Here is a 57671-nt window from a genome sequence, read left to right on the forward strand (position 1 = left end):
GTGCAGGTCGAGAACGATCCGTGTATCACCTTGACCAAAGTGCCCTGTTCGAATCGAACGAATCGCAGTATCGGCAAGCTTCAATTGACTGAAATCGCCACTCAAACTCGCCCCGGAAAGGTCGATGATCAAGCGTTCTGGAGCGCTCAGCGAAAAGGTTTTGTAGCGCACCGGACCGCTCAGATCGAACACCAATCTGAGCTTGTCATCCGAACGCCAGAGGCGTGCATTGCGAATTTGCGTAGCCGAAACGGTGAAGGGAAAAGCCAAGGCCGTGCTGGCCAGAAGCAGGTTGAGCAGATGACGTCGGTGCATATGAAAGCCTGTTCATGAAAAAGGCATCGTGATTTGAATTGTTATAATGTAACATCTAATTCAATCAACACGATGGTTCCGAACATGAATTCGCTGACACTTCCGGATATTTCGACTCAAGCCGCTCGGCAGGCGTTACCGCTTGATTGGGTGGGAATGTGCGGCATTGCTCTGCCTGTTTTATTGCAAGGCCAGCGTCTGAGCGCAAAAGCAGATGCAGGCGTGAGTCTCGATGATGGCGAAGCGCGCGGCATTCACATGTCGCGGCTATATCTCGCACTGGCGGCACTTGAGCGGCAGGACCTCTCTCCCTCCCTATTGCGCCAGGTTCTCGAGGAATTTCTGGTCAGCCATGACGGTTTATCCAACAGCGCCTACCTGAAAATCCACTGCGAAGTGCTGCTGAAAAGGCCCGCGTTAGTCAGCCCTCTAGCGGGTTGGAAGAGCTACCCAGTGAGCATTTCAGCGAGTCTGAAAAACCAAGTGTTCCACGTGGAACTGAAAATCGAGGTGCCCTACTCCTCAACTTGCCCCTGCTCAGCAGCGCTGGCGCGACAATTGATTCAGCAGCAATTCATCGATGATTTCGCCAACAAGCCACTGCAACATGCCGAAGTTTTGGCCTGGCTAGGATCAAGCCAAGGCATTGTCGCCACCCCGCACAGCCAACGCAGCACCGCGCAATTGCATATGCACCTCGACGAGTTCATCGACGAGCTTCCCCTGAGTGTGATCATCAATGACGCCGAAGCGGCGCTCGGCACCGCCGTGCAAACCGCCGTGAAACGCGCCGACGAGCAAGCCTTCGCGTTGGCCAATGGACAGAACCTGATGTTCTGCGAAGACGCCGCGCGACGACTTAATCTGGCTCTGCGCCGCTCCCCCGGCGTCAGCGGATTCCACCTGCGAGTGATCCACGCCGAAAGCCTGCACGCCCACGACGCGGTCGCCGAAAGCCACTGGCATCGAGAACTCCAATGATCCGTTGCCACACCCTGAGTTGGGGCGCACCCGGCCAACCACTGACTTCGCCACTGACCCTCTCGCTGGAACACGGCAGCCTCGGCGCCATCATCGGCGCCAACGGCTGCGGTAAGAGCAGCCTGTTGAAAGTCATCGCCGGATTGCAGAAGCCGTTATCGGGAAAGGTCGCACTGGGTGTTCCACGTCAGGGCGGTTTTGCGTTCCTGCCGCAACAGCAACACCTCGACCGGCAGTTCCCCATCAGCCTCGAAGAACTGGTAGCCGCGGGTTTCTGGGGGCGTCGATTGTCGACGCAACTGCGCGCACAACGACTCGTCAACGCCCTGGAAAATTGGCACTTGAGCGGATTGGAAAAGCGCCCGCTGATGGCTCTTTCCGGTGGCGAGTTGCAACGTGCCCTGCTCGCCCGTTTGAGTCTAACCGACGCCCCATTGCTACTCCTCGACGAACCCCACGCAGCACTCGATGAACTGGGCCAGCAGTTACTCTGGCAACACATCCATGCCTGGCACTCCGAAGGACGAACACTGCTGATGGTCTGCCATGACCTCGCCGCCGTCCGCCAACACATCCCGCAGACACTGCTGATCAAAAACCGCGAATGCCTGTTCGGACCCAGTGCCGAACTGATTCAGCAAACACCCAATATGCAGGTGGCCTGATGCTCACCGTCGCCCACCTCTGGCAACCGTTCAGCGAGTTCGTGTTCATGCGCCGAGCGCTGCTCGGCGGACTGGTATTGGCCTGCAGCACAGCGCCACTTGGCGTGTTTCTGATCCTGCGGCGCATGAGCCTGATCGGTGACGCCGTTGCCCACGGTATCCTTCCCGGCGCGGCATTGGGCTTCTGGCTCGCCGGTCTGAGTCTGCCCGCGTTGACCTTCGGTGGTCTGGGCGCCGGCCTGGGCATGGCCGGTCTCGCCGCCTGGATTACCCGTCGCACCGGCCTGCGCGAAGACGCCAGCCTCGCCGCGATCTACCCGATCTCGCTCGCCAGTGGCGTGCTGATTCTTGGCATCGCCGGCAAGCGCCTCGACTTGCTGCACTTGCTGTTCGGCTCAGCGCTCGCCGTCGACGGTCCGACCCTCAATGGAATGTTGTGGGTGTCGGGACTGAGTCTGGTCGCCATGGCCTTGATCTACAAACCGCTGCTGCTCGATACCCTCGATCCTCTATTCCTGCAAACCGTCAGCCGTCTCGGTCCACTCGCCCACGGCGTGTTCCTGACCTTGGTGGTGCTCAATCTGGTGATCGGTTTCCAGGCCATCGGCGCCTTGATGGTGGTCGGCCTGATGATGCTGCCCGCCGCCGCATCACGGTTCTGGAGTCGTCGCCTGCCGAGCCTGATTGCCATCTCGGCGCTTATCGGCTGCCTCTCGGTGTGGTGCGGATTGTTGATCTCGTTCTACTACTCGCTGCCGAGCGGTCCGGCGATCGTGCTGGTCGCGGGTATCGGTTATCTGCTGTCCGTGGTGTTCGGGCCGGTGCACGGCTTGTTGCGCCGCCCGCCTTTGCTCACATCCCAATGAGGTGTTTCCCGATGCGCGCTCTACTCGTGTTGTTCAGCTTGCTGCTGTCGATGTCGTTATCGGCGGCGGAAAAATTGCCGGTGGTCACCAGCTTCAGCATCCTCGCCGACATGGTTCACCAGGTGGGTGGCGAGCATATCCAGATCACCAACATGGTCGGCCCGGACGCCGACGCACACACCTATGAACCGACGCCTGATGATGCCAAAGCGCTGCTCAAAGCCAAACTGATTATCAAGAATGGCCTGGGTTTCGAGCCATGGCTCGATCGCCTGGTGACCAGCACCGAGACCAAAGCCCCCGTCATCAATGCCAGTCATGGCGTAATTCCACGCTCGCTGGTGGAAGACGGCGAGACCATTCCCGACCCGCACGCCTGGCACAACCTGGCCAATACCGAACTGTACATCGCCAACATCACCAAGGCGCTGATCGCCGCTGATCCGGCGAACAAGGCCGACTACCAACGCAACAGCCAGACCTACCTGAAACAGATCTACGCCCTGCTCGCCGAAGCCAAGGCCAAGCTCGGCTCGCTGCCACCGGGCAATCGCAAGATCGTCACCAGCCACGATGCCTTCGGTTATCTCGGGCAGGCCTACGGCATCGACTTCATGGCGCCGCAAGGTCTGTCCACAGAGCGTGAACCGTCAGCCGCCGAAGTCGCCGCACTGATTACCCAAATCCGTCAGGCCAAGGTCAAAGCGGTGTTCATGGAAAACATCAAGGACGCGCGCCTGCTCAAGCAGATCGCCGACGAAAGCGGCGCACACATCGGCGGCACCCTTTACTCCGATGCCCTCGCCGCCAGTGGCCCGGCCAGCACCTTTACCGGACTGTTCGAATACAACCTCAACACTCTTTACAACGCGCTGAGCCAACCATGATCCGCAAGAATCCTTCCGGCGATCTGCCGCAAATTGCCGAGTCGGCCTACGTCGACAAAACCGCGATCATCTGCGGCAAGGTGGTCGTTGGCGAGAACGTGTTCGTCGGCCCCTACGCAGTGATCCGCGCCGATGAAGTAGACGCTTCAGGTGCGATGGAGCCGATCACCATCGGCGCCAATTCGAACATCCAGGACGGCGTGGTGATCCATTCCAAATCCGGCGCCGCGGTGACCATCGGCGAATTCACCTCGATCGCTCACCGCTCGATCGTGCACGGCCCGTGCGTAGTCGGCGACCGGGTGTTCATCGGCTTCAACAGCGTGCTGTTCAATTGCGTGGTCGGTGACGGCTGTGTGGTGCGGCACAACTCGGTGGTCGATGGCCGCGATTTGCCGGGTGCGTTCTACGTACCCTCCACCACCCGCATCGGCCCCAATACCGACCTCTCGCAGTTCCCGCCGGTGAGTGTCAGCGCCTCGGAGTTTTCCGAAGACGTGGCACGCACCAATGTCGATCTGGTACGCGGCTACAAAGCCTTGCAGAACGAGTTCTGAATCATGAGCAGCGTGCTGATTCGCAACGCCAGACTGGTCAATGAAGGACGCGAGTTCGACGGTGATCTGCTGGTCAGCCATGGCCGCATCGTCAAGATCGCGCGCAGCATCGACGGTGAAAATGCCCGTGTGGAAATCGACGCCAATGGCCAATGGCTGTTGCCGGGGATGATTGATGACCAGGTGCATTTTCGCGAGCCGGGGGCGCCGGCCAAGGGCTGCATCCACACCGAGTCGCGCGCAGCGGTGGCGGGCGGCATCACCAGTTTCATGGACATGCCCAACACCCAGCCGCCCACCCTCACCCTCGAAGCGATGGCGGATAAAAAGCGTCGGGCGGCAATTAACTCCGTGGCCAACTACGGCTTTCACTTTGGCGTGAGCCAGGACAACCTCGACACCGTCGCCGCGCTCAACCCCTGCGAAGTGGCCGGGGTCAAAGTGTTCATGGGTGCCTCCACCGGCAATATGTTGGTGGACGATCCGAGAACGCTTGAGCGTTTATTCGCCGAAGTGCCGACGATACTGCTGGCGCATTGCGAACACACGCCGAGCATCGAGGCCAATGCAACACGTCTGCGCGAACGTCTTGGCGAACACCTGCCCGCGAATATCCATGCACTGATTCGCGATGCCGAGGCTTGCTACCGCTCCTCTTCGTTGGCAGTGGAACTGGCCAGGCGTCACGGCACCCGCCTGCACGTTTTGCATCTGACCACCGCTCGCGAACTCGAGTTGTTCGAGGACAAGCCGCTCGCCCAGAAACACATCACGGCCGAAGTCTGCCTGCATCATCTGCTATTCGATGACCGCGACTATCCGGCCCTCGGCAACCTGATCAAATGCAACCCGGCGATCAAGACACAAGCCGACCGAGACGCGCTCCGTCAGGCCTTGTTGAGCAATCGACTGGATGTGATCGGCAGCGATCACGCGCCACATACCTGGGCAGAAAAACAGCGCCCGTATGCCGATGCGCCGTCCGGTTTACCGCTGGTGCAACACGCTTTGCCGGCACTGCTGGAGCTGGTGGCCGATGGCGTGCTGCCGATCACCACGTTGGTGGCGAAGACCAGCCATCGGGTGGCGGATCTGTTTGCGATTCCGGATCGAGGTTATTTGCGCGAGGGGTATTGGGCGGATCTGGTGCTGGTTGAGCCTGTGGCTCTTGAAGTGTCGCGGCAACCGATTCTGTCGCAATGCGGGTGGACGCCGTTTGCTGACAAGACTTTTCGCTATCGGGTGAATACCACGTTGGTGTCGGGGCAGATTGCCTGGCGAGAGCAGCGTATCAACGAAGGATGTCAGGGGCTGGCGCTGCGATTCATGCGGTGACAACCAAGACGCCTTCGCGAGCAAGCCCGCTCCCACAAGGATTGTGCTGTCCCCTGTGGGAGCGGGCTTGCTCGCGAAGCTTTTAAGCTCTTGGCTTCACAGTGCCGCAATCCTGACCCAACCACACCGCACGGGTTTCCAGGCTGCCCTTCTGGTTGATCCCGATGGCGTTGAACGTGCCGTTGGCCACCGTGGTGAACTCACGATCACTGAGGAACGTGGCAACCCCGGTGCCTTGCGCTTTCGGGCAGCTGAAGCGGAATTTCCACTGGTTGCCGGTGCGCTCGGTGATCTGCTGTTTGCAGCCCGACTGCGGATCGGCCAAGGGAATATCGTTGGTCGCCACTTGCTGCGGCGTCAGGCAGGCACGAATGCCCTTGCCGCCGATGTTGATTCCGTTCTTTTCCAGCGCCGCGCGCTGTTGCGGGGTCATCTGGCCTTGCAACTGGCCAAGAATCGATTGCACATCCATGGGCTGGTCATCGACCTTGACGTTGCTTGAGGTCATTTCCCATAGCCCCGGCTGCAGCATTTGCGCCTGCGCAACCACCGGCATTGCCAAACCCAGGCCCAGCGCCAAACCCAGCAGACGAACGTTCATCGAAAAACTCCTGATCAGTAGTGGCCGTTAGACGTCGGCCGATTGCTTCGGTTCATGCACCAATTAAATAGCGACATTCGCCTCGGAACATGGTCTGTTACGCATTGAGTCTTCAGGAGCAAGGCTGCCCCATGGATTATTTTGGACCGCACATTTTCGGTTATCTGATCGCCCTGATACATAGCCTCGGCTTGATCGCCGCCATCCATGCGGTGCTGACCGTACGCACCGCCCAAGGCTCGATCGCCTGGGCATTGTCGCTTATTTTCATTCCCTACCTGACCCTCATCCCTTATCTGGTTTTCGGCCGCAGCACCTTCGACGGCTATATCAAGGCGCGGCGTCAAGCCAACGAACAGATGCGTCAGGCGATCTCCGAGTTGAACTGGCGCCCGTGGGTTGAAGAAGCCCTCACCGCCCGCGCCTCGAAGGCCTACGCCTCGCTGCGCGCCATGCCCAAACTGGGACGCATGCCGTGCCTGGCGAACAACCAGGTGCAACTGCTGGTGAATGGCCACGCGACCTTCGAGGCGATCTTCCACGCCATCGATCAAGCGCGCGAAGCCGTACTGGTACAGTTTTTCATCATCCATGACGACCGCCTCGGTCAGCGCCTGCGCGATCTGTTGCTGAAGAAAGCGGCTGAGGGCGTGGCGATTCATCTGCTCTACGACCGGATCGGCAGCCACGCCCTGCCCCACAGTTATGTGCAGGCGCTGCGCGATGGCGGTGTCGAGGTCAAAGCCTTCGCCACACGCAGCGGCTGGCTCAATCGCTTCCAGGTGAATTTCCGCAACCACCGCAAAATCGTCGTGGTCGATGGCGTACTCGGCTTCGTCGGCGGGCATAACGTCGGCGATGAATACATGGGCGCGAAACCGCCCCTGGCGCCGTGGCGCGATACCCATGTTCAGGTGCGCGGGCCGGTGGTGGCCTGCATGCAGGAGTCGTTTGCCGAGGACTGGTTCTGGGCAGCACGGACGTTGCCACCGCTGATCCTGCCGGATGTCTACCCGGAAGATGGCGTGCTCTGCCAATTGCTGGCGAGCGGCCCGGCGGATGCCTACGAAACCTGTTCACTGTTCTTCGTCGAAGCCATCCACGCGGCGACGGAACGAGTGTGGATCACCAGCCCCTACTTCATTCCCGATGAAGCCGTGTTCGCCGCGTTGCGCCTGGCGGTGCTGCGCGGCGTCGACGTGCGCCTGCTGCTGCCCTCACGCCCTGATCACCGCATCGTCTACGCCGCGTCCAGCCTGTATGCGTTTGAAGCGGTGCGTGCCGGCGTGCGGGTATTCCGCTACGAGCCGGGGTTCCTGCATCAGAAAGTGGTGTTGATTGACAGCGAAATCAGCGCCATCGGCAGCGCCAATCTGGACAACCGCTCGTTCCGGCTGAATTTCGAAGTGATGCTGCTGACCGTCGACAGCGAGTTCGCCGCCCACGTGGAACAGATGCTCAACGAAGACTTCGAGCAGGCTTATGAAGTCGCCAAAGAAGAAAGCCGGGAGATCCACCGCCTGCAACAGCTCGGCATGCGGATCGCCCGGCTTATTTCACCGATTCTTTAACCGGCCGCTCGCTCGAACGAGCGAACGGTCGTCAGGCCTCAGGGGTGATAAATGTCGTCGCGGGTCCAGGGCAGTTCATGGCTGCCATCCGGATGCGCCTTCACCGCAAGAATCTGGTGCAGGTTGATCCAGCCACGCGCGAACGCGTAGGCACATCCAGCCAGATACAGCCGCCAGATACGCAACGCCTGATCCGGTACCAGTTTCCCGGCCGCTTCGAGGTTGTCCTCAAGACGCTCGCTCCAGTGATCCAGCGTACGTGCGTAATGCAGGCGCAGGCTTTCGACGTCGACGATCTCCAGTCCGGCTTCGCTGATCTCGGCCGAGATCATCGCCAGGTGCGGCAGCTCGCCGTTGGGGAACACGTATTTCTCGATGAAGTCGCCAGCGCCGCGTCCTACCGGACGACCATCGGTGTGTTTGGCGGTGATGCCGTGATTCATCACCAGACCGCCCTCCTTCACTGCACCGAACAGGACTTTGCAGTATTCAGCGAGGTTGGCGTGACCGACGTGTTCGAACATGCCGACGCTGACTACCTTGTCGAAACGCCCGTCCTGCGGCAGATCGCGGTAGTCGAGCAATTGCAGCTCAACCTGATCTTCCAGGCCCTCGGCCTTGACCCGCTCCCGGGCCAGTTCCAGCTGTTCCTTGCTCAAGGTGATGCCGAACACTTTGGCGCCGAATTCACGTGCCGCGTAACGCGCCAGACCACCCCAGCCGCAACCGACATCCAGCAGGTAATCACCCGGCTGCAAACGCAGCTTGCGACACAGATGTCGGAACTTGGCCTGCTGTGCCTGTTCCAGAGTTTCGCTGCCGGTTTCGAAATACGCGCAGGAATACGCCATGTCGCTGTCCAGCCACAGCTGATAGAACGCGTTGGACAGGTCGTAGTGATAGGAAATGGCTTTGGCGTCGGTTTCCTTGTCGTGCACTGCACGCACCGGCTGAGCGCCTTCGTCTTCATCAAGCAAGGCACTGCTCAATTCGTCGCAGACCCGGATGACCTCGCTGATCGAGCCCTCCAGTTCCAGCCTGCCTTCGACAAACGCCGCCCCCAGCGCGTCGAGACTCGGATGGGTGAACTGGGTGACCATCGTCGGGTCCTTGACCACAATGGTGACACTGGGCGTCGGCCCCAGGTTGAACTCATGACCATCCCAGAGTCGCAAGCGAAGCGGAAGCTGCAGATTCTGTAAGGCCGGTGGAAGTTGCGCGAGCATGGAAAATCCCCCCTTGTTTCAGACGTCAGATCTGAGGGTAGACCATCCTTGAAAAATAGCAGGCTATCGATTTAATTAGCCGAGACTATCGTTCCAGGCGCTCCTGCATGCCGTCATGCACCCACTACTGCTTTAGCCCAGGTAACGGCGTGAAGTGTGCGCCCTCTCCATAGATGACTGCCTATTCGGCGCACAGTTCGCTGAAACTCACTTCAGTGATCATCCTTGAGCTTGAGCAATGGCTCCTGAAACCGCAGCAGCCGTCCGGCATTGCCCAACACCAGCAGCGTGCTGAGGTTGTGCAGCAGCGCGGCGATCATCGCTCCGGCCGCGCCGAGCCAGCCGAACGCCGCAAACACCACGATCGCCAGGGTCCAGCCCAGACCGATGATCACGTTGACCTGCAAGGTTCGACGGCACTGACGACTCAGCCGCACACAGGTGCCCAGACGGCGCAGATCGCTGCCGATCAACACGATATCCGCCGAGGCCAGCGCGATGTCGGCACCGCCGGCGCCCATCGCCACACCCACCACCCCGGCCTTGAGCGCCAGCGAATCATTGATGCCGTCACCCACCACCATCGGCCGGAAACCGTTGTCGATTTCCTTGAGCACGCGGTTGAGCTTGTCCTCAGGCAGCGCCTGCGCTTCCACCTCTGGCAGGCCGACCTCCCGGGCCAGGGTCTGCGCAACACTCTGGCGGTCGCCGGTCAGCAGCAACTGGCGACCCAGACCGAGCTCGCGCAATTCGCTGAGGGCAAAGCGAGCTTCCGGTTTGACGCTGTCGGCCAGCAACAGCCAGGCGACAAATTCGCCGTTCAGTGCCAATCCGGCAATCGGCCCGTCGTGCTCGGGAACGATGGTAGTGACGATGCCCAGTTGCGCGAACAGTTCGGGACGCCCCAGCGCCGCCTCGCCCTGCGTGGTCATGGCGACCACCCCAAGACCCTGACGCTCGTGAATATCTGTTAGCGGCAGGCTCTGCTCTTGACTCACCAGCCCCGCCAACGCCCGGCTGACAGGATGACTGCTGGCCGCACCGAGACTGGCGGCCAGCGCCATCACCGAGGCCTGATCCAGACGCGGGCTGCTGATCGATTGCAAACGCAAGGTGCCGTAAGTCAGCGTGCCGGTCTTGTCGACCACCAGTGATGTGAGGTCTGCCAACTCCTCAAGGAACGCCGAGCTGCGGATCAGAATACCGTGGCGCGCCGCCACCGCCACTCCGGCAATTGCTGTGGCCGGTGCCGACAGCACCAAAGCGCAAGGACATGCGGCTACCAGCACCGCGAGCATCGCTTGCGCATCATGGGTGACAAACCAGGTCACCGCCGCCAACAGCAACACCAGCACCATGTAGCTGCCGGCATAACGTTCAAGCAGACGGGTGATCGGCGGCTTCGAACGCTCGGCGTTCTGCATCAGCGCGATGACTTTGCCCAGCGTCGATTGATCACCGGTGCGGGTCACCTCAATGCGCAGCAAGCCATCGAGGTTGATCGCGCCGCCAAACACCGTCATGCCCACTGCCGTTTCCACTGGCACCGACTCGCCGGTAATCGACGCCGTGTCGAGGCTGGCTTGGCCGAACAACACCCGACCATCCGCGGGCACACGATCCCCGGCGCGCACCTCGACCGTGTCACCGGGTTGGAGGGTGCCGTTATCGACTTCGATGATCGAGCCGTCCGCCTGAATCTTGCGCGCGTGACTGCGGGTCAATTGGCCGAGAGCGTGAATCGCTTCCTGCGAGCCGATCACGCTGCGCTCTTCCAGCACGTGGCCGAAGATCATAATGATCGGCAGCAACGCGGCGGTCAGCAGATCGCCGGTTGCCCAGGCACCGAGCATCGCCAGGGCAATCAGTTGATCGGTGATGCCGTGCAGGCTCGGATAACGCAAGCTGTACCAAGCAGAGCGCATCACCGGCACCGCTACTAATAAAGAGGCGAAACCCAGCAGCAACTGACTGACACCGGTTTGCTCCGGCACCATCCAGCGCCAGATCAAACCAAGGCCGAGCAAGCCCAAGGCGAGCATTGCCAAAGTCAATTGGCGAGCAGCGCGGCGCTGTTCGGCCGAGGACAACAGGCTCGGTGCAGCGGTGGTCGCAGTCATTTACTGGCTCCCTGAATGATCAGGCGGGAATCGTCTTTCGGATCGACCGTGGTCACCGAACCGGCCTGACCAAGAATTTTCGGCATGCGTTCGCGGTACAGCCGCAGGAGCATCTGCGGGTCGGTGCCTTGTTGTTGCGCCTTGGCCAGGCTCATGACCGTGGCAGTGTCGGCAGAGGCTTTGGCCAAGCGTTCGCCTGCCTGTGCATGGGCCACTTGCAGCGTGCGGTCGGCTTGCTCGTTCGCAGTCTGGGTGAGTTTTTCCGCCTCGGTGCGTGCATTGGCGACGGCTTTGTCGGCTTGCTGACTGGCGGTCAATACCGCATTGAAGGCGCTGACGGCCGGATCCGGCAGACTCGACTGCACGTCGACCCGCGCCACTTCGATGCCGATGCCCTGCCCACTCGCCTTCAACTCAGCCAGACGCTGGTTGATGCCTTGCACCAGATCACCGCGCAGACGCTCGCGTCGTTCGGCGGCCTGATTATCGGCACCGATCAACTCGGGCCGAGCGACCAGAATCGTATCCAGATCCCGAGCAGCGGTCAGGGCCACAGCGCTGCGGGTGACCAGCCGATCCAGTGCTGGCAGCACATGATCACCCTGCAGCACGAAGTCATAGGGATCGCTGACTTTGTAAAACACCCGCACATCCAGTTGCACCACGCCGGCGTCGCCGGTCAGCAGATAGCCGGAACCGGCCAGTGCATCGCTCAGTGGCGTGGCGAAGGTTGCTACACGATCAGCCTTGATCGCCTCACTGCTGCGCAGCAGGTTTTCCACTCGGCGTTCGATGACCCGATCCGCTGCCGGCAGCAAAACCACCTGCTCGAACGGCTGCGGCCAAGCCAGCAACAGCCCGGCATTCTGGACGCGGTGCAGTGCGCCAAAGTGCAAGACCACCGCGCGATTTTGCGGATCAATCTGCCGCACATTGGAAAACGCCCACGCCAACGCAGCCAATACCGTTACCGCATATAAGGCGAAAAACGCCAGGCGTCCGGCCTGAATCCACGGACTGCTCAACGAATGTGTTCCACGTGGAACTTCATCACTCATGGCTGCGATCCGGATTTGTTTTCAACAGTCGGCGGGCCGTCCACCAGCACGCGGAATGGCGCGGCGTCGGTGCGCAGGATCAGCTTGGTGTCCGGCGTAACGATGGTGCCAAGGGTATCGAGTGAGCGCAGCAGGTTGTACAGCTGCGGCGAGCCAGCATAGGCACGGCCGTAGATTTGCGCGGCTTCGACCCGCGACTGTGCTTCGATTTCTGCGGCCTTCACCGTGGCATCGGCCTGGACAATTCGCGCATCGCGCTCGGCCGCAGAACGGATCTGCGCGGCTTCTCGCTTGCCGATGGCGGTGCGTTCGGTGGCGATTGTTTCACGCTCGGCGCGCATCCGATCAACCGTGGCCGTGAGCGTGACCGAAGGCAAGGTCAGGCGTTCGATGCCCACCTGAACCACACGCACGCCGTAGGTGGCCAGCAACTGCTGGTCGATCTGCTGACGCAGTTGCGCTTCGAAATCGGCGATACGCACTTTGCTGGCATCGGTATTCACCAGATCCGCCAGGTCGAAACTGCTGGCGGTGGTTTCCAGCGCCGAACCAACAAAGGTGCGAATCTGCCGCGCCGCTTCGTCCGGCTGGTTCTGCACCGCGCGCATGAAACGCTGCACATTGTCCGGGTCGCCCTGCACCTGCCACGCCACGTAGGCCTGAACGATGATGCGCAAACCGTCGCGGGTGCCGACATCCTGCAAACCACTCGAGGTGGTACGCAGGCGCAGATCCACCGGGATCGCCGCTTCGAACGGCGCCGGCCAGCGCCAGCTCAAACCCGGCTCAAGCAGCACCCGCGACGGATTACCGAAACGGGTGATGACGGTGGCCTCGCCCGAGCGCACCTGAACCAGGCTTGCCGCCGCGATGGCAAACCCCACCAGCAACAGCGCCCAGCCCATGCGCCGCCACGGGAGCGGCCCCGCCTCTTCCGGCGCTCCGTGGTGATGGTGATGATGCCCATGATGATGGTGATGCCCGGCATGGCCGTGATCGTGGCCGCTGTGGTCATGGGAATCGTGAGAGTGCGACTGGCTCAAGGGGCAACTCCTGGTTGAGCGGTGGTGCGCGCAGGCGTCGGATCAGCCGGCAGCGTAAACGTACGCAGATCGATGGTCGGCGCATTGCTGCTGCCGCCTAAACGGTGGTCGAGTACCAACAATTTGGCCTTGTTCAGACCCATGCTGAGCTGATTCAGATATTGCTCAAGCACGAACGCCTGGCCAGCGCTGGAATAGGCTTTCTGCTCAGCCTTGAATTTCAGATCCGCCGCCTGCGCGGTGGCGTTGATTTCACGGGCGCTGGCACTCGCCTGATCGCGGGCCAGGCTGGCCTGCAACTGCGCCTGATTACTGGCTTCTGCCGCAGCGCCGCGTTCACGGGAGATCAACGCCTGCGCGCCGATCTGTGCTGCTTGCACGCTGTGATAAGCATTAGCCGCACCGGCTGGCGGGTGAATCGCTTCGACCACGGTGGCGAGAATCTCCACACCGCTGTCGAGTTTCTGTAGATCACCTTGCACTGCGCGGCCGATTTCTTCGCCCAGCCCTACCCGGTCAGCGCCGAGCAAACCGTCGAGGGTGCGCGAGGCAAAATCGTGCACCAGAATCCGGCTCGCGGTGCTGCGAATCAGCGTCGGCACATCAGCGTTGTTGTAAGTGGCGGCCAAGGCATCCTGATCACGCAGACCAATGCGATAAACGAAGCGCACGTCCATGTTGACGATCTGAAAGCTCTGCTGATCGCCACGGCTGCTGGCGATCACCTGGGATTTGTCGTTGACGTGGCTGGCATCCCACAAGCGGTTGGCGGTCATCGGCGCCGGGCCTTCGGCGGGGTCAGCCTGTGTCGGCGCCGGAGCATCGCCGACGCTGGTTGCCAACTCGTGCACCACGCCGTTCTCGACGCTTAATACACGGCCCAACGGCCACGGCAGACCGGCGTGCAATCCCGGACCGAACACTTGCACCGGCTTGCCGAAGCGCTCGTAGATACCGCGCCCTTGCAGCGGGATTTCGTGGATACCGGTCAGCAACCAGCCGACCGCAGCGACCAGCGCCAGTACCGGCAGGAAGGCCCGGCGCATATAGCTGAACGCCCAGATCTGGCGCAGATCGATGCCGAAACGGTTGTGCAATTCATGCTGCAAGGCGAGCAACGGCTGCGGTGGCCAGCGCAGCATATCGGCAACAAAACTGCGCGCCAGCAGGGTCGGTTCGAGCTGCTCGCGTCGAGGGCTGAACACCGATAGAAATGCGCGCAATAGCAACTCGATCGCGACGAATGCCGGCAAGATCCCGATCAACACCGCAAGCCGTACTGGCCACACCGACGCCTCGCTGGCGAACAGCAGGCACAACGCGCCCAGCACCAGGCTGATGATCGCCACTCGCGCCAGTTGCGCGAGGGACCCGGCTTCCGGCCATTGCGCCGGACTCTCCTGAGCCAGTTGCCGCTCCAGCACCAGCAGGCCGAAACCCAGCAGCAACATCAGCGCCGCGCCCACCGTGGCCGACAACCCGACCGCAGCGGCAGGCAATGCCAGATTCCACACCTGCCCGACGGCGAGCACCACCAGTACTGACCAGCCGCCCAGCCACAACGTGGCCGCGCCAATCTGACCGAGCAGGTGCAGACCACGCTGACTCAATCGCTCCAGCAGCCGTTCGTACCAGCCATCTGGCGCTACTGGCTCCAGCTCCTCGGTCAGCGCCACCGATATCGGCGGGTCAATCACCCCTGCACGCCATTGCGTCACCCACCACGCCGACTGCAAGCCGGCGACCAGCACCAGCAAAGCCGCGCCCAAATTCACCAACAAGGCCGGCCATATCGATTGCGCGGCAAACAGTTCGACAAACAGCGCCAGCAGCCACCCTGCCCCGGCCAATCCGCCGAGACCGATGGCCAGACGACGCAAACGTCGCCCCTGCGTGGACGCTTGTTGAAAGCGCGGCAACCCGGTCACTTGCGTGCCATCGACATCCAGATCGACTTGCATATCACCCCAAAGCCATTGATTCACCGGTCTTATCGTTACGATATAACGAAAAGCGTGAAATATTCGTACACAAATTCGCTTATCTAAAGATGCGCAACCTGTCGCTTGCCTGAAGCCTTGACCGAAATGTCCGGAAACGCACATATTACGTTCGTAATTTTATCGACCGACTACTTTTAGCGATCCGCATCCCCAACGAGGAGCAACAGCATGAGCAACTACGACGTGGTCATTCTGGGCGGCGGCCCCGGTGGTTATAACGCGGCGATCCGCGCCGGCCAGCTGGGCCTGAAGGCAGCCTGCGTGGAAGGCCGCGCCACCCTCGGCGGCACTTGCCTGAACGTCGGCTGCATGCCGTCCAAGGCCCTGCTGCATGCCTCGGAGCTGTACGACGCGGCCATGGGTGCGGAATTCGCCAACCTCGGGATCGAGGTCAAACCCACGCTCAACCTCGCGCAAATGATGAAACAGAAAGACGAGAGCGTCAGCGGCCTGACCAAAGGCATCGAGTTTCTGTTTCGCAAAAACAAGGTCGACTGGATCAAAGGCTGGGGTCACATCGACGGCCCGGGCAAAGTCACGGTGACCGACGATCAAGGCAACAAAACCGAGCTGAGCGCCAAGGACATCATCATCGCTACCGGCTCCGAACCCACGCCCCTGCCCGGCGTCGAGATCGACAATCAACGCATCCTCGACTCCACCGGCGCGCTGTCGCTGGGTGAAGTGCCCAAGCATCTGGTAGTAATCGGCGCCGGGGTGATCGGCCTGGAGCTGGGTTCGGTCTGGCGCCGCCTCGGCGCCCAAGTGACGGTGGTCGAATACCTCGACCGCATCTGCCCGGGTGTTGATGGCGAGGCCGGCAAAACCTTGCAGCGTGCGCTGAGCAAGCAAGGCATCAGCTTCAAGCTAAGTTCCAAAGTTACCAGCGCCACGACTTCGGCCAATGGCGTGCAGCTCAGCGTCGAACCCGCCGCCGGTGGCAGCGCCGAGTTACTGGAAGCCGACTACGTGCTGGTCGCGATCGGCCGGCGCCCGTACACCAAAGGCCTGGGCCTGGAGAACGTCGGTCTGAGCACCGACAAGCGCGGCATGCTCGCCAACCGCCAGCACCGTACCGAAGCCTCCGGCGTCTGGGTAATCGGTGACGTGACATCCGGGCCGATGCTCGCGCACAAGGCCGAAGACGAAGCGATGGCCTGCGTGGAACAGATCGTCGGCAAGGCCGGCGAGGTCAATTACGGGCTGATCCCCAATGTCATCTACACCCGGCCCGAGCTGGCCAGCGTCGGCAAGACCGAGGAGCAGCTCAAGGCTGAAGGGCGCACCTATAAAGTCGGTAAATTCCCGTTCACCGCCAACAGCCGGGCCAAGATCAACCATGAGACCGAAGGCTTCGCCAAAGTCCTCGCCGACGAACGCACGGACGAGATCCTCGGCGTGCACCTGGTCGGACCGAGCGTCAGTGAAATGATCGGTGAATACTGCGTGGCCATGGAGTTCAGTGCGTCTGCCGAAGATATCGCGCTGACTTGCCATCCGCACCCGACCCGCTCCGAGGCGCTGCGTCAGGCGGCGATGAATGTCGAGGGGATGGCGACGCAGATGTAACCATCGACCGCCAACCTCTTCGCGAGCAGGCTCGCTCTCACATTCGATCACATTCCAATGTGGGAGCGAGCCTGCTCGCGAAAGGAGCAACCCGCTCTACAGCGGAAGATGCCCCAACGGCAACGCCCCCGGCGTCTTCACCGTGTGAATCGCAAAGTTGCTGCGAATGTCACTCACCCCCGGCAGCTTCAGCAGGCAGCCGCTGAGAAAGCGGTCGTATGCGCGCAGGTCCGGCACCACCACCTGCAACAGAAAGTCCGACTCCCCCGACACCAGAAACGCCGAGATCACTTCCGGCAGCGCCGTGACCGCTGTGTAAAAGGCTTCGGCCTGCTCATCGTTGTGGCGCTCGACCTTGACCCCGACAAACACCGTCAGCCCCAGTCCCACTTCATCGCGATCGAGGTTGGCCTGGTAGCCACGAATCACCCCGGCCTCCTCCAGCATCCGCACCCGGCGCAAGCAAGGTGACGCCGACAGGCCGATCTCGTCCGCCAGCTCGACATTGCTCAGCCGTCCGTTACGCTGCAAGGCAGCGAGAATCTTGCGATCAAAAGCGTCGAGTTTCATCTTTGGCAGATCCTGCTGGTCAAGGCACAAAAAGAAAGCAGGTTATGCCAATCCCAAGGGTTTTTGAAGCTGACTTCGCAAGCACCTGCCCCGCCCTTGCGCCATAGACTTTGCTCACCGAATCGATAACGAAAGGGCTGCGACATGACGAGTTTCTGGCTGTTTTTTCTGGCATTGGCGGTGGTCTTCCTGTTGCCCGGCCCGGACATGATTCTGTTGCTGCAAACCGGTGCCCGCCAGGGTCGCGGTGCGGCGCTGGCAACCGCCGTTGGCCTGGCGATCGCCCGGGGCTGTCACGTGGCATTGGCGGCATTGGGTCTGGCGGCGCTGTTCAAGGCGGCGCCGTGGACGTTTGATCTGGTGCGCCTGGCCGGTGCGGCGTACCTGCTGTGGATCGGCATTCAATGCCTGCGCAGCAGCCTGCTGCCGAACCTGAATACGGCTGCCGTAACTGACACCCAAGGACAATGGCGCGAGGCGATTCGCCGTGGCCTGCTGACCAATCTGCTCAATCCCAAGGCCTTGCTGTTCTGCTCGGTGCTGTTGCCACAATTCATCGTCAATGACGGCGCAGCAGTGCTGACCCAGTTTGCCACCCTCGGCGCGTTGCTGGTGGGCATCGGGCTGCTGTTCGACAGTGCCTATGCCCTGACCGGCGCGGCGCTGGGCCGTTGGCTGCAACACAGTCCAACCGCCCAACGCGTTCAGCAATGGCTGTTCGGCAGCCTGCTGATCGGCTTCGCCGTACGCCTGACGTTTATCCAGCAGGCCTAGGGTTTGCGGGACTTGCGCCGACGACTGAACAACACCAGCACGCCAGCACTGATTAACAGCAGGACACCGACCACCGGCCACTTGTACGGACGCAACGAATTGCGCACAGCGTCGGTCACTTGGGTGACGTAACGCTTGTCGGCGTTTTCGAAATCCGGATAGGGGCACTGATTACCGAAGTCCACCGCCCACGGCACGTACGCGCCTTCATTGACATAACGCCGATACAGCGCGCTCTGCTCTTCCAGGCTGCTGTTGAAACCCGCAGCGTTACACAACACCGCCGCAAACGCCTGACTGGTGTGCGGCAAATTATCCGCGGCCCGACTGGCCAGCGCGGTGGCGACAAAACGGTAGTGATAACGCTCATCCGGCTGCGCTTCACTGGCCTTCTGGCGCTGCACTTCAGCCTCGGCCACCAGCGGCCCGACCTTCAGCTCGGTGTTTTCCAGGCTGTAGTTGCCGCCAAACGTGGCGTAGTCCGGCGCCATCTCGTAGCCGAGAATGTCCATGCCCCATTCACGCGCGGTCCACGCCGCGTTGTACAAGGCACTGGCGCGTTTGCTCGGCCACCACGCAGCGTCAGCCTTCATCCGTTGCTCGCCGTACAGACGGGCCTTGTGCTGCAGATCGGGATTGTCGAAATAGCCGACCGCTTCCTCGTAATGCCCTTCACGCAGCAAGCGTCGCCCCAGCAGATTGCGCAGGCTGGCGGCGACCGGCAGCGGCACGTAGTTGTCGCGCTGCTGCTGGGTCAGCGCTGGGGGCGCCGGCACGTTGTCATCGACATAGCGTTTGAGCTCATCGACCGTCAGCACGCGCTCGGCCACCGTCGCCGCGTCGAACCAGTAAATGCTGTTGCTGCGATACAACTGCACAAACGCTTGCAGGTATTCGCCACGTTGCAGCGCCAGAATCGCACTTTCGCCCTCGACCCGGCATTTCGGCTGGACGGTTTCGAAGTCCCAGTCAGGGGTGCGCCGGTAGCCCCAATCTTCGCTCTGCGGGAACGCCTGCGCGGCTTTGGCATAGGCGGCAGCCGCGGCATTTTTATCGCCGTCACGCACTGCCAGCTTGGCCCGCAGCCACCACGCCAATCCGCCGTCACCGGCGTTTTCAAGGAAGGCCTTGGCGCTGGCGTAATCACCCTGTTGATAGTTCATCGCCGCCAGCCGATCGGCGTTTTCCAGGCTGCCACGGGTGCTGTCCTGCAGCAGCTTGATGAGTTTCTTCTCATTCGGCGGTTGCTCGTCGAATGACCAACCCATGCGGCTGATCAACGAAGCGGTAACCAGTTGCTGCACGGCTTTGCGCTCCAGCAACTTGGCCAGTTGCGGCTCGGGCAGTTCGGCCAGCTCATTCATCAGTTGTTTCAGCGAGGTGTAACCCACGGCCGAACCGTGCAGGTTCTGCGCTTCATACAGTTCGATGGCGCCGTTCCAGTCGCCGGCGTTGCGCAGCACCCGCGCCTCTTCACCGAGGCTGGCCACACCGAGTTCCAGCGGATCACTGAAGCCATCGATGCTCAGTTGTCGAGCCTGACGGAAGGCCCCACGTGCGTCCTCCAGCACTTCGATGACATCGCCCGCCTCGGCACTCGTGGCAAACCAGGCACGGCCCAGGGAATACGCCGCCCAGGTGCTGCGCAGCGGGCGCTGATCGGCCGGCAGTGCCAGCACTTTGTTGAAGTATTCGATCGCCAGCGGATGATCGCCAGTGGCAAACGCCACCGCGCCGGCCACGTACAAACGGATTTCCGCCGGCAGACTGGCGCCCTGCGCCTCGACCTGACGCGCATCGGTCAGGCCACGCAGTTGCTTGACCAGCGCCTGTTGTTCGGCGCTCAGACCGACCTGCTCGGCTTTTTCGCGCAGCGCAGCAGGCTCGCTTGCGTCGCCGTACATGTCGTCGGGATTGTGCGTCGCAGCGGTGACGTTCTTCAGCCCGGCAATGGTCTTGCCGAGGCGGCTGATCTCGAAGTTGAAGTTGCCCTCCGGCAAATCGGCCAGGGTTTGCCCGCGATTGTCGAGCAGGCGCATCGGGAAGTCCGGGCCGCAGGCCAACGCCGAACCCAGCGGCAGGCTGAGGCTCAGGCAGAGCAGATGGCGGGGCCAGTTACGGGTCAACATGCGAACCTCCTTGATCAATAAATGCACAGCGCGCCCAACCGATGGCGCGTTGTCCACCCGCCGGCAAACGACCGTCGCGCAGGCGGGTGAAGGTAAGCAGATCCGCGCTCTGTTGCAACGAGTAACCGGCGAGCGCATCGGCGCCTTCGCAAGCGCTGGCCTTGACGATGATCCGTGCGGGCCAGGCACTGTCGAGGTTTCCGACATTGCGCAGGGCGATGTCCTGCAGGCCAGCGTGGTCGCTGAACGCCAGACCGAGTTGGCTGCTCAACGCATCGCCGCGGGCCACGGCGCGCAACGTGGTCAGGCTCCAGGCCCGACGATCATTGGCCAGCGGCAGGCGAAACCAGATCAGCCCGGCCAGATGTTCCGGCGGGTCCTCGCGCAGCGCTTTTGCAAGTCGGCTCAGTTGCAACGGATCGGCGAGCAGTTCCCGGCGTTGCCCTTCACGTTCGATCGGTACTTCGCTTTCCACCACCGGGGCACCGTCGGCATCCGGCAGCAGCGCCACGCCATAGGCCGGCAGCGCCAGATAGAACGATTTGCTGCTGATTTTGCCCCAGGCGCTGGCCCAGCGCCGAGCCTGCTCGGGGTCGAACAAGCCGCGTCGCGGATCGCTGACGGCGTGCACCTGCAGTACGCTGCTGTCGACTGTGGCCAACAACGCCGGCAGCTGTGAACTGCCGAGCCACGCCGGCAGCGCGGTGATGCTCAGCGGCAACGATGCGGGCAACGCGGAACGCAGATGTGTGAGGAACTCGATGTATTCCGGCAGACGCGCATTACCCGCGTCATGATCGATCTCGACGCCACTCAGGGTCAGTCCCTGCGCCTGCCAGTCGGCGACAACCTGAAGAATCTGCGCCGTGATCTGTGACTGATCCAGACTTTTGAGCTGACCGTCGAGACGAATCACCGCGATCAGAGGCCGGCCATCGTGCTTGAGCAACGGCGCATCGATCCGCGCCCGATGCCAGCCGTCACTGGGGAATGCCTGCAAGGCCAACACGCGCAGGGTCGAAAAGTCGCTGCGGCTGTCTTTCAGCGCGAGCTCATGGGCGGACGTCCATTGCCGTTGCCAGACGTAGAGTTGCTGATCGAGTGGCGCTGCGTCCTGTCGTTCACAAGCACAGAGCAACAACACCGCCAGCATGGCCGACAACCCGACGATAACGCGCATACCTTGCAGATCCCTGAGACATCAGGCTGCAAGGTTACACAAAAGCACTCAGGGCTTGCGGGCAATGATCACCTGACTCTTCGCCACCACCGCGTCCAGCGCCTGCTTGATCTGTGCACCACGGGGCGAATCGAGCACCGCTTGCCAGGTATTGGCCCAATGCTCGAGCAACGGGTGATCGGGGTTACTGAATTCGACCTTGGCTTCCCAGAACAACAGCATCCACATCGACCAGTAAAAGCCGTATTGACTGTGGCTGATGATCTCCAGCCCGGCGTCACTGACCATCGCCTTGAACTGCTCTTCGCTGATGATGCGAATGTGGTTGGGTTTCTGGAAATAATCCGGCGAGGCAATGTCTTTCTGCAAATCTTCCGAGCTGGGATGCGGCACGCTCAGCAGGTACAGCGCTCCCGGCTTGCCGACCCGCACCAGTTCGGCGAGAAATTGCGCCGGATCGTCGACATGCTCGATGACTTCGGTGGAGACCACGCGGGTGGCGGTGGCATCGGCAATCGGCAGCGGGTTGCAGTCGGTCACGTGGCATTCGACGCTGCGTGCCGGGGTATCGCTCAGACGCTGGCGGGTGGCCTCGACTTTGGCCGCGTCGATGTCGGCAATGATGATCTTCGCCCCGCGCATGCCGCAGAAGTGCACATTACCGCCGTCGCCACAGCCGACATCGAGCAACGTGTCATCGGCGCTCACCCGAAAGCCTGTGAACAGCTCGTCGGTCTCTTGATTGAACCAGCCACTGAGCTTTGCGTCGTACAGGCCGAGCATGTACGGATCAACCTTGTCGGCGGCAGATGGCACAGCAACCGGTGCGGGAGACGTTGCCGTGAGTTTCTTCAAAAGGCTCAGCATGAGGTAGCTCCAGAGGATGGGACGGCGGTTCGCGACGTACCGAGGCGGCGCACCAGCGCGGCGCCGCGATTGCGCATCGGCATTTCGATGAATCGGTAATTCAATTCGCTGAGCAGCGCGATCAGACCGCCGGCGATCAGCACCGTGAGAATCGGGTGCCCGGCCGGACTGGGCAGCCCCGCGTCCTGCAAGCGGAAGATCAATTCACGGACCAGCAGATAGGCCGGAATATGGATCAGGTAGATGCCGTAGGAACGGCTGCCGATCCACGCCATCAGCCGTTGCAACCTTCCGCGCGGCAGCAGGTAATCGCGGTTGTACGAGGCAATCCACACCAGCAGCGCGCTGAGCATGGCGATCGAGCCGATGCGGTAAGAGACGAACGTGAAGCGGTCGGTGGCCATGTAGCTCAGCAGCATCGCCAGCACAATCAGTACCGAAACGCCGGCCCACGGCCGCCGCAGGAACCTCGGTTCCCAACGGGAATAACCCGGCTGCGCGCTCCACATCGCCAGCAATACGCCGAGGGCCAGGGCATCGGTGCGCACCACCATCAGCAAGGGCGTGCGCAACGTGAACAGTTGCACCGCGACCAGCGCCAGCAATACCCAGCCCAGATGTCGGCGACACACGACAATCAGCAGCGGGAACAGCAAGTAGAACTGCTCCTCCAGCGCCAGGCTCCAGTAGACGAAACTGCTGCCGTATTCGTACTGAAAGAAACTGTCGGCAAAACGGAAATTGGCGTACTGCAACACCCCGGCCAGCGTTGCCTGCAGGTTGGCGTGCAGCGTGCCGAACGCACCTGAGCGATTGAGCAAGACACAGGCCAGCAACATCAGCGCCAGCCACAGCCAGGCCGAGGGCAACAAACGAAAGGCCCGGCGCAGCCAGAAATTGCGTGTCTGCTCCCAGCACTGTCGACGGCTCGTGCAGCCTTGCAGAGCGGGGATCAGGCTGCGGGCGATGACAAATCCGGAAATCGCAAAAAACAGGTCAACGCCCCACCAGGACTGCGCCCAATGGTGGACTGTTTGCAGCAGCGGCACGGTGTCGGTGAACAGGCTGCCCTGCAGGTGATGAAACAGCACACCGAGCACCGCGATCGCGCGCAGTACCTCGATGTCCATGATCCGTTTGCTGTTCATGCCCCGCGCATCTCGGGGTCTGCGGCAACCCGGCGTTCGAACAACTGCCCCAGAAACACCTGCAACCGCTGCTCGGCCACTGCCTGACTGCAGAAATCCTGCAGGCTGCTCACCGCCTGAGCGGCCATCTGTGCATAACGTTGCGGATCGTCTTTGGCGACCGCATAGCTGGCGCGATAGGCCGTGCACAAAGACGTCCAGTTAGTCACATAACGCAGGGTGCGGAAGGCCTTGCGCGGGTCATGCGGCCAGGCCGTGAGCTCGTCGGTGGAGTCGATCAGAAAGGCATTGTCGGCACTCAGGTAATCGATCATTGCCGTCGTACGCGGCGCCACCGCCGGTTTGCCGCAGGACATGAATTCCATCAACGGCAGGCACTGGCCCTCGCCGTAGGACGTGTTGACCACATAGCGGGTCGCCTGCACCAGGCGCTCATAATCGGCGTCCGCGAGGTAGCCGTAGATCAGCACGATCCGGCAGCGGTAGGACTGATTCTTGTACAGGTGGTGGAGGATGTCGCTCAGCGCTTCTTCGGCATCGTGGTGCGTCAGTTTCAGCACGAGCGTTGCGTCCTCGACCTCGCGGAACGTCACGCAGAATGCACTGAGCATGTCCTCCCAGTTCTTGCGCCCATCGCCGGGATTGAACACTGAGGTGTAGACCACGCCGTCGAGCAGCAACTCCTGCTCCCTGACCGGCGCATGGAAATCGAGTCCCTTGCCCGTGCGCAAAGGCCGGGGGGCGAATGCGTTCAAGTCAAGTTTGCGACTGTCGGCCACCAATCCCTTGATCTTCAACCGTACCGGTCCATTCGGTGGCTGGCCCTGCAACGGCGCACCGCGGGCGGCAAAGCGATCCCATACCGGCGCAGGCACCGCGACGATCGGGTAATCGCTGTCCATTGCCTCGCGCACCGCGTTGACGGTGTAGCTGGAATGGGTGATCGCCGCTCCGCAAGCCTGCAGCACCGTGCGCCAGTCGTTGCGCGGCTCACCGGCAAACGGCTCATTGGGGATGGTGCTGAACTCCCACGCAAACACCGGCAAAGTCGGACACATCAGGTGTACCGGCGTGCGATGGGGCGGCGAGAACGACAGGAAGACGCACGGCTCGCCACTGGCGCGGCATTCCTCGTAAAGCGCGTCGACTTCGGTCAGCGGATCGGCCACTTCCACCACGCGTCCGAGACGCTCGAGTACCGGGCGATATTCCTTGAGCACGAAGTAATAGCTGTACTCCGAGCGCCCCAGATTCTGTGCAATGGTGTGCTGGTTGGTTTCCGAATGAATGATGATCAGCATGAGGCGTTTTCCGTCACTGACGCAGCATTGGCGGGATGCGGTGCAAGCCCGAAAAATTCCGCCATGCGCGTTTGCACGGGGGCAAAAGCGCAGTAGTCATGCATGCGCTCGACCGCTGCCGCCGACATCTGCCGGTACCGCTCCGGCTGGTCTTTGGCCATGCGGTAGCTGTCTTCGTAGGCTTGTTTCAGCGAAGCCCAATCCGGGCGGTGGCGCAGGGTGCGGTAAATCAGCCGCGAGTCCTGCGGCCAGATGGCGGGTTCTTCGCTGGACTTGATCACGAAGGCGACGCTGTCGTCGATGTAGTCTTCCATGGCCGTGTGGTCCGGGGCGATTACCGGTTTGCCACTGGACATGAACTCCATCAACGGCAGACAGAGGCCCTCACAGCGCGAGGCGTTGACGTAGTAACTGGCAGCGGCGTAAAGCCGGGTGTACTGGGCGTCATCCAGATAACCGTGCAACACCACCACCCTGCAGGCAAAGGGTGAGAGCTGCGCCAACAGGGTCATTAATTCGCTGTAGTAAGACGCCAGGTCGTTCTGGGTGATTTTCAACACCAGCGTCGCATCGGCCGTTTCCCGAAACGCCCAGCAAAACGCGGTGATCAGTTGATGCCAGTTCTTGCGGCCATCTTTGGGGTTGAACACGGTGACGTAGACCACACCGTCGACCGTGGTGTCGACCACCGACGTGGTGTCCGGCAGATCCAGCGGCGGCGGTTCGACCACTGCCACCGCCTGTGGACCGGCGATACTCGGCAGCTGTCGCTCCAGCCAGGCATGCGCCCTGCGTGAGAAAAGATCACGCAGTCCCTCCCAATACCAGTGATGCAGAAACTTCACCCGCGGCTGTTGCTGTTCGCGGCCTGCATCCAGGCGCCACTGGCGCAGGTAGTGCCGGGCGATGACCAGGCGCCGTTTGACGGTCAGCGGAGGAGGTCGCTGTGCCTCGATCGCGGCCAGTTGCTCGGCGGTCAGTGGTTTGGGCAGCAGGTCATCGGCTGAGAGCGCCAGCGTACGGCTGTCGAAAATGCAGCCCTTGATCGCCAGCGGCGTGCCTGGATTGACCGGCGCCGGAACTTGCTGCTGACGAATCGCCGCAAAGTTCTCCCACAACGGTGTCGGCAACACCAGTACCGGAAAGTCCTCGCCCAGCGCCCGGCGAATCGCCCGGGCAGTATGGCTGGACAGAGTAATCACCCGCCCTTGTCGGGCCAGCATCTGCGTCCAGTCGTGGCGCGGATCGTTGTCCCAGATCTCGTCCGGGATCGAATCGAACTCCCAGGCAACCACACACAGGGTCGGACACTCAAGATCGGTCGGCGTATTTTGCGGCGGGGTGAAGGAGAGAAACAGGCTGTCTTCGCCCACCTCGCGCAATTGGCGAAAGAGCGGATCAACCTCGGTGATGGCGGACACCACATGCACCCGCCCAAGGCTTTCCAGCACCGGGCGATAGGCCTTGAGCACGAAGTAGTAACTGTATTCGGGACGTCCGAGACTCTGGCTGATGGAACGGTCGTTGACGTCCGAGTAAAGAATGAAGTTCATGGCATCCCACGATGAAGCCGCCATCCCGGCTGCTTCAATCCATGACGGCGAAGCGCTGAATCGTGGTCGGCATGCCGACACTCGTCCTGCATCTTCCAGCCCGTCTTTGTTCTTGTTTTTAGTGGTCGGTCTGACTGGGGCTGAACAACCCCTGTTGAACGCGACGAGGGGCATTCTAAACACATCCGTCGCGGATTCGTGAACCGCCCGGCGAGAATAAATCCGTCTACTCTGACGAGAACTGACCAGTCACGGTTTGCACTGTTGAAATTGCCAAGCATTTGGCACAGATTGGTAACAAACAACTACAACAACGACTTCGCCTGTCGTCCTGTCGGCCTTTTTCATGCGGCCTGACAGACTTCCCCTCAAAGCCTGTGGGAAAGTGGCGAATGTTAAAGACCAAGGGGTCGCTGTTTGAAAAAGCGTCTGTTCGTCACGGGCCTCAGTGGGTTCGTGGGACAACATATCCAGTCGCGTCTGTCCCAGTCTGACTCGACGTGGGAACTGCTGCCTGCCATCGCACCCTACGATCTCACGTCAGCGGCGAGCCTCGTCGACCTGTGGCCACAATTGCCCGACGCGGTGATTCACCTCGCTGGTCAGACCTTCGTTCCTGAAGCCTTCCGTGACCCGGCCCGCACGCTCGAGATCAATCTGCTGGGTACCCTCAATCTGTTGCAGGCCCTCAAGGCCCGCGGATTTCGGGGGACCTTCCTGTATGTCAGCTCTGGCGACGTCTATGGGCAAGTCGACGAGAGCGCCCTGCCCATCACCGAACTGCAACCGCCCTGCCCGCGCAACCCCTATGCGGTGAGCAAGCTCTCGGCCGAGTTTCTCAGCCTGCAATGGGGCCTGAGTGAGGGCTGGCCGGTGCTGGTGGCGCGGCCGTTCAACCATATCGGCGCCGGACAGAAAGACAGCTTCGTCATCGCCAGCGCCGCACGCCAGATCAACCGCATCAAGCAAGGCTTGCAGGCAGCACGACTGGAAGTCGGCGACATTGACGTCACGCGCGACTTCCTCGATGTCGGCGATGTGATCGCGGCTTATTTCGCCCTTCTGGAAAAAGGCACACCCGGGCAGGTCTACAACATCTGCTCGGGCCGCGAACAAAGCATCCGCAGTCTGATCGAGCAGTTGGGCGATCTGGCGCAGGTCGAAGTGCAACTGGTGCAGGATCCGGCACGCATGCGGCGCGCCGATCAGCGTCGCGTTTGCGGCAGTCACGCAAAGCTGGTCCAGACCACGGGCTGGGCACCGGCAATCACCACACAACAATCCCTGCGGGCGATCCTGTCCGACTGGGAGCAGCGAGTAAAAAAACAATGAAAAGTGCACTGATCACGGGGATCACCGGCCAGGACGGCGCATATCTGGCCAGGTTGCTGCTCGACAAGGGTTACAAGGTTCACGGCCTGGTAGCACGCCGTAGCAGCGATTCGCGCTGGCGCTTGCGCGAGATGGGCGTCGAAGGCGACATCGTCTACCTGGACGGTGACATGGCCGATGCCTGCTCGGTACAACGTGCAGTCATTCAGTCGGCGCCGGACGAGGTCTACAACCTCGCTGCACAAAGCTTCGTTGCCGCTTCCTGGAATCAGCCGGTGACCACCGGCATCGTCGATGGCCTGGGCGTCACCCACTTGCTCGAAGCGATCCGCCAGTTCAGCCCGCACACACGTTTCTATCAGGCCTCCACCAGCGAAATGTTCGGTCTGATCCAGGCCGAACAACAGGACGAGAACACCCCGTTCTACCCGCGCAGCCCCTACGGCGTGGCCAAACTCTACGGTCACTGGATCACCGTCAACTACCGCGAAAGTTTCGACCTGCACGCCAGCAGCGGCATCCTGTTCAACCACGAGTCGCCGCTGCGCGGCATCGAGTTCGTCACCCGCAAGGTCACCGACGCCGCCGCCCGCATCAAGCAGGGCAAGCAGCAGGAACTGGCCCTGGGCAACATCGACGCCAAACGCGACTGGGGTTTTGCCGGTGACTACGTCGAAGCCATGTGGCTGATGCTGCAACAGGACAAGCCTGACGATTTCGTGGTCGCCACCGGCGTCACCACCACCGTGCGCGAGATGTGCCGCATCGCCTTCGATCACGTTGGCCTCAACTACCGCGACTACGTGAAGATCGACCCGGCGTTCTTCCGCCCGGCCGAAGTCGAAGTGCTGCTCGGTAACCCGGCCAAGGCGCAGCGTGTGCTGGGCTGGAAACCGAAAACCGACCTGGACACCCTGATCCGCATGATGATGGATGCGGACATGAAACGCGTCGCCAAGGAGTAGGTCATGCTCATTCCCGTGATTCTGTCCGGCGGTGCCGGTACGCGTCTGTGGCCGGTGTCCCGTGAGGGCCATCCCAAGCCGTTCATGACCCTGCCCGACGGCCAGTCGCTGCTCGGCAAGACCTACCAGCGGGCGGCAGCACTGCTCGACGGCTGGGGCGACATCGTCACGGTGACCAACCGCGAGTACTACTTCCAGAGCAAGGATCACTATTGCGCCGCCCATGTGTCGCGCCATCGCGGGCACTTCCTGCTGGAGCCGACCGGGCGCAACACCGCCCCGGCGATTGCCGCCGCCGCCCTATCGCTGCAGGCGCTGCACGGCGACAACGCGATCATGGTGGTGATGCCCGCCGACCATTTGATCGTTAATCAGCAAGCGCTCAAGAGCGCCGTCGAACACGCGGTCAATCTGGCGAAGGACGGTTATCTGGTGACCTTCGGTGTGCTGCCGACCGCCCCGGAAACCGGCTTCGGCTACATCGAAACCGGCGCACCGCTGGACGCCAAAGGCGCAGCGAAAGTACAGCGTTTCGTGGAAAAGCCTGACCTGCAGACCGCCACCCATTACCTGGAAAGCGGCAACTTCCTGTGGAACTCGGGCATGTTCTGCTTCACCACCGCGACCCTGATCAACGAACTGCAATTGCACGCGCCAGAGTTGCTGGAACAGACCCGCGCCTGCATGCAGGCCAGCGCCCCGGTGGAAACCGTCGGCTGTCTGCAACAGGAACTGTCGCCGACACTGTTTGCTGAAATCACCGACATCTCCATCGATTACGCCTTGATGGAGCGCTCGGAGAAAGTCGTGGTGGTGCCCGCCGGTTTCGACTGGAGCGACATCGGTTCGTGGGGTGCCGTGGCAGCGCTGGTACCGGCCGATGCCGACAACAATCGCGCCAGCGGCGAAGCGGTGTTCATCGACAGTCACAACAACTTCGTGCAGAGCGAAGGCCGGCTGGTGGCCGCCGTGGGTGTGGATAACCTGATCATCGTCGACACCGCCGACGCGGTGCTGGTGGCCCATGCCGATCGCGCCCAGGATGTGCGACGCGTTGCCAAACAGCTCAAGGACAAATCCCACGAAGCCTACCGCCTGCATCGCACGGTCAGCCGTCCGTGGGGCACCTACACCGTGCTCGAGGAAGGCCCGCGCTTCAAGATCAAGCGCATCGTGGTCAAGCCCGGCGGCAAGCTGTCGCTGCAAATGCATCATCACCGCAACGAACACTGGGTGGTGGTCGAAGGCATGGCCAAGGTCACCAACAACGGTACCGGCACTCATCTGGTGGCCAAGAACGAATCGACGTTCATTGCCGCTGGCCATCGCCATCGCCTGGAAAACCCCGGCGTGATCGACCTGGTGATCATCGAAGTGCAAAGCGGCGAATACCTGGGTGAAGACGATATCGTGCGCTTCGAAGACCAATACGGCAGGACGGTTTGATGCTGCTTTCCCTGTACCGTTCGCTTTACAGCTATCGAGGATTCATCCTCGGCAGCGTACAGCGAGAGTTTCAAGCGCGTTATCGCAATTCGCTGCTCGGCGCCTTGTGGCCCGTGTTCAATCCACTGTCGATGATCATCGTCTACACCGTGATCTTTTCTCACATCATGCGCGCCCGCCTGCCGGGCGTGGATGACAGCATGGCCTACAGTGTCTATCTCTGCGCCGGGCTGCTCGCCTGGGGAATGTTTTCGGAAATCACCCTGCGCAGCCAGACCATGTTTCTGGATAACGCCAACCTGCTGAAGAAAATCAGCTTCCCCCGCATCTGCCTGCCGGTGATCGTGCTGTGCAATGCGGCGATCAATTTCGCCATCATCATCGGCCTGTTCCTTGGATTTCTATTAATCAGCGGGCGTTGGCCCGGTATGGCGCTCCTGGCGCTGATTCCCCTGATTGCGCTGCAGATGCTGTTCTGCGCTGGTCTGGGCATGATCCTCGGCGTGTTGAATGTATTCTTTCGCGATGTCGGCCAGCTCTTCGCCATCTGCCTGCAGTTCTGGTTCTGGCTGACGCCGATCGTGTATCCGATCACCATCCTCCCGGAGTGGGTCCAGCGGCTGCTGCAACTCAACCCGATGACCAGCCTGATCGGCAGCTATCAGAACCTGTTCCTGTATGGGCAATGGCCGGTCTGGAACTCGCTTTTACCGGTGTTCATCGTCGCGGTGGTGATGTGTCTGATCGCCCTGCGATTGTTCCGCCAGCGCGTCGGTGAAATGGTGGATGAACTCTGATGGGACTTATACGCGTAACGGGCCTGGGCAAGGCTTATAAACAGTATCCGACACGCTGGAGCCGTCTGGCGGAATGGCTGATCCCGTTTTCCCCGGTGCGCCACCGCGAGCATTGGGTGCTGCAGGATGTCGCTTTCGAGATTGCCCCCGGCGAGGCCGTGGGTATCGTCGGCGCCAACGGTGCGGGCAAAAGCACTTTGCTGAAGATGATCACCGGTACCACTCAACCCACCTGCGGCAAAATCGAGATTGAAGGGCGCGTAGCGGCATTGCTGGAGCTGGGCATGGGTTTTCACCCGGACTTTACCGGGCGCCAGAACGCGATCATGGCCGGACAGTTGCTGGGCCTGCAGGTTGGCGAAATCGAAGCGCTGATGCCTGACATCGAACACTTCGCAGAAATCGGCGAAGCCATCGACCACCCCGTGCGCACCTACTCCAGCGGCATGCAGATGCGCCTGGCCTTCAGCGTCGCCACCGCGCGGCGTCCGGACATTCTGATCGTCGACGAGGCCCTGTCGGTGGGCGACGCCTACTTTCAGCACAAGAGCTTTGAACGCATTCGCAGCTTCCGCAAGGCCGGCACGACCCTGCTGATCGTCTCCCACGACCGCTCGGCCATCCAGTCGATCTGCGATTCGGCGATCCTGCTCAAGGATGGCCACATGGCCATGTACGACAAGCCGGAAGTGGTGCTCGACTATTACAACGCCCTGATGGCCGAACGCGAAGGGCAGATCGTGCGTCAGGAAATGCTCGCCGGCGGCGAAGTGCAGACCGTGTCCGGCACCGGCGAGGCAGGCATTCTGAGTGTGCGCCTGCTGGACGAACACGATCGCGCCATCGACGCTGCCGAGGTCGGCCAGCCAGTGGTACTGGAAGTGCAGGTCGAAGTTCGCCGCGACATTGAACGGCTGGTGCTCGGCTTCATCCTCAAGGATCGTCTGGGCCAGATGATGTATGGCATCAACACCCATCGCCTGAACAAGGCCCTGACCGATCTGCGCGCCGGCGAACGCTTCACTTACCGCTTCGCCTTCGTCATGGGGCTGGGCAAGGGCAACTATTCGGTATCGTTGAGCCTGTCGCGCCTGGACTCGCATCTGGACCGCAACTTCGAATGGCGCGATTACGGTCTGGTGTTTCACGTGATCAACAACCGCCAGGAAGATTTCGTCGGCTGTTCCTGGCTCAATGCCAAGACGACGATCACCCCTCACACCGAGGCAGCGCTGACCGAGCGTGCGCCATGACCCGCCTCTTGGTCGAGTGCACCCACGTCTTCAAACACCCGAAGATCAACTCCGGTATTCAACGCGTGGTGCGCAACGTCATCAAGCAATTGCCGGAGCGGGTGGGTGATGTCGAGTGCCTGCCGGTCATTTCGCTGAGGGGCCGGCTCTATCGGGTCACGCGCCTGGCCCCGCTGGACGCGCCGCTGTTCAACGCCATTGCGACATTCGGCGAACGACTGGAACGCCTTGCGCACCGTTTCTGGCAATGGCATCAGCGCCTCGACAGCCGCCTGCAGGCAAAAACCCCACGACGCCTGTTGTACGTCGGCTATCGGCTGAGCGCTTTCGCGGCATTTGGCGTACCCCTGCGGCTGATCGAGCGGATCAACCGCCAGCAACTGCCAAAACGCTGTGCCCCCTTGCAGCATCAGCCCGGAGACCAACTGGTGCTGCTGGATTCGTCCTGGCACTCGGACTTTTTCTCCCACGCCGAACAGCTCAAGCGCGAGGGTGTCGGTATTGTCGCGGTCATCTACGACTTGATACCGCTGACCCACCCGCAGTTCTACGACACGCGGCTGGTGCAGGTCTTCAGTGAATGGTTCGACTGGATCACCCGCACGGCCGACGGCTACCTGGCCATTTCCGCCACGGTACGCGATCAGGTGCGCGCCGAACTGCAGCAACGGATCGGCACGGTACAGGCCGAAAAACGCTGGTTCGATTATTTTCACCTCGGTTCCGAACTGGATCTGCACAGCGCCGGGGAAACCGTCGAACCGCGCCTGCAACAGCTGTTCAATACACCGGAGCCGCTGTTCCTGATGGTCAGTACCATTGAGCCGCGCAAGAACCACGCATACCTGCTCGATGCCTTCGAACGGGCCTGGACCGCCGGCTCCCCGGCGCGTCTGTGCATCGCCGGGCGCATCGGTTGGAAGTGCGACGCCCTGCTCGCCCGGGTGCGCAGTCATCCCGAACTGAATCGCCGCCTGTTCATGTTCAACGACTTGAGCGACACCAGCCTCGAACATGCCTACGCCCACGCCAGTGCGCTGGTATTCCCTTCGTTTGTCGAAGGCTTTGGCCTGCCGCTGGTGGAAGCCATGCAGCGTGGTTTGCCGGCGATGGGCAGCGACATTGCGGTGTTCCGCGAAATCGGCGGCGAATTCATGGCGTATTTCGATTTGCAGGATCCGCAAAGCCTCGCTGACTTGATCATGCGGTTCCTGCAGAGTGGCCAATTCCCCGCTGCTCGCGATGTGGCGGACTGGCGCTGGATCGACTGGCACGAGGCGAGTGCGCAACTGGCCGAGCGCACCGTACGCAATGCAGTGCAAGCGCCATTGGCGCCAGCGAGGCCGCATGCGCATTGCCCTTAATGCCCGGATCCTGCAGGCACCGCGCACCGGCATCGGCCATTACGTCGCCGAGTTGGTGAATGCGTTGCGCAGCGATACCGATATCGAAATTGAGTTGTTCCACGGCTGGGGCTGGAGTTCGGCCTTGCCGGAGGCGGCGATGCCCGGTTATTCGCGCCTGACGCCACTGCTGCGGCAGATCCCCGGGGCTTATCAGGCGCGGCGCTGGCTGGAACAAAAGCGTTTCGATCAGGCGCGCGCGCATGGCATCGATCTGTATCACGAACCGAGTCTGTGGCCACTGGCCTTCGACGGCCCGACCGTGATCACCCTGCACGACCTGACGCACCTGCATTACCCCGAAACTCAGCCGCCGGCACGTTTGCAAGAGATCGAGCGCCGACTGGCTACCGGCGTGCGGCAGGCACAAGTGATCGTCACCGATTCACAAGCGATCGCCGACGAAGCTCAAAGCTGTTTCGGCCTGCCCGCTGAACGTTTCGTGGTCGCTCCCTTGGGCGTGGCCGAGCGCTTTCATCCGCGTGACGCACACACCATCGACCCGGTACTCAAGGCCCATGCCGTTACGGCGCGGGAGTATTTCCTCTGTGTCGGGACGCTGGAGCCACGCAAGAATCTGCGGCTGGCCCTGCGCGCCCATGCCTTGCTGCCGGAGGCCGTGCGCCAACGCTTTCCGCTGCTGATCGTCGGCATGGCTGGCTGGCAGCGCGAACAGTTCAGCGCCGAACTGCGTCAGGCATTGGCAAGCGGGCATGTGTGCCTGCTCGGCTACTTGCCCGATGAACACCTGGCCCAGCTGTTGGCCGGTGCCCGGGCGCTGATTTTTCCTTCGTTATACGAAGGCTTTGGCCTGCCGGTGTTGGAGGCGATGGCCAGCGGCACGCCGGTGTTACTCACCCGCGCTTCGGCCATGCCGGAAGTCGCGGGCGACGCGGGCAACTATATTGAACCTGACAATGCAGACGGCTTGCGCGACGCGCTGATCCGTCTGCTCGACGATCAGGTGCATTGGCAAGCATGCCGAGAAGCCGGATTGCAGCGGGCGCGGCTTTTTTCCTGGCAGCGCTGCGCACAGGCCACGGCCGGTGCTTACCGCCAGGCCATGGGAGGTTGAATGCGAGTTCTTCATTTTTTCAAAACCTACTTGCCTGACTCGGTCGGCGGTATCGAGCAGGTGATATTTCAGCTGTGCGAAAGCGGTGCGCATCACGGTATCGACGGCCAGGTGCTGACACTCAGCGCCGACCCGACCCCGCCGGTGGTGCAACTGGGTCAACACGAAGTGCATCGCGCCAGACTCGACATCCAGTTCGCCTCCACCGGGTTTTCCTGGAGCGTGTTCAAACAGTTTCGCGAGCTGGCCGCCGAAGCCGATGTGGTCAACTATCACTTTCCGTGGCCGTTCATGGACCTGGTGCACTTTGCCAGCGGCATGAACAAACCGAGCGTGGTGACCTACCACTCGGACATTATTCGTCAGAAGCATCTGCTCAAACTCTACCGACCGCTGATGAACCGCTTCCTCGCCAGCGCCGACCGGATTGTCGCGGCCTCGCCGAACTACCTGCACACCAGCGACGTGCTGCAGCAGTTTCAGAACAAGACCCGGGTGATTCCATACGGTTTGAACAAGGCCGGTTATCCACAGGCCGACAGCGAACGGATGAATCGCTGGCGCCAGCAGCTTGGGGATAAGTTTTTCCTGTTCGTCGGGGTCATGCGTTATTACAAAGGTCTGCACATCCTGCTCGACGCCTTGAAGGACGTGGACTACCCGGTGGTGATCGTCGGTGCCGGGCCGCTGGAACTGGAGTTGCACGCCCAGGCTGCTGCGCTGGGGCTGCGTAACATCCACTTCCTCGGGCGCCTGGGCGATGAAGACAAGGTCGCCCTGCTGCAACTGAGCTACGCCATCGTGTTCCCGTCGCATCTGCGTTCCGAAGCGTTCGGCATTTCGCTGCTCGAAGGCGCGATGTACGGCAAACCAATGATCTCCAGCGAAATCGGTACCGGCACCAGCTACATCAACATCCACAACGAAACCGGGCTGGTGGTGCCACCGAGCGACCCTCAGGCGTTTCGCGAGGCAATGCGCAGCCTCTGGGAAAACCCCGAACGCGCAGCAGCCATGGGCATAAAGGCCGAGACGCGTTACCGGCAGTTGTTTACCGCCGACGAGATGGGCCGCAAGTGGACCGAGCTGTATCAGGAGTTGCTCGAAGAGAAAGACCTGTCTTACGCCTGATCCCGTTGCTGAAACACATCACCCTGTGGGAGCGGGCTTGCTCGCGAAAACGGTCTTTCAGTAAACAATGATGTCGACTGATCTGACGCCTTCGCGAGCAAGCCCGCTCCCACAGGGGGGTGTAGTGATTTCAGATGAGCCGTTAGAGATCCAGCACCAGCAATTGCTCACTCTGCGCCGGCACCGCGCAACAAATCAGCACCTGCCCCGCTTCCGGCAGGTCTGCAGGTGGCTGTGGATAATTCACCGCGCCACTGACCAGACGTGTCTTGCAGGTGCCGCACGAACCTCCACGGCAACTGAACTCGGGGCGCAGGCCACGGCTTTCTGCGAGCTCCAGCAGACTGCCGCCGTCCGGCTGCCAGCGCGCCTCTTTGGCCGAACGCTCGAACATCACCGGCACTGACGTGATGGCCGCCGGTGGTTGCTCGATGACCAGCGCATCCGGGTCCGGCTGTCGCTTGAGCGTCGACGGGCCGAAGGTCTCGGCATGGATCCGCGCGTCGCGAATGTCCAGCTCGCGCAGACTGTCGTAGACACTTTGGGTAAAAGCGCCGGGGCCACAGACAGCAAAATCGATCTGGTCGTAATCCTCGACCTCCAGCAGATCGCGCAGCAATGCCCGATCAATGCGCCCATGGCGGTCGAAATCCTCGCCCTCGTGCGCATCGGCTTCCGGCTGACTGAGCAGGCGAATCACCCGTACCGCATCGCCAGCACTTTCCAGCACGCGATCGATTTCCTCGCGAAACGGCTGATCGGCCAGGCTACGCGAACTCTGCAGCAACCACGTCGGCCGAATCCGCCGGGTGCGCAGACCTTGGTACACCACCTCACGCAGCATCGACAGCAACGGCGTGATACCAACCCCCGCCGCCAACAGCACCAGCGGCCGGTGTTCCAGCGGCGCCACCGTGAAGTGCCCCTGTGGCGCCCGTGCCTCAAGGACATCGCCGACCCGGACCTGCTGGTGCAAGTGGCCTGAAACCAGGCCCTCGCGTTTCACACTGATGCGCAGGAAATCATCCGATGGCGCACTCGACAGGCTGTAAGTGCGAATATGCGTTTCACCGTCCAGAGTGAAACGCAGCGGCAGATGCTGGCCGGCCTGAAACACCGGCATCCCTGCGCCATCGTCCGGTTGCAGATAAATCGAACGGATGTGCTGGCTCTCCCTTTCGATACGGGTCACCCGCAGCGGCCGCCAGCGGTCACCCAGGGCTTTGGCCTGCAAGCGTGCATCGGCCTGGGCCCAGGTGCCGGTCAGCAGGCTGGTGGGCGACATGCCGTCGAAGCGCCAGCGCAGGGCCAGTGCCGCCGGGCGCCGCACCAGTTTCTCTACCTCGAATGTCCACAGGCGCTCGGCGCCCTGGAACGCTTCGATCTGCGGCCCGTCGAGGATGATTTCGGTCCGCCCGCTCAGTTGCAGCACATCGCCTGTGGAAAAGTCGATGAACAGCAGGCCAGCCTTGGGATTGAGCAGCAGATTGCCGAGCGTGTTGAAGTGCAGGTTGCCGGCAAAATCCGGGATGGTCAGGCGATTACCTTCAACCCGGACAAACCCGGTCTGCCCGCCACGATGGGAAACATCCACCGCACGTTGTCCGTCCGCATCGACGTAACTGGCGACAAAGAAGGTATCGGCGCCTTCGATCATGGCTCTGGCTGCGTCATCAAGACCGTCGCCGTGCTGCGCTGGCCGCGTCTGCGGATCGCTCAGCGGCACGCGCTGGAACTGGCGCAGTTGAATGTATTGCGGACAGTTGCCGAAAGCCTGATCCACGCTCACCTCGAAACCCTGCACGGTCAGATTGTCGACATGACCGTTGAGGCGATTGCGGCGGCGGGTATGCAACTCAATGCCGAGCAACCCGATCGGCTCGCCATTGCGCAATTGCGCCGGATCATCGGCAGCGGGTTGGCTGGCGAAATGCAGGTGCTCGGGATCAGGCGAATGCGCAAATCCCGGCGCGCCTTCGAGCACACTGGCCCAAGGACGCCCGTCGGTATCGACCGCGCCGTGCAGCATGAACGGTAACTGCTCATAAAAGGCGCGGTGCTGATCCGGCATCCAGTCACGAATCACTTTTCGGCCGAAGGCCTCCATGCGCTCGGCAACGCCGACATGGGCCTGCAGTTGTTGCTCGCCAGCGTGCCACGGTGAACGTTCCATCACGCATCTCCCCGCGCCGCCGGCGCATTGTGGATAACTCGATCAGATCAGGGCTGAACCTCAGGCAGTCTTTTGCAGACCAGCGACCGTGCGTGGCATGCCGACAAAACCGGGCAAGGCTTCGACACGCGCCAGCCAGGCACGCACGTTGGCGTAGTCGTCCAGCGACACGTTGCCTTCCGGCGCATGGGCGATGTAGCTGTAGGCGGACACGTCAGCGATGGTGGGTTCGCTGCCGGCCAGGTAAGTGTTCTTGCCCAGTTCCACCTCCATCACTTTGAGCAGGTTGTGCGCGCGGGTGATCGCTTCTTCAGCATTCAACTGTGCGCCAAACACCGTCACCAATCGTGCAGCAGCAGGTCCGAAAGCAATCGGCCCTGCTGCGGCCGACAACCAGCGCTGCACCCGTGCTGCAGCGACCGGATCGGTCGGCAGCCAGCGGCCATTGCCGTACTTGAGCGCCAGATACACCAGAATCGCGTTGGAGTCGGCCAGCACCACGCCGCCGTCGTCAATCGCCGGTACCTGGCCGAAACTGTTGATTGCCAGATACGGTGCCTGCTTGTGCTCACCCTTGGCCAGATCGACCAGGATCAGTTCGGTCGGCAGTTGCAGCAGTGACAACATCAGCTCCACCCGATGGGCGTGGCCGGAACGCGGGAAGTTGTAGAGTTTTATCGCTTGCATGGTCGACTCCGCTGAACAGGGGCGCCGCTGCGGGAATGAGAGCGCCGATGGAGGCCATCTTCCCCTTATCGCGAAAAGAACAGAATCACCAGTAACTGCAATCGATTATTTCATTGGGCGCAATAACGCGGGTGCTTTCAAAGCAGGGTGTTCGCGCAAGGCCTCGGCGGTGAAATCGACAAAACTGCGAATCCGCGCTGGCGCTTTGCGCCCGCCCTGATACACCACATGGATCGGCAGTGGCGGCAGTTCAAATTCGGCGAGGACGATTTCCAGCTCACCGGTCGCGATTTTGCTGGCGACCTGATAAGACAGCACCCGGGTCAAGCCCAGCCCCATGCAGGCTGCGGTAATCGCTGCCTGATTGGCGGTCACGATCAGACGCGGCTCAGGACGCACGCTGAGCGGTTCGCCAGCGTCGAGAAACGGCCAATTGCGCTGCTGGCCAATGGCCGAAGTCGCCACCACCGGCGCACCCGCCAACGCATGAGGATGAACCGGTCGGCCATACTCGGCAAAATATTCGGGCGAGCCGCAAATGACCCGACGCACCTCACCCACGCGAATCGCATGCTGGTTGCTGTCCGGCAGATCACCAATGCGCACCGCGACATCGATGCCCTCCTCGACCATGCTCACCACCCGATCGACCAACAGCGCATTAATCGAAACATCTGGATACTGCGTCAGATAACTGGTCATCAGGGGCGTGACAAACAACTCACCGAACAACACCGGCGCGGTCACCGTCAATTGCCCACGGGGCTGGGCGTGACTGCCGGCCGCCGAATCCTCGGCTTCCTGCACCTCGGCGAGAATTCTCCGACAGTCTTCCAGATAACGCTGACCGGCCTCGCTGAGGTGCACTGTGCGTGTCGTGCGAATCAGCAACTGTGTACCGATGCGCTGCTCCAGCGCCGCCACCGCACGGGTGACACTGGCCGCGGACAAGCCAAGACGCCGCGCTGCCGCCGAGAAGCCTTGCTCCTGAGCCACGGTGGCGAAGATCTGCATTTCCTGGAAGCGGTCCATGGATGTCCTCGATTCAGATACAAAAATCGCAGCCGAGGCTGCGATTTTTGCGGGTCAATGTCAGCTGTGGATAACTTATTCCACCGTCACCGACTTCGCCAGGTTGCGCGGCTGGTCGACGTCGGTGCCCTTGAGCACGGCGACGTAGTACGACAGCAACTGCAGGGGGATGGTGTAGAGGATCGGCGAAAGAATATCGTGGATGTGCGGCATCTGCACCACATGGGTGCCTTCGCCGTTGGTCATCCCGGCTTTCTCGTCAGCGAACACGATCAGTTCACCGCCACGGGCACGGACTTCCTGCAGGTTGGACTTGAGCTTCTCCAGCAGTTCGTTGTTCGGCGCCACGGTGACCACCGGCATGTCGTTATCCACAAGCGCCAGCGGGCCGTGCTTCAGCTCACCGGCCGGGTAGGCTTCGGCGTGGATGTAGGAGATTTCCTTGAGCTTCAAGGCGCCCTCCATTGCGACCGGGAACTGCGCGCCACGGCCGAGGAACAGGGTGTGATTCTTCTCGGCGAACAGTTCGGCGATTTTTTCCACGGTGCTGTCCATCGCCAGCGCTTCGCCCAGACGGGTCGGCAGGCGACGCAACTCTTCCACCAGCGTGGCTTCAACGCCTTTGCCGAGCGTGCCGCGTACCTGACCCAGCGACAGGGTCAGCAGCAACAGGCCGACCAGTTGCGTGGTGAACGCCTTGGTCGAGGCTACGCCGATTTCGCGACCGGCCTGGGTCAGCAGCGTCAGGTCGGATTCACGCACCAGCGAGCTGATGCCGACGTTGCAGATCGCCAGGCTGGCGAGGAAGCCCAGCTCTTTGGCGTTGCGCAGCGCGGCCAGGGTGTCGGCGGTTTCGCCGGACTGCGAGATGGTGACGAACAGGGTATCCGGCTGCACCACCACCTTGCGGTAGCGGAATTCGCTGGCGACTTCGACCTGGCACGGGATACCGGCCAGTTCTTCGAGCCAGTAACGCGCGACCATACCGGCGTGGTAGCTGGTACCGCAGGCGACAATCTGCACGTTGCGCACTTTGGCGAACAGTTCGGCAGCCTGTGGACCGAAGGCCTGCACCAGCACCTGATTCGGACTCAGACGGCCTTCGAGGGTGCGTTGGACAACGGATGGTTGCTCATGGATTTCCTTGAGCATGTAGTGGCGGAACTCGCCCTTGTCAGCAGCTTCGGCACCATCGCTGTACTGCACGGTCTGGCGCTCGACGGCGTTGCCGTTGACGTCCCAGATCTGCACGTTATCGCGGCGAATTTCGGCGATATCGCCTTCTTCCAGGTACATGAAGCGGTCAGTGACCTGACGCAGGGCCAATTGGTCGGACGCGAGGAAGTTCTCACCCAGGCCCAGACCGATCACCAACGGGCTGCCACTGCGTGCGGCAACCAGACGATCCGGCTGTTGTGCGTTGATCACGGCCAGACCGTAGGCGCCGTGCAGTTCCTTGACGGTGGCTTTGAGCGCGACGGTCAGGTCAGGCTGATCCTTGAGTTTGTGGCTCAGCAGGTGCGCGATGACTTCGGTGTCGGTGTCCGAAGTAAACACGTAACCCAGCGCTTTCAGTTGCTCACGCAGGGCTTCGTGATTCTCGATGATGCCGTTGTGCACCACCGCGATATCACCGGAGAAATGCGGGTGCGCGTTACGCTCGCACGGTGCACCGTGGGTCGCCCAACGGGTGTGGGCGATACCGAGACGGCCAACTAGCGGCTGTGCGGCCAGCGCCGCTTCCAGCTCGCTGACCTTGCCCGGACGGCGCATGCGCTCGAGCTTTTCATCGTTGGTGAAAACCGCCACACCGGCGCTGTCATAGCCGCGGTATTCAAGGCGCTTGAGGCCTTCGAGCAGGATGGCGGTGATATTACGTTCAGCAACTGCGCCGACAATTCCACACATGCTTATTTCTCCTGACTGACAGCCGCGCAAATCACGCTGATACCGCGGGCCTGTATCTGATCGCGGGCCTCTTCAGGCAGGCGATCATCGGTAATGAGGGTATGGACGCTGCTCCACGGCAGCTCCAGGTTGGGAATCTTGCGGCCGATCTTGTCGGCCTCGACCATCACGATGACTTCACGCGCCACGTCGGCCATCACCCGGCTCAGGCCAAGCAATTCGTTGAACGTGGTGGTACCGCGCACCAGATCGATGCCATCGGCGCCAATGAACAACTGGTCGAAGTCGTAAGAGCGTAGTACCTGCTCGGCCACCTGGCCCTGGAAGGACTCCGAATGCGGATCCCAGGTGCCGCCCGTCATCAGCAGCACCGGTTCGTGTTCGAGTTCGCTCAAGGCGTTGGCCACGTGCAGGGAGTTGGTCATCACCACCAGACCCGGCTGCTGGCCAAGCTCGGGAATCATCGCCGCAGTGGTGCTGCCACTGTCGATGATGATGCGGGCGTGCTCGCGGATACGTTTGACGGCGGCGCGGGCAATCGCCTGTTTGTACTTTGAAACGCTTTGGCCCGGTTCAGCGACCAATTCCTGCGGCATGGTGATCGCCCCGCCGTAACGGCGCAGCAACAGACCATGGCTTTCCAGTGCGGCCAGATCCTTGCGAATCGTAACTTCAGAAGTTTCGAAGCGCTTGGCCAGTTCATCCACACTGACTTCGCCCTGGTCATTGAGCAAGGCGAGGATATTGTGTCGGCGTTGAGGCGTATTGCGTTTCGACATGTTGGTATAAGTTTCGATTCGAAAGATAACGGAAGCAATCAAAACCTATCGGCCATAAATCGTCAAGCGACAGATCGAAAATTTTAGAAACGACATAGACGAATGTGGGAGCGGGCTTGCTCGCGAATGCGGAGGGTCAGTCACTGAAATGTGAAACTGAAACACCGCATTCGCGAGCAAGCCCGCTCCCACATTTGGATTCAAGCATTAAGTGCAGCTGTGGATAACTCAACTCTTCTTGATCTTCTCCGGCCGCTTCCAGCCGTCGATATTTTTCTGCCGCGCCCGACCAACGGCCAACTGGGCGTTATCCACATTCTGGGTGATGGTCGAACCAGCCGCGGTAGTTGCCCCGGACGAGATATCCACAGGTGCGACCAACGAGTTGTTGGAGCCGATGAACACGTCCTCGCCCAACACGGTTTTCCACTTGTTGGCGCCATCGTAGTTGCAGGTAATGGTGCCCGCGCCAATGTTGGTGCGGGCGCCGATTTCCGCGTCGCCCAGATAGGTCAGATGCCCGGCCTTGGCGCCCTCACCCATGCGCGCGTTTTTCAGTTCGACAAAGTTACCCACATGCGCGCGCGCTTCTAGCACTGTGCCCGGACGTAGACGAGCGAAAGGACCGGCATCGCTGCCTTCACCCAGCACCGCACCTTCGATGTGGCTGTTGGCTTTGATCACCACGCCTTTGCGCAGGGTGCTGTCCTTGATCACGCAGTTCGGGCCGATCACCACGTCGTCCTCGATGACAACATTACCTTCGAGAATCACGTTGATGTCGATCAGCACATCGCGACCGACGGTGACTTCGCCACGCACATCGAAACGCGCCGGGTCACGCAGGGTCACGCCTTGCGCCATCAGCCGGCGGCCGGCGCGCAGTTGGTAATGCCGCTCCAGTTCCGCCAGTTGCTTACGATCATTGGCGCCCTGCACTTCCATCGGGTCGTGCGGTTGTTCAGTGGCCACCACCAGACCATCGCTGACCGCCATTTCGATCACGTCGGTCAAGTAGTACTCACCCTGGGCATTGTTGTTCGACAGGCGGCTCATCCAGTCGGCCAGACGATTGGCCGGCACGGCGAGGATGCCGGTATTGCCTTCGGTGATTGCGCGCTGGGCTTCGCTGGCATCTTTGTGCTCAACGATGGCTGCGACCTTGCCGTCAGCATCACGCACGATGCGGCCGTAACCGGTCGGATCTTCCAGCTCGACGGTCAACAGGCCCATCTGCCCCGGTACGACATGTTTAAGCAGGCGCTGCAGGGTTTCGACCTCGATCAATGGCACGTCACCGTAGAGGATCAACACGGTGTCGGCGCTGATGAACGGCACAGCCTGAGCCGTTGCATGACCAGTGCCCAATTGCTTGTCCTGCAGCACGAAATTCAAATCGTCAGCCGCCAGACGCTCACGCACCACATCGGCACCATGGCCGATCACCACATGAATGCGCTGTGGATCGAGCTGCCGTGCGCTGTGGATAACATGCCCAAGCATGGAATTGCCGGCTACCGGGTGCAGCACTTTCGGCAACGCCGAACGCATACGGGTGCCTTGACCGGCCGCGAGGATAACGATTTCGAGAGACATGACTGGCTACCAATCCTGGGTGGTCAGCAACTGCGACCGGGTTGTAAAAATCGGAAAAGAAAAAAGGGTAGCCGAGGCTACCCTTTTTTATCAATCGCACAACAAGTGGCTGACGGATTAACCGCCAAACTTCTTGCGGATCTGCTGGACGGTGCGCAGCTGAGCTGCAGCCTCGGCCAGACGTGCGGACGCAGCTCCGTAGTCGAAATCTGCGCTCTTCTCGTGCAGAGCAGCTTCGGCAGCCTTGAGAGCTGCCTGGGCTTGAGCTTCATCCAGGTCGGCGGCACGTTGCACGGTATCGGCAAGCACCTTGACCATGTTCGGCTGAACCTCGAGGAAACCACCGGAGATGTAGAACACCTCGGCTTCCCCGCCTTGCTTGATCAGGCGGATCGGACCTGGCTTCAGATTAGTGATCAGCGGCGCGTGACCCAGAGCGATACCAAGATCACCCAGTGCACCGTGCGCAATCACCATCTCGACCAGGCCGGAAAAGATTTCCCCTTCCGCGCTGACGATATCGCAATGGACTGTCATAGCCATCTGATTGCCTCAACCTAAATTAGCGCCCGTTGCCGGGCGCCGGGATTACAGTTTCTTGGCTTTCTCGATCGCTTCTTCGATGCCGCCAACCATGTAGAACGCTTGTTCTGGCAGGTGGTCGTAGTCACCGTTGAGGATGCCTTTGAAGCCAGCAATGGTGTCTTTCAGGGAAACGTATTTACCCGAAGCACCGGTGAAGACTTCAGCCACGAAGAACGGCTGCGACAAGAAGCGCTGGATCTTACGAGCACGGTTAACCAACTGTTTGTCGGCTTCCGACAGCTCGTCCATACCCAGGATCGCGATGATGTCTTTCAGCTCTTTGTAACGTTGCAGAACGTACTGAACGCCGCGAGCGGTGTCGTAGTGGTCCTGACCGATTACGTTCGGATCCAGCTGGCGCGAAGTCGAATCCAGTGGATCTACCGCTGGGTAGATACCCAGGGAAGCGATGTCACGGGACAGAACGACGGTGGCGTCCAAGTGGGCGAAGGTGGTCGCTGGCGACGGGTCGGTCAAGTCATCCGCAGGTACGTATACCGCCTGGATCGAGGTGATCGAACCTTCTTTGGTCGAAGTGATACGTTCTTGCAGAACGCCCATCTCTTCAGCCAGGGTCGGCTGGTAACCTACTGCCGAAGGCATACGGCCCAGCAGTGCGGATACTTCAGTACCGGCCAGGGTGTAACGGTAGATGTTGTCGACGAACAGCAGAACGTCGTTACCTTCGTCACGGAACTTCTCGGCCATGGTCAGGCCGGTCAGGGCTACGCGCAGACGGTTTCCCGGCGGCTCGTTCATCTGACCGTAAACCAGTGCCACTTTGTCCAGAACGTTGGAGTCCTTCATCTCGTGGTAGAAGTCGTTACCCTCACGAGTACGCTCACCCACACCGGCGAACACGGAATAACCGCTGTGCTCGATGGCGATGTTACGGATCAGTTCCATCATGTTTACGGTTTTGCCTACACCGGCACCACCGAACAGACCGACTTTACCGCCTTTGGCGAACGGGCAAACCAGGTCGATAACCTTGATCCCGGTTTCCAGCAGGTCGTTGCCGCCTGCTTGCTCAGCGAACGAAGGTGCTGCGCGGTGAATGCCCCAGCGCTCTTCGGTGTCGATTGGACCGGCTTCGTCGATCGGGTTACCCAGAACGTCCATGATCCGGCCCAGAGTCGCTTTACCGACCGGTACGGAGATGGCTGCGCCGGAATCGGTAACTTCCAGACCGCGCTTCAAGCCCTCGGTGGAACCCATCGCAATGGTACGAACCACGCCGTCGCCCAGCTGTTGCTGAACTTCCAGAGTGGTTTCGGCCGCGCTGACTACTTTCAGCGCGTTGTAGATGCTCGGTACGCTGTCGCGTGGAAATTCCACGTCGATAACGGCGCCGATGATTTGAACGATACGTCCGCTACTCATAGCTGGATCCTCTGAATATTTGAACCGTTAAACCGCGGCAGCGCCGCCGACGATTTCCGAGATCTCTTGGGTGATCGCAGCCTGACGCGCCTTGTTGTAGATCAGCTGCAAATCGCTGATCAAATCACCGGCGTTGTCGGTAGCGTTCTTCATCGCGATCATCCGCGCAGCTTGTTCAGCCGCGTTGTTCTCGACCACCGCCTGGTACACCTGCGACTCCACGTAGCGCACCATCAAGCCGTCAAGCAGCTCTTTGGCGTCTGGTTCGTAGAGGTAGTCCCAGTGGTGCTTGAGTTCTTGATCCGGGGTTGCCACCAGTGGAATCAACTGCTCCACGGTAGGCTGTTGTGTCATGGTGTTGATGAACTTGTTGGATACCACGGACAGGCGATCGATACGGCCCTCCAGGTAGGCATCCAGCATCACCTTGACGCTGCCGATCAAATCATTGATCGACGGCTCTTCACCCAGGTGGCTGATAGCTGCAACGACGTTACCGCCGAAGTTGCGGAAAAAGGCCGCACCCTTGCTACCGACTACACACAGATCAATCTCGACGCCGTTTTCGCGGTTTACCGCCATGTCCTTGACCAGGGCCTTGAACAGGTTGGTGTTCAAGCCGCCGCACAAACCACGGTCACTGCTCACGACGACATAACCAACACGCTTTACTTCACGGTCGATCATGAACGGGTGGCGGTATTCCGGGTTGGCGTTGGCCAGATGCCCAATTACCTGGCGGATACGCTCCGCATAAGGACGGCTGGCTGCCATGCGCATTTGTGCCTTGCGCATTTTGCTCACCGCCACTTTTTCCATGGCGCTGGTAATTTTTTGCGTGCTTTTGATGCTCGCAATCTTACTGCGAATCTCTTTTGCGCCTGCCATGTAACACCTATCAGGTTAGCAAGCGGGAGCCTTGCGGCTCCCGCTGCGGCTTACCAGGTTTGGGTGGCCTTGAACTTCTCGATACCGGCTTTCATGCCAGCGTCGATTTCGTCATTGAAGTCACCTTTAACGTTGATCTTGGCCATCAAATCGGCGTGATCGCGGTTGAAGAAAGCAATCAGCGCTTGTTCGAAGCTGCCGATCTTGGCGATTTCAATGTCAGTCAGGAACCCACGCTCAGCGGCATACAGCGACAGCGCCATGTCAGCGATCGACATTGGTGCGTATTGCTTCTGCTTCATCAGCTCGGTAACGCGCTGACCATGCTCAAGTTGCTTACGGGTCGCTTCGTCCAGGTCAGAAGCGAACTGGGCGAATGCCGCCAGTTCACGGTACTGAGCCAGAGCGGTACGGATACCACCGGACAGCTTCTTGATGATCTTGGTCTGAGCGGCACCACCCACACGGGATACCGAAACACCGGCGTTCACTGCAGGGCGGATGCCCGAGTTGAACATGGCCGATTCCAGGAAGATCTGACCGTCGGTGATGGAAATCACGTTGGTCGGAACGAACGCGGAAACGTCGCCAGCCTGGGTTTCGATGATCGGCAGTGCGGTCAGGGAACCGGTTTTGCCGGTCACTGCGCCGTTGGTGAACTTCTCTACGTATTCTTCCGAAACGCGGGATGCGCGCTCCAGCAGACGGGAGTGGAGATAGAACACGTCGCCTGGGTAAGCTTCACGGCCTGGTGGACGGCGCAGCAGCAGGGAAATCTGGCGGTAAGCCACTGCTTGTTTGGACAGATCGTCATAAACGATCAGCGCGTCTTCACCGCGGTCGCGGAAGAATTCACCCATGGTGCAACCGGAGTACGGTGCCAGGAATTGCAGCGCAGGAGATTCCGAAGCACTGGCAGCCACGATGATCGTGTTGGCCAGGGCGCCGTTTTCTTCCAGCTTGCGAACCACGTTGGCGATGGTCGATTGCTTCTGACCGATCGCTACATAGACGCAGAAAATGCCGCTGTCTTTCTGGTTGATGATCGCGTCGATCGCCAGAGCGGTTTTACCGATCTGACGGTCACCGATGATCAGCTCACGCTGGCCACGGCCGACAGGGATCATGGCATCGACAGCCTTGTAGCCAGTCTGTACAGGCTGGTCTACCGACTTACGCCAGATCACGCCCGGTGCAACTTTCTCGACCGCGTCGGTCAAGGTGTTGCCCAGTGGACCTTTGCCGTCAACAGGGTTACCCAGTGCATCGACTACGCGACCCAGCAGTTCCTTACCAACCGGAACTTCGAGGATGCGGCCGGTGCACTTGGCGCTCATGCCTTCAGCCAGACTGGTGTATGCGCCCAGTACAACGGCACCTACGGAGTCTTGCTCCAGGTTGAGGGCCATACCGTAGACGCCGCCCGGAAACTCGATCATCTCGCCGTACATGACGTCGGCCAGACCGTGAATCCGCACGATGCCGTCAGATACGCTGACGACAGTGCCTTCGTTACGGGCTTGGGAGGTCACATCGAGCTTGTCGATGCGGCCCTTGATAATTTCACTTATTTCGGAAGGATTGAGTTGCTGCATTGCTCTGCTGCCCCTTCAAACTCAAGATTTCAATGCTTCGGCAAGTTTCGCGATTTTGCCGCGAATCGAGCCATCGATAACCAGGTCGCCGGCGCGGATAACGACACCCCCTATAAGGGCAGCATCCTCCGCAACTTGCAGGCGCACTTCCCGGTTGAGTCGTGCACTGAGAACCTTGGCGAGTTTGTCTTGCTGTTCTTGGTTCAATGCGAAAGCACTGGTCACTTCAACGTCTACCGACTTCTCTTGTTCGGCCTTGTACAGGTCGAACAGAGCGGCGATCTCCGGCAGAAGCGGGAGACGGTCGTTTTCGGCAACGACATTGATGAAGTTCTGTGCCTTGGCATCAAACTTGTCGCCGCACACGTCAATGAACGTGGCGGCCTTTTCTGCGCTCGTCAGTCGCGGGGCCTTGAGCACGCGCTGCATGGTGTCGTCTTGCGACACCGCTGCAGCCAGGCCGAGCATGGCTGACCAATTGGCCAGTTGCTGGTGGGCCTGAGCGTGCTCGAAGGCCGCCTTAGCGTAAGGTCGGGCCAACGTGGTCAGTTCTGCCATGATCGCCCTCGCTTAGATTTCAGCAGCCAGTTGGTTAACCAGCTCTGCGTGCGCGTTTTGATCGATTGTGGCACCCAGGATCTTCTCGGCGCCGCCGACAGCCAGCAAGCCCACTTGGGCGCGCAGCTTGTCTTTGACACTGTTCAGTTCCTGTTCGATCTCGGCTTGAGCCTGAACCTTCACACGGTCAGCGTCGATACGGGCTTTTTCAACAGCCTCTTCAACGATCTGGTTGCCGCGTTTCTTGGCTTGCTCGATGATTTCAGCTGCCTGAGCTTTCGCTTCGCGCAGTTGCTGACCCGCTTTCTCTTGGGCCAACTCCAGGTCGCGAGCTGCACGGCTGGCAGCGTCCAGACCATCAGCGATCTTCTTTTGACGTTCGTGCAGTGCCGCGATGACCGGAGGCCATACGAACTTCATGCAGAACAGTACAAAAATCAGGAACGCAACGGACTGGCCAATCAGGGTCGCATTAATGTTCACGCCAACACCTCGCAGTTACGTTGTCCATCACACCAAATTACTCGGAAGAATCCGGGTAATTAGCCAGCGATCTGACCAACGAACGGGTTCGCAAAGGTGAAGAACAGAGCGATACCAACACCGATCATGGTTACGGCGTCGAGCAGACCGGCAACGATGAACATTTTAACTTGCAGCATTGGAACCATTTCTGGCTGACGCGCTGCGCCTTCCAGGAACTTGCCGCCCAGCAGGCCGAAACCAATTGCGGTACCCAGTGCGCCCAGGCCGATCAACAGTGCAACAGCGATAGCGGTTAGACCAACTACAGTTTCCATCTTTCCTCCCGACTTTTACGTCGTATGGTTTAGGTTTTTTAGATTAAAGCGGTAAAACAAATCGTTTCAGAGGCCCGGTTAAGAGCCCCCTCCCGTTTGACCGGGAGGGACATCAGATCAGCCAAGGCTGCTCTTAATGGTTTTCTTCGTGCGCCATCGACAGGTAGACGATGGTCAGCATCATGAAGATGAACGCCTGCAGGGTGATGATCAGGATGTGGAACACAGCCCACGCCCACTGCAGAACAACGCCCAGGCCACTCAGCCAGAGCAGGCCGCTGCCGAACATCACAGCGATCAGAATGAACACCAGCTCGCCGGCATACATGTTGCCGAACAGACGCAGGGCCAGAGAGATCGGCTTGGCGATCAGGGTCACGAATTCCAGCAGGAAGTTCACCGGGATCAGCAGGGCCTGAACGAAGATGTTCTTGCTGCCGAACGGGTGCAGGGTCAGTTCGCCGATGAAGCCGCCGATGCCCTTGACCTTGATGCTATAGAAAATGATCAGTGCGAAAACCGAGAACGCCATGCCCAGGGTCGCGTTCGGGTCGGTGGTCGACACGGCACGGAACGGGATGTGGTGGTCGCCGGTGATCAGGATGGCCAGCTGAGGAATCCAGTCGACCGGTACCAGGTCGACGGCGTTCATCAGGAACACCCAGACGAAGATGGTCAGTGCCAGCGGTGCGATCACCGGGCTACGGCCATGGAAGCTGTCTTTCACGCTGCCATCGACGAATTCGACCAATACTTCAACGAAGTTCTGCAAAGCACCTGGCTGACCCGATGTTGCTTTCTTTGCCGCCATGCGGAAAAGGAAAACGAAGATCAGACCCAGCGCGACCGACCAGCCGAGGGTATCGACGTGGAAAGCCCAGAAGCCCATTTCCTTGGCTTCTGCTGCGGTATGGGCAAAGCCCCAGCCGCCGTTAGGTAGCTGACCGAAGGTCAGGTTCTGCAAGTGGTGCTGGATATAGCCCGAAGCGGTTGTTTCTGCCATGGTTGCCTCAAACGCCCTAAGGTCTCGAAAGTCTTGTTCTCATCAGCAGGGGAGCGAACCAGCTGACCGACTGAGTCAGCACGAAAGCGCCGAATACTGCGATCGGCGCCAATGGCTTCACACCTGCAAACACCAGTGCAAACAGCACTGCCGTCAAAATCAGTTTGCCTGCCTCGCCGGCATAAAATGACCGGACGATGGACTGGGCTGCTCGGGCGCCGGAAAACCGAAATGCCTTGTGAGCGAAATAAACATTGGGCAGCAAGGCTATCAGGCCTCCGCAAAGTCCCGAGTATCCGGCAACGACTCCATGCCATTGCCAGAGCGCCAAAGCGGCAATGAGCAAAATGACAAATTGAGCCATCAACACCGGAAAAACCGCCAGGCGATGGAACGGCAGGCGGTTTGGCTTGCGGGTTTCCATCACATTTGCTCTCCAATGGTCGGCTGCCAGAATTCAATAACTTGGCATAATTTGTGCCGACAAAATGCGCGCAGAGTATAGGGGCGGTTCTGCCCCTATTCAACTGTCAGGTAGTGATTTCCGACTGCGCGCTACATGAGGAAATGTTTCAGCGGATGTGTGCGAGCACACCTTGAAGCTCATCGAGTGAGTTGTAACCGATCACCAGCTGACCTTTTCCCTTCTTGCCGTGGCGAATCTGCACCGCAGAGCCTAGGCGCTCGGCCAGACGCTGTTCGAGCCGGGCGATATCCGGGTCGGGTTTGGCTGCTTCCACAGGCTCCGGTTTGCCACTCAACCACTGACGAACCAGTGCCTCGGTTTGGCGCACAGTCAGGCCGCGTGCGACAACATGTCGCGCCCCTTCCACCTGCTGATTGTCCGGCAGACCGAGCAAAGCACGGGCATGACCCATTTCCAGGTCACCGTGGGACAGCATGGTCTTGATGACTTCCGGCAGTGCAATAAGTCGCAACAGGTTAGCCACAGTCACGCGGGACTTACCCACAGCCTCGGCAACCTGTTGCTGAGTGAGCTGGAATTCCTGCTGCAGACGCTGCAAGGCGACGGCTTCTTCGATCGGGTTCAGGTCTTCACGCTGGATGTTCTCGATCAGCGCAATGGCGATCGCCGTCTCATCCGGCACATCCCGGACCATCGCCGGGATGGTTTCCTGGCCGGCCTGCTGGCTGGCGCGCCAGCGCCGTTCACCGGCGATGATTTCGAAGCGGCCACCGCCAATCGGGCGCACCACGATCGGCTGCATCACGCCTTGCGCCTTGATCGACTGCGCCAGCTCTTCCAGCGCCTGCGGATCCATGTCGCGGCGTGGCTGGTATTTGCCACGCTGCAGCAGGTCCAGTGGCAGGTGTTGCAGTTCACGGGTATCGGCCTGCGCCGCCTGTTCTTCCAGCGCGCTGACGGTCGGACCACTCAGCAGTGCATCCAGTCCACGTCCGAGACCTCGTTTCTTGACGGCCATGGGGATTCCTTAAGTTGGCTGGGCAGCGGCGATGCGTGAATTTTTGCGCTGACGGCGAACCATCTCGCCCGCCAGTGCCAAATAGGCCAGCGCGCCGCGCGATTGCTTGTCGTAGGCCAGTGCCGGCATACCGTAGCTCGGTGCTTCGGCCAGGCGGATGTTGCGCGGGATCACCGTGTCGTACAGCTGCTCGCCAAAGTGTTCCTTCAGCTGCGCCGAAACATCGTTCATCAGGCTCAGCCGCGGGTCGTACATGGTGCGCAGCAGACCTTCGACCTTGAGGTTGGGGTTCAGCAGTTCGGCAATGCGTTTGATGTTATCCACAAGGTCGCTCAAGCCTTCGAGCGCAAAGTATTCGCACTGCATGGGGATAATCACCCCATCGGCGGCAACCAATGCGTTCAGCGTAAGCATCGACAGCGACGGCGGGCAGTCGATCAAAATGTAATCGTAGTTTTCACGGATCGGCGCCAGCGCGCTGCGCAGACGGCTTTCCTTCATCTGCATTTCCAGCAGCACCACTTCAGCCGCAGTCAGGTCGCGGTTGGCCGGCAGCAGTTGATAACCGCCGTGCTCGGAGTAGTGCATGGCCTGGGCCAGATCGCATTCGCCGATCAGCAGGTCGTAGACCGAGTTTTCCAGGCCATGTTTATCCACACCGCTACCCATGGTGGCGTTGCCCTGTGGATCGAGATCGATCAACAGCACCCGGCGCTTGGTCGCGACCAGGGATGCTGCGAGGTTGATGCAGGTGGTGGTCTTGCCCACACCACCCTTCTGGTTCGCTATCGCGAATACCTTAGCCATTCTTGCTTGTGTTCCCAATCATGCCGTGCGGCGCAGTATCAGCAGATGGCGTTGGCCTTGGCAACCGGGTACGGCCAGGGCGTGTTCGCTATCGAGTTTGAAGTCTGCCGGCAATGCTACCAGCTCATCGGCCGGATGAACGCCCTTCATTGCCAGCCAGCGCGTGTTGGCATCGCCGAGGTGGCGAGTCCAGTTGGTGAAGTTCTCCATACTGCTGAAAGCCCGGGAAATGATCCCGTTGAATGGCTGGGCAGGCTGGAAGGCTTCGACGCGACTGTGGATAACTTGCAGGTTATCCAGTTTGAGTTCGAGTTTGACCTGAGTCAGGAAGCGGGTTTTCTTGCCGTTGCTGTCCAGACAGGTGACTTGCGAGTCCGGATACAGGATCGCCAACGGGATCCCCGGCATGCCGCCGCCACTGCCGACATCGAGCCAGCGGCCGTTTTCGATGAACGACATCACGCTCAAGCTATCGAGCAAATGCCGCGAAACCATTTCATCAGGATCGCGCACTGCAGTCAGGTTGTAGGCCTGGTTCCATTTGATCAACAGGGCCAGGTAACCCAGCAGCAATTCGTGCTGGGCTGCGCTGAGATTGACACCGAGCTCGCGGGCTCCTGTGGATAACTCTTCGGCGTGTTGCGAAGTGACCTTAGAACTCAAGCGCTTTGCTCCAACTGACGGCCCGCGCCGCGTTTTTTCAAATGAATCATCAACAGCGAAATCGCTGCCGGGGTCACCCCCGGGATCCGCGAAGCCTGGCCGAGCGTCTCCGGACGCGTCGCACCGAGCTTGCTCTGAATCTCCTTGGAGAGACCGGATATGTTGGTGTAATCGATATCCACAGGCAATTTCGTGTCTTCACTGGCGCGCAGACGGGCGATCTCGTCCTGTTGACGGTCGATGTAACCGGCGTATTTGGTCTTGATTTCAACCTGTTCGGCGACCTGTGGATCTTCGGCGCCCTGCCCGGTCACTTCGACCAGACCAGCGTAGTCGATTTCCGGACGGCTCAAGAGGTTGAGCAAGTTGTATTCGTGAGTCAGCGGCGTGCCGAATTTTTCCGCAATAGCATCGCCCTGCTGGGTGCCCGGGCGAACCCAGGTGCTCTTCAGGCGCTGCTCTTCGAGTTCGATGCTTTCGCGTTTCTTGCAGAAGGCCGCCCAACGCGCGTCATCGACCAGACCCAGCTCGCGACCTTTTTCGGTCAGACGCAGGTCGGCGTTGTCCTCGCGCAGAATCAGGCGGTACTCGGCACGGGAAGTGAACATGCGGTACGGCTCTTGGGTACCGAGGGTGATCAGGTCGTCGACCAGCACGCCGATGTACGCTTCATCGCGACGCGGGCACCAGGCTTCTTTGCCCTTGGCACGCAGCGCGGCGTTGGCCCCGGCGAGCAAACCTTGCGCACCGGCTTCTTCGTAACCGGTGGTGCCGTTGATCTGACCAGCGAAGAACAGACCGCCGATGACTTTGGTTTCCAGGCTGTATTTCAGGTCACGCGGGTCGAAGTAGTCGTACTCGATCGCATAACCCGGACGCACGATGTGCGCGTTTTCCATGCCGCGGATCGATTGCACGATCTGCAATTGCACGTCGAACGGCAAGCTTGTGGATATCCCGTTCGGGTACAGCTCATGGGTGGTCAGGCCTTCCGGCTCGATGAACACCTGATGGCTTTCCTTGTCGGCAAAGCGATGAATCTTGTCTTCGATCGACGGGCAGTAGCGCGGACCGATGCCTTCGATTTCGCCGGCAGCGGAATACATCGGCGAACGATCGAGGTTCGCCGCGATGATTTCGTGGGTGCGGGCGTTGGTATGGGTAATCCAGCAACTGACCTGGCGCGGATGTTGTTCCTTGTTGCCCATGAACGACATGACCGGGATCGGCGTATCGCCCGGTTGCTCGGTCATGACCGAGAAATCCACAGATTTGCCATCGATGCGCGGTGGCGTACCGGTTTTCAGGCGACCGACACGCAGCGGCAGTTCACGCAGACGATGTGCCAGGGCAATCGACGGCGGGTCACCGGCACGACCGCCGGAGAAATTCTGCAAACCGATGTGGATAAGTCCACCGAGGAACGTACCAGTGGTCAACACCACGGAATCGGCGAAGAACCGCAGACCCATTTGCGTGACAACACCGCGTACCTGGTCCTGCTCGACGATCAGGTCGTCAGCGGCCTGTTGAAATATCCACAGGTTCGGTTGGTTTTCCAGAATTTCGCGGACAGCGGCCTTGTACAGAATACGGTCGGCTTGCGCACGGGTCGCTCGTACGGCCGGACCTTTGCGGCTGTTCAATACGCGAAACTGGATGCCGCCCAGATCGGTAGCCATGGCCATCGCGCCGCCGAGGGCGTCAATTTCCTTGACCAAATGGCTTTTGCCAATGCCACCGATGGCCGGGTTGCAGCTCATGGCACCGAGGGTTTCCACGTTATGCGTCAGCAACAGGGTTTTTGCCCCCATACGTGCTGAGGCCAGTGCTGCCTCGGTACCGGCATGACCGCCGCCGATGACGATCACTTCAAAACGGGAAGGGAAATCCACCACGCACCTCGTGCCTGCTTAAGTAGGTATTCAGGAATAGTTTGAGATCAGGTTTCTGGACCTGGTCGACAAGTATAGGGACTTCGCCCTCCCTAAAGAACCCTTTGCACAAAATTTAACCAGCTGTGGAGAACTCGAGGTTAAAAGAATAAAAAAGAGAGAAATTTATAAAACCTTTGTTTTAATGCTTATTCTTACTGACCGACCTTTCTGTGGATAGATTGCTACAGGCCTTATTATTCAATGTGTACAGAGTTTCAAAACCCTGTTATCAGGTCCTCAGGAGGCCCTTGGATAACCGGTTTAAGCCTGTGGATGAATGGGGTGGTTATCCACAGAGGCAGTTATATCCAGTTTTCACGCCCTGTTATCAACTGACCTCAGTGGCAGTTATTCACAGGGCTTAATCCACAGAAATTCAACCAGACGGTTTTTTCAGGACGCAGTAAAACGCCACCGAGAGATCGGAGACGAGCATGAAGTCGATAGTGGGATGTGACAGGGCTATTGTGAGAGAACGTAACAGAGGCTAATAATAGCCATTATCATTAACTCGTCAGTTTCTCCCATGTCCCTACCCGCCCATCATGCTGCGATCGAGCAAATCTACGAGCAACACCATTCGTGGCTGTATGGATGGCTCAAGGGCAAACTGCACGACGCCTGCGATGCTGCCGATGTCGCGCATGACACTTTCGTGCGGATCCTCGCGGCACGTAATGCGTCGCAGATTCTCGAACCGCGGGATTATCTGGCGACCATTGCACGCGGCCTCGTCATTGATCGCTATAGAAGACAGGCCATCGAAGTTGCCTACTTGCAGACCTTGGCTGCTCGACCAGAAGCCACCGCCATCAGCGAAGAAGACAAGGCGCTGATCATCGAAACCCTGATCGCTGTGGATAAAGCCTTGGCCGGTCTGGGCGCGCGAACCCAGAAGATCTTCATGCTTTCGCAGATCGACGGTTTGACTTATCAACAGATCGCTGCGCAGTTGCAGGTTTCCCTGACCACAGTAAAGAAGCACATGATCCGCGCCCTGACGGAATGTGCCCTGATCATGGCGCAGCGTTGATGCCCACTGCACCGAACCGCAAGGTTTTCGAAGCGGCTGCCAGTTGGTACGTGCAGTTTCAGGCCGATCCGCCGACCCTCGCCGATCAAAAAGCCTGGCAGCTGTGGATAGATAGCGATCCAGCGCATCTGGCGGCCTGGAACCAGATGGAACAACTGCAGCGTCAGCTCGGCACTTTGCCGCTTGATTTGAAACGTCGCGCACTGAATACCGGCCAACAAAGGCGCCAGATCCTGAAATTATTACTGCTCGCGACAGGGACGGGGATCCTTGGCTGGAACGCCCAACAACATACCTCCCTTGGAAATGCCTGGGCTGATTACAAAACCGGCGTTGGTCAGCGTCGCAACATCTCATTGGCCGATGGCAGCCAGATTCAGATCAATACCGATACGGCCATCGATGTATCTTTCGACGCAACGCAACGGCTGATTCGTTTGCGCTCGGGTGAAATCCTCATTCAGACCGGCAAGCTCGGCGATCAGCGGCCGTTTTTGGTCGAAACCGCGGATGGCCGAATTCAAGCGTTGGGTACCCGTTTTTCTGTGCATAAGTTGTCGGGCTCAACGCGGGTCGGCGTGTTGGAAGATCGGGTCAGCGTGCAACCCGCTGATCGATCAACGAGCGCGATGATCCTGAAAGCAGGCGAAGGTGCGGATTTCGATAGTCGGCATATCGGGGTCCTTTACCCCTTTAAATCCTCGGCAGTGGCCTGGACCAACGGCCAGCTGATTGTGCTCGATGCGCGGCTGGGCGCGGTAATCGAAGAGCTGGGGCGTTATCGCAGCGGTGTTATGCACTGCGATAGTCGTGCCCGGGATCTACGCGTATCCGGCACCTTTCGGCTCGATTCCACCGATGCCGTGCTGGCCAATCTTCAGGCCTCGTTACCGATCAACGTCCGCTACTTCACCCGTTACTGGGTCTCGATCAGCCATAGCGTCTGATTGAAAATCTCCTGGGGAAAAAAATCGAAAGCAGGGTTATCTTTTTTTGTCCTGACCCGGCCCTACAGGTAATCGCGATAAACGCGGCTCTTCGCCACCTTCAGGGCTTATCCACACATGCGTCTTCCCAC

Annotated in this window: 53 protein-coding genes (2 of these 53 only partly in view); 20 read left to right on the forward strand and 33 right to left on the reverse strand. The window is 60.3% G+C overall.

Going from position 1 to position 57671, the window contains the following annotated elements; genetic code table 11:
• Positions 1-315, reverse strand: partial view of an N-acetylmuramoyl-L-alanine amidase gene (locus tag QRN61_RS06765; protein ID WP_285373454.1) — the 5' end (the start) only. The gene continues 882 nt to the left of window position 1, outside the view; only the first 315 of its 1197 coding nucleotides appear in the window; it begins with the start codon at positions 313-315; its stop codon lies beyond the left edge, outside the window.
• A gap of 84 nt (positions 316-399) precedes the next feature.
• On the opposite strand from QRN61_RS06765, the gene folE2 reads away from it, so the two are divergent.
• From folE2 to QRN61_RS06795, 6 genes are read left to right on the forward strand one after another with little or no spacing between them, the layout of a single operon-like run.
• A complete protein-coding gene (gene folE2, locus QRN61_RS06770) occupies positions 400-1296 on the forward strand; it encodes a GTP cyclohydrolase FolE2 (protein WP_285373455.1) in 897 nt (298 codons plus the stop codon).
• A complete protein-coding gene (locus QRN61_RS06775; RefSeq protein ID WP_285373456.1) occupies positions 1293-1961 on the forward strand; it encodes a metal ABC transporter ATP-binding protein in 669 nt (222 codons plus the stop codon). The genes folE2 and QRN61_RS06775 overlap by 4 nt, the downstream gene beginning before the upstream one ends.
• Positions 1961-2827, forward strand: a complete 867-nt coding sequence (locus QRN61_RS06780) for a metal ABC transporter permease (RefSeq protein WP_285373457.1) — start codon at positions 1961-1963, stop codon at positions 2825-2827. The genes QRN61_RS06775 and QRN61_RS06780 overlap by 1 nt, the downstream gene beginning before the upstream one ends.
• An 11-nt stretch (positions 2828-2838) precedes the next feature.
• Positions 2839-3714, forward strand: coding sequence for a metal ABC transporter substrate-binding protein (locus tag QRN61_RS06785; protein WP_097090255.1), 876 nt, complete (start codon positions 2839-2841; stop codon positions 3712-3714).
• The gene (locus QRN61_RS06790; RefSeq protein WP_183783336.1) at positions 3711-4271 is read left to right on the forward strand and encodes a gamma carbonic anhydrase family protein; all 561 of its coding nucleotides are present in this window, start codon (positions 3711-3713) and stop codon (positions 4269-4271) included. Before QRN61_RS06785 ends, QRN61_RS06790 begins: the two co-directional genes overlap by 4 nt.
• A 3-nt stretch (positions 4272-4274) precedes the next feature.
• On the forward strand, positions 4275-5606 hold the full coding sequence (locus QRN61_RS06795; RefSeq protein ID WP_183783338.1) for a dihydroorotase: 1332 nt from the start codon (positions 4275-4277) through the stop codon (positions 5604-5606).
• An 82-nt stretch (positions 5607-5688) separates the two neighbouring features.
• On the opposite strand, the gene QRN61_RS06800 is transcribed toward QRN61_RS06795, so the two are convergent.
• Positions 5689-6207, reverse strand: a complete 519-nt coding sequence (locus QRN61_RS06800; RefSeq protein ID WP_027610324.1) for a DUF3617 domain-containing protein — start codon at positions 6205-6207, stop codon at positions 5689-5691.
• A gap of 131 nt (positions 6208-6338) precedes the next feature.
• Between QRN61_RS06800 and cls the strand changes: the two genes are divergently transcribed.
• A complete protein-coding gene (gene cls / locus QRN61_RS06805) occupies positions 6339-7778 on the forward strand; it encodes a cardiolipin synthase (RefSeq protein ID WP_096795441.1) in 1440 nt (479 codons plus the stop codon).
• A gap of 38 nt (positions 7779-7816) precedes the next feature.
• Here the strand turns inward: cls and cfaB are convergent, their stop codons facing one another.
• The 5 genes from cfaB to hflK (QRN61_RS06830) form a co-directional block, all read right to left on the reverse strand.
• Positions 7817-9004, reverse strand: a complete 1188-nt coding sequence (cfaB, locus tag QRN61_RS06810) for a C17 cyclopropane fatty acid synthase CfaB (RefSeq protein WP_183783342.1) — start codon at positions 9002-9004, stop codon at positions 7817-7819.
• 212 nt (positions 9005-9216) lie between these two features.
• Positions 9217-11124, reverse strand: coding sequence for a heavy metal translocating P-type ATPase (locus tag QRN61_RS06815; protein WP_285373458.1), 1908 nt, complete (start codon positions 11122-11124; stop codon positions 9217-9219).
• A complete protein-coding gene (gene hflK, locus QRN61_RS06820; RefSeq protein ID WP_027610320.1) occupies positions 11121-12182 on the reverse strand; it encodes a protease modulator HflK in 1062 nt (353 codons plus the stop codon). Before hflK (QRN61_RS06820) ends, QRN61_RS06815 begins: the two co-directional genes overlap by 4 nt.
• Complete coding sequence (gene hflC, locus QRN61_RS06825) at positions 12179-13225, reverse strand: protease modulator HflC (RefSeq protein WP_027610319.1); 1047 nt, start codon at positions 13223-13225, stop codon at positions 12179-12181. Before hflC ends, hflK (QRN61_RS06820) begins: the two co-directional genes overlap by 4 nt.
• Positions 13222-15186: a protease modulator HflK gene (gene hflK, locus QRN61_RS06830; RefSeq protein ID WP_285373505.1), complete on the reverse strand. Its 1965-nt coding sequence runs from the start codon at positions 15184-15186 to the stop codon at positions 13222-13224. The genes hflC and hflK (QRN61_RS06830) overlap by 4 nt, the downstream gene beginning before the upstream one ends.
• Before the next feature lie 210 nt (positions 15187-15396).
• On the opposite strand from hflK (QRN61_RS06830), the gene lpdA reads away from it, so the two are divergent.
• Positions 15397-16797, forward strand: coding sequence for a dihydrolipoyl dehydrogenase (gene lpdA, locus QRN61_RS06835; RefSeq protein ID WP_285373459.1), 1401 nt, complete (start codon positions 15397-15399; stop codon positions 16795-16797).
• Positions 16798-16893: 96 nt separating this feature from the next.
• Here the strand turns inward: lpdA and QRN61_RS06840 are convergent, their stop codons facing one another.
• Complete coding sequence (locus QRN61_RS06840; protein WP_141126007.1) at positions 16894-17367, reverse strand: Lrp/AsnC family transcriptional regulator; 474 nt, start codon at positions 17365-17367, stop codon at positions 16894-16896.
• A gap of 144 nt (positions 17368-17511) precedes the next feature.
• On the opposite strand from QRN61_RS06840, the gene QRN61_RS06845 reads away from it, so the two are divergent.
• A complete protein-coding gene (locus QRN61_RS06845; RefSeq protein WP_097090246.1) occupies positions 17512-18141 on the forward strand; it encodes a LysE family translocator in 630 nt (209 codons plus the stop codon).
• Here the strand turns inward: QRN61_RS06845 and QRN61_RS06850 are convergent.
• Genes QRN61_RS06850 through QRN61_RS06875 form a run of 6 tightly spaced genes read right to left on the reverse strand, consistent with a single transcriptional unit; the run spans position 18138 to position 26319 of the window.
• The gene (locus QRN61_RS06850; RefSeq protein WP_285373460.1) at positions 18138-20270 is read right to left on the reverse strand and encodes a hypothetical protein; all 2133 of its coding nucleotides are present in this window, start codon (positions 20268-20270) and stop codon (positions 18138-18140) included. The genes QRN61_RS06845 and QRN61_RS06850 overlap by 4 nt on opposite strands.
• On the reverse strand, positions 20257-21450 hold the full coding sequence (locus QRN61_RS06855; RefSeq protein ID WP_285373461.1) for a DUF3142 domain-containing protein: 1194 nt from the start codon (positions 21448-21450) through the stop codon (positions 20257-20259). The genes QRN61_RS06850 and QRN61_RS06855 overlap by 14 nt, the downstream gene beginning before the upstream one ends.
• A 48-nt stretch (positions 21451-21498) precedes the next feature.
• Positions 21499-22317 (reverse strand): class I SAM-dependent methyltransferase, encoded by an 819-nt coding sequence (locus tag QRN61_RS06860; RefSeq protein WP_027610312.1) that lies wholly within the window; start codon positions 22315-22317, stop codon positions 21499-21501.
• Positions 22311-23465 carry an acyltransferase family protein gene (locus tag QRN61_RS06865; protein WP_285373462.1) on the reverse strand — a complete coding sequence of 385 codons (1155 nt, stop codon included), beginning with the start codon at positions 23463-23465 and terminating at the stop codon, positions 22311-22313. Before QRN61_RS06865 ends, QRN61_RS06860 begins: the two co-directional genes overlap by 7 nt.
• Positions 23462-24766 carry a glycosyltransferase gene (locus tag QRN61_RS06870; RefSeq protein ID WP_210556254.1) on the reverse strand — a complete coding sequence of 435 codons (1305 nt, stop codon included), beginning with the start codon at positions 24764-24766 and terminating at the stop codon, positions 23462-23464. Before QRN61_RS06870 ends, QRN61_RS06865 begins: the two co-directional genes overlap by 4 nt.
• Positions 24760-26319: a glycosyltransferase gene (locus QRN61_RS06875; RefSeq protein WP_285373463.1), complete on the reverse strand. Its 1560-nt coding sequence runs from the start codon at positions 26317-26319 to the stop codon at positions 24760-24762. Before QRN61_RS06875 ends, QRN61_RS06870 begins: the two co-directional genes overlap by 7 nt.
• Before the next feature lie 417 nt (positions 26320-26736).
• Between QRN61_RS06875 and QRN61_RS06880 the strand changes: the two genes are divergently transcribed.
• From QRN61_RS06880 to QRN61_RS06915, 8 genes are read left to right on the forward strand one after another with little or no spacing between them, the layout of a single operon-like run.
• The gene (locus tag QRN61_RS06880; RefSeq protein WP_285373464.1) at positions 26737-27651 is read left to right on the forward strand and encodes a GDP-mannose 4,6-dehydratase; all 915 of its coding nucleotides are present in this window, start codon (positions 26737-26739) and stop codon (positions 27649-27651) included.
• Positions 27648-28616 (forward strand): GDP-mannose 4,6-dehydratase, encoded by a 969-nt coding sequence (gene gmd / locus QRN61_RS06885; RefSeq protein WP_027610307.1) that lies wholly within the window; start codon positions 27648-27650, stop codon positions 28614-28616. Before QRN61_RS06880 ends, gmd begins: the two co-directional genes overlap by 4 nt.
• A 3-nt stretch (positions 28617-28619) precedes the next feature.
• Positions 28620-30062: a mannose-1-phosphate guanylyltransferase/mannose-6-phosphate isomerase gene (locus QRN61_RS06890; protein WP_285373465.1), complete on the forward strand. Its 1443-nt coding sequence runs from the start codon at positions 28620-28622 to the stop codon at positions 30060-30062.
• Positions 30062-30859, forward strand: a complete 798-nt coding sequence (locus QRN61_RS06895) for an ABC transporter permease (RefSeq protein ID WP_027610305.1) — start codon at positions 30062-30064, stop codon at positions 30857-30859. The genes QRN61_RS06890 and QRN61_RS06895 overlap by 1 nt, the downstream gene beginning before the upstream one ends.
• Positions 30859-32112, forward strand: coding sequence for an ABC transporter ATP-binding protein (locus QRN61_RS06900; RefSeq protein WP_134785058.1), 1254 nt, complete (start codon positions 30859-30861; stop codon positions 32110-32112). Before QRN61_RS06895 ends, QRN61_RS06900 begins: the two co-directional genes overlap by 1 nt.
• Positions 32109-33476, forward strand: a complete 1368-nt coding sequence (locus tag QRN61_RS06905; RefSeq protein WP_223007067.1) for a glycosyltransferase family 4 protein — start codon at positions 32109-32111, stop codon at positions 33474-33476. Before QRN61_RS06900 ends, QRN61_RS06905 begins: the two co-directional genes overlap by 4 nt.
• Entirely contained in the window at positions 33460-34590 is a 1131-nt protein-coding gene (locus tag QRN61_RS06910) for a glycosyltransferase family 4 protein (protein WP_285373466.1), read from the forward strand. The genes QRN61_RS06905 and QRN61_RS06910 overlap by 17 nt, the downstream gene beginning before the upstream one ends.
• The gene (locus QRN61_RS06915; protein ID WP_285373467.1) at positions 34591-35721 is read left to right on the forward strand and encodes a glycosyltransferase family 4 protein; all 1131 of its coding nucleotides are present in this window, start codon (positions 34591-34593) and stop codon (positions 35719-35721) included. It abuts the gene before it with no gap.
• A 142-nt stretch (positions 35722-35863) separates the two neighbouring features.
• Here the strand turns inward: QRN61_RS06915 and QRN61_RS06920 are convergent, their stop codons facing one another.
• The 19 genes from QRN61_RS06920 to mnmG all read right to left on the reverse strand — a co-directional run bounded on the left by QRN61_RS06920 (position 35864) and on the right by mnmG (position 55518).
• Positions 35864-37894, reverse strand: a complete 2031-nt coding sequence (locus QRN61_RS06920) for a pyridoxamine 5'-phosphate oxidase family protein (protein WP_285373468.1) — start codon at positions 37892-37894, stop codon at positions 35864-35866.
• Between the two features lie 60 nt (positions 37895-37954).
• Positions 37955-38581, reverse strand: a complete 627-nt coding sequence (locus QRN61_RS06925; RefSeq protein WP_285373469.1) for a glutathione S-transferase family protein — start codon at positions 38579-38581, stop codon at positions 37955-37957.
• Between the two features lie 105 nt (positions 38582-38686).
• Entirely contained in the window at positions 38687-39613 is a 927-nt protein-coding gene (locus QRN61_RS06930) for a LysR family transcriptional regulator (RefSeq protein WP_285373470.1), read from the reverse strand.
• A 75-nt stretch (positions 39614-39688) separates the two neighbouring features.
• Positions 39689-41521 carry a glutamine--fructose-6-phosphate transaminase (isomerizing) gene (gene glmS, locus QRN61_RS06935; RefSeq protein WP_183783369.1) on the reverse strand — a complete coding sequence of 611 codons (1833 nt, stop codon included), beginning with the start codon at positions 41519-41521 and terminating at the stop codon, positions 39689-39691.
• A 2-nt stretch (positions 41522-41523) separates the two neighbouring features.
• Positions 41524-42300: a DeoR/GlpR family DNA-binding transcription regulator gene (locus QRN61_RS06940; protein WP_285373471.1), complete on the reverse strand. Its 777-nt coding sequence runs from the start codon at positions 42298-42300 to the stop codon at positions 41524-41526.
• A gap of 228 nt (positions 42301-42528) precedes the next feature.
• Complete coding sequence (glmU, locus tag QRN61_RS06945; RefSeq protein WP_098966415.1) at positions 42529-43896, reverse strand: bifunctional UDP-N-acetylglucosamine diphosphorylase/glucosamine-1-phosphate N-acetyltransferase GlmU; 1368 nt, start codon at positions 43894-43896, stop codon at positions 42529-42531.
• A 117-nt stretch (positions 43897-44013) separates the two neighbouring features.
• Entirely contained in the window at positions 44014-44439 is a 426-nt protein-coding gene (locus QRN61_RS06950; protein ID WP_007954164.1) for a F0F1 ATP synthase subunit epsilon, read from the reverse strand.
• 45 nt (positions 44440-44484) lie between these two features.
• A complete protein-coding gene (gene atpD / locus QRN61_RS06955; RefSeq protein WP_027610292.1) occupies positions 44485-45864 on the reverse strand; it encodes a F0F1 ATP synthase subunit beta in 1380 nt (459 codons plus the stop codon).
• 27 nt (positions 45865-45891) lie between these two features.
• Positions 45892-46752: a F0F1 ATP synthase subunit gamma gene (gene atpG, locus QRN61_RS06960; protein ID WP_010565870.1), complete on the reverse strand. Its 861-nt coding sequence runs from the start codon at positions 46750-46752 to the stop codon at positions 45892-45894.
• A gap of 50 nt (positions 46753-46802) precedes the next feature.
• Positions 46803-48347 (reverse strand): F0F1 ATP synthase subunit alpha, encoded by a 1545-nt coding sequence (gene atpA / locus QRN61_RS06965; RefSeq protein WP_047596971.1) that lies wholly within the window; start codon positions 48345-48347, stop codon positions 46803-46805.
• 21 nt (positions 48348-48368) lie between these two features.
• Positions 48369-48905 carry a F0F1 ATP synthase subunit delta gene (locus QRN61_RS06970; protein WP_007911956.1) on the reverse strand — a complete coding sequence of 179 codons (537 nt, stop codon included), beginning with the start codon at positions 48903-48905 and terminating at the stop codon, positions 48369-48371.
• A gap of 12 nt (positions 48906-48917) precedes the next feature.
• Positions 48918-49388 (reverse strand): F0F1 ATP synthase subunit B, encoded by a 471-nt coding sequence (locus QRN61_RS06975; protein WP_011336718.1) that lies wholly within the window; start codon positions 49386-49388, stop codon positions 48918-48920.
• Between the two features lie 59 nt (positions 49389-49447).
• The gene (atpE, locus tag QRN61_RS06980; protein ID WP_003097235.1) at positions 49448-49705 is read right to left on the reverse strand and encodes a F0F1 ATP synthase subunit C; all 258 of its coding nucleotides are present in this window, start codon (positions 49703-49705) and stop codon (positions 49448-49450) included.
• A 133-nt stretch (positions 49706-49838) separates the two neighbouring features.
• Positions 49839-50708 carry a F0F1 ATP synthase subunit A gene (atpB, locus tag QRN61_RS06985; protein WP_007960779.1) on the reverse strand — a complete coding sequence of 290 codons (870 nt, stop codon included), beginning with the start codon at positions 50706-50708 and terminating at the stop codon, positions 49839-49841.
• Between the two features lie 16 nt (positions 50709-50724).
• Positions 50725-51132, reverse strand: coding sequence for a F0F1 ATP synthase subunit I (locus tag QRN61_RS06990; RefSeq protein ID WP_003229783.1), 408 nt, complete (start codon positions 51130-51132; stop codon positions 50725-50727).
• A 148-nt stretch (positions 51133-51280) separates the two neighbouring features.
• Positions 51281-52153, reverse strand: a complete 873-nt coding sequence (locus tag QRN61_RS06995) for a ParB/RepB/Spo0J family partition protein (protein ID WP_007960777.1) — start codon at positions 52151-52153, stop codon at positions 51281-51283.
• 9 nt (positions 52154-52162) lie between these two features.
• Positions 52163-52960, reverse strand: coding sequence for a ParA family protein (locus tag QRN61_RS07000; protein ID WP_003229787.1), 798 nt, complete (start codon positions 52958-52960; stop codon positions 52163-52165).
• Between the two features lie 18 nt (positions 52961-52978).
• A complete protein-coding gene (gene rsmG / locus QRN61_RS07005; protein WP_285373472.1) occupies positions 52979-53623 on the reverse strand; it encodes a 16S rRNA (guanine(527)-N(7))-methyltransferase RsmG in 645 nt (214 codons plus the stop codon).
• Positions 53620-55518: a tRNA uridine-5-carboxymethylaminomethyl(34) synthesis enzyme MnmG gene (gene mnmG / locus QRN61_RS07010; protein WP_007960775.1), complete on the reverse strand. Its 1899-nt coding sequence runs from the start codon at positions 55516-55518 to the stop codon at positions 53620-53622. The genes rsmG and mnmG overlap by 4 nt, the downstream gene beginning before the upstream one ends.
• 568 nt (positions 55519-56086) lie before the next feature.
• Here mnmG and QRN61_RS07015 point away from each other — a divergent pair.
• From QRN61_RS07015 to QRN61_RS07025, 3 genes are all read left to right on the forward strand, one after another.
• The gene (locus QRN61_RS07015; protein ID WP_027610289.1) at positions 56087-56593 is read left to right on the forward strand and encodes a sigma-70 family RNA polymerase sigma factor; all 507 of its coding nucleotides are present in this window, start codon (positions 56087-56089) and stop codon (positions 56591-56593) included.
• Entirely contained in the window at positions 56593-57540 is a 948-nt protein-coding gene (locus tag QRN61_RS07020) for a FecR domain-containing protein (protein ID WP_096795464.1), read from the forward strand. The genes QRN61_RS07015 and QRN61_RS07020 overlap by 1 nt, the downstream gene beginning before the upstream one ends.
• Positions 57541-57657: 117 nt before the next feature.
• A protein-coding gene (locus QRN61_RS07025; protein WP_096795465.1) for a TonB-dependent siderophore receptor crosses the window boundary here: on the forward strand, positions 57658-57671 show its start. Its footprint extends 2422 nt past the window's final position; 14 of the gene's 2436 nt are visible here — the first part of the coding sequence; it begins with the start codon at positions 57658-57660; its stop codon lies beyond the right edge, outside the window.

This window comes from Pseudomonas sp. lyk4-TYG-107 (assembly GCF_030209055.1).
Taxonomy (GTDB): Bacteria; Pseudomonadota; Gammaproteobacteria; order Pseudomonadales; family Pseudomonadaceae; genus Aquipseudomonas; species Aquipseudomonas putida_A.

What these genes read in the sequence shown, in the direction of transcription:
- QRN61_RS07020 (WP_096795464.1), top strand. Translation starts at nt 56,593, where the DNA reads ATGCCCACTGCACCGAACCGCAAGGTTTTCGAAGCGGCTGCCAGTTGG.
- QRN61_RS06815 (WP_285373458.1), bottom strand. Translation starts at nt 11,124, where the DNA reads ATGACTGCGACCACCGCTGCACCGAGCCTGTTGTCCTCGGCCGAACAG.
- QRN61_RS06850 (WP_285373460.1), bottom strand. Translation starts at nt 20,270, where the DNA reads ATGTTGACCCGTAACTGGCCCCGCCATCTGCTCTGCCTGAGCCTCAGC.
- QRN61_RS06780 (WP_285373457.1), top strand. Translation starts at nt 1,961, where the DNA reads ATGCTCACCGTCGCCCACCTCTGGCAACCGTTCAGCGAGTTCGTGTTC.
- QRN61_RS06800 (WP_027610324.1), bottom strand. Translation starts at nt 6,207, where the DNA reads ATGAACGTTCGTCTGCTGGGTTTGGCGCTGGGCCTGGGTTTGGCAATG.
- atpG (WP_010565870.1), bottom strand. Translation starts at nt 46,752, where the DNA reads ATGGCAGGCGCAAAAGAGATTCGCAGTAAGATTGCGAGCATCAAAAGC.
- QRN61_RS06950 (WP_007954164.1), bottom strand. Translation starts at nt 44,439, where the DNA reads ATGGCTATGACAGTCCATTGCGATATCGTCAGCGCGGAAGGGGAAATC.
- atpE (WP_003097235.1), bottom strand. Translation starts at nt 49,705, where the DNA reads ATGGAAACTGTAGTTGGTCTAACCGCTATCGCTGTTGCACTGTTGATC.
- QRN61_RS06775 (WP_285373456.1), top strand. Translation starts at nt 1,293, where the DNA reads ATGATCCGTTGCCACACCCTGAGTTGGGGCGCACCCGGCCAACCACTG.
- QRN61_RS06900 (WP_134785058.1), top strand. Translation starts at nt 30,859, where the DNA reads ATGGGACTTATACGCGTAACGGGCCTGGGCAAGGCTTATAAACAGTAT.
- QRN61_RS06875 (WP_285373463.1), bottom strand. Translation starts at nt 26,319, where the DNA reads ATGAACTTCATTCTTTACTCGGACGTCAACGACCGTTCCATCAGCCAG.
- QRN61_RS06855 (WP_285373461.1), bottom strand. Translation starts at nt 21,450, where the DNA reads ATGCGCGTTATCGTCGGGTTGTCGGCCATGCTGGCGGTGTTGTTGCTC.
- QRN61_RS06865 (WP_285373462.1), bottom strand. Translation starts at nt 23,465, where the DNA reads ATGAACAGCAAACGGATCATGGACATCGAGGTACTGCGCGCGATCGCG.
- QRN61_RS07000 (WP_003229787.1), bottom strand. Translation starts at nt 52,960, where the DNA reads ATGGCTAAGGTATTCGCGATAGCGAACCAGAAGGGTGGTGTGGGCAAG.
- QRN61_RS06970 (WP_007911956.1), bottom strand. Translation starts at nt 48,905, where the DNA reads ATGGCAGAACTGACCACGTTGGCCCGACCTTACGCTAAGGCGGCCTTC.
- QRN61_RS06915 (WP_285373467.1), top strand. Translation starts at nt 34,591, where the DNA reads ATGCGAGTTCTTCATTTTTTCAAAACCTACTTGCCTGACTCGGTCGGC.
- QRN61_RS07015 (WP_027610289.1), top strand. Translation starts at nt 56,087, where the DNA reads ATGTCCCTACCCGCCCATCATGCTGCGATCGAGCAAATCTACGAGCAA.
- QRN61_RS06920 (WP_285373468.1), bottom strand. Translation starts at nt 37,894, where the DNA reads ATGGAACGTTCACCGTGGCACGCTGGCGAGCAACAACTGCAGGCCCAT.
- glmS (WP_183783369.1), bottom strand. Translation starts at nt 41,521, where the DNA reads ATGTGTGGAATTGTCGGCGCAGTTGCTGAACGTAATATCACCGCCATC.
- QRN61_RS06910 (WP_285373466.1), top strand. Translation starts at nt 33,460, where the DNA reads ATGCGCATTGCCCTTAATGCCCGGATCCTGCAGGCACCGCGCACCGGC.
- QRN61_RS06925 (WP_285373469.1), bottom strand. Translation starts at nt 38,581, where the DNA reads ATGCAAGCGATAAAACTCTACAACTTCCCGCGTTCCGGCCACGCCCAT.
- glmU (WP_098966415.1), bottom strand. Translation starts at nt 43,896, where the DNA reads ATGTCTCTCGAAATCGTTATCCTCGCGGCCGGTCAAGGCACCCGTATG.
- QRN61_RS06995 (WP_007960777.1), bottom strand. Translation starts at nt 52,153, where the DNA reads ATGGCCGTCAAGAAACGAGGTCTCGGACGTGGACTGGATGCACTGCTG.
- QRN61_RS06845 (WP_097090246.1), top strand. Translation starts at nt 17,512, where the DNA reads ATGACGAGTTTCTGGCTGTTTTTTCTGGCATTGGCGGTGGTCTTCCTG.
- QRN61_RS06795 (WP_183783338.1), top strand. Translation starts at nt 4,275, where the DNA reads ATGAGCAGCGTGCTGATTCGCAACGCCAGACTGGTCAATGAAGGACGC.
- hflK (WP_285373505.1), bottom strand. Translation starts at nt 15,186, where the DNA reads ATGCAAGTCGATCTGGATGTCGATGGCACGCAAGTGACCGGGTTGCCG.
- QRN61_RS06905 (WP_223007067.1), top strand. Translation starts at nt 32,109, where the DNA reads ATGACCCGCCTCTTGGTCGAGTGCACCCACGTCTTCAAACACCCGAAG.
- atpD (WP_027610292.1), bottom strand. Translation starts at nt 45,864, where the DNA reads ATGAGTAGCGGACGTATCGTTCAAATCATCGGCGCCGTTATCGACGTG.
- folE2 (WP_285373455.1), top strand. Translation starts at nt 400, where the DNA reads ATGAATTCGCTGACACTTCCGGATATTTCGACTCAAGCCGCTCGGCAG.
- cls (WP_096795441.1), top strand. Translation starts at nt 6,339, where the DNA reads ATGGATTATTTTGGACCGCACATTTTCGGTTATCTGATCGCCCTGATA.
- cfaB (WP_183783342.1), bottom strand. Translation starts at nt 9,004, where the DNA reads ATGCTCGCGCAACTTCCACCGGCCTTACAGAATCTGCAGCTTCCGCTT.
- QRN61_RS06990 (WP_003229783.1), bottom strand. Translation starts at nt 51,132, where the DNA reads ATGGAAACCCGCAAGCCAAACCGCCTGCCGTTCCATCGCCTGGCGGTT.
- hflK (WP_027610320.1), bottom strand. Translation starts at nt 12,182, where the DNA reads ATGAGTGATGAAGTTCCACGTGGAACACATTCGTTGAGCAGTCCGTGG.
- QRN61_RS06940 (WP_285373471.1), bottom strand. Translation starts at nt 42,300, where the DNA reads ATGTCGAAACGCAATACGCCTCAACGCCGACACAATATCCTCGCCTTG.
- QRN61_RS06790 (WP_183783336.1), top strand. Translation starts at nt 3,711, where the DNA reads ATGATCCGCAAGAATCCTTCCGGCGATCTGCCGCAAATTGCCGAGTCG.
- gmd (WP_027610307.1), top strand. Translation starts at nt 27,648, where the DNA reads ATGAAAAGTGCACTGATCACGGGGATCACCGGCCAGGACGGCGCATAT.
- QRN61_RS06895 (WP_027610305.1), top strand. Translation starts at nt 30,062, where the DNA reads ATGCTGCTTTCCCTGTACCGTTCGCTTTACAGCTATCGAGGATTCATC.
- QRN61_RS06785 (WP_097090255.1), top strand. Translation starts at nt 2,839, where the DNA reads ATGCGCGCTCTACTCGTGTTGTTCAGCTTGCTGCTGTCGATGTCGTTA.
- QRN61_RS06890 (WP_285373465.1), top strand. Translation starts at nt 28,620, where the DNA reads ATGCTCATTCCCGTGATTCTGTCCGGCGGTGCCGGTACGCGTCTGTGG.
- QRN61_RS06860 (WP_027610312.1), bottom strand. Translation starts at nt 22,317, where the DNA reads ATGCTGAGCCTTTTGAAGAAACTCACGGCAACGTCTCCCGCACCGGTT.
- atpB (WP_007960779.1), bottom strand. Translation starts at nt 50,708, where the DNA reads ATGGCAGAAACAACCGCTTCGGGCTATATCCAGCACCACTTGCAGAAC.
- QRN61_RS06870 (WP_210556254.1), bottom strand. Translation starts at nt 24,766, where the DNA reads ATGCTGATCATCATTCATTCGGAAACCAACCAGCACACCATTGCACAG.
- lpdA (WP_285373459.1), top strand. Translation starts at nt 15,397, where the DNA reads ATGAGCAACTACGACGTGGTCATTCTGGGCGGCGGCCCCGGTGGTTAT.
- QRN61_RS06840 (WP_141126007.1), bottom strand. Translation starts at nt 17,367, where the DNA reads ATGAAACTCGACGCTTTTGATCGCAAGATTCTCGCTGCCTTGCAGCGT.
- atpA (WP_047596971.1), bottom strand. Translation starts at nt 48,347, where the DNA reads ATGCAGCAACTCAATCCTTCCGAAATAAGTGAAATTATCAAGGGCCGC.
- QRN61_RS06930 (WP_285373470.1), bottom strand. Translation starts at nt 39,613, where the DNA reads ATGGACCGCTTCCAGGAAATGCAGATCTTCGCCACCGTGGCTCAGGAG.